The following is a 49,604-nucleotide window of genomic DNA, read 5'->3' on the forward strand; positions in this document are numbered from 1 at the left end:
GCGGCGTCGACGCCCCGTCGCTCGGCGGGATGGCGGGCCTCTTCGGCGGCGACACCAGCGGGTCGCCGGCGAGCATCAGCCCGCCGTTCCCCTTTGCCTCGCTCGTCCTCGCGTTCGCCTTCCTCGTGCCGATGAACTTCGTGATTCAGGCGTACGGGTCGAGCATTCTCAACGAGCGCATCAACCGCCGCGGCGAACTGCTCCTCGTCGCGCCCATCTCGCCGGGCGACATCGTCGCCGGCAAGACGCTCCCGTACCTGCTCGGCACGGTCGCTATCACCGTCGCCATCGCGGCGGCGGTCGGCGGGGGCGTCGTCTCGGTGGCCGCGGTCGTTCCCGTCGGCCTGCTGTTCCTCGCGTCGACGTTCGTCGGCGCGATGTTCGCCCGCTCGTTCAAGGAACTCACGTTCGTCACGGTGACGGTGTCGGTGTTCCTGACGACGTACACGTTCGTCCCGGCCATCTTCACGAACATCACGCCCATCGCCCTCATCTCGCCGCTGACGCTCGTCGTCCGCGACCTCGCGGGCGAGTCGATTCCGCTCGGCGAGTTCCTGTTTTCGGTCGGGCCGATTCTCCTCGCCGCGGGCGTGCTGTTCCTCCTCGGCGTCGGCGTCTACCGCGAAGAGGACATGTTCACCCAGCGACCGGTCCCGCTGAAGTTCCTCGACGCGCTCGACAGCCGCATCTCGCGGGCGCGCTCCGTGGCGACCCTGTCGGCGCTGTCGATTCCGTTCGTCTTCATCGCCGAACTGCTGGCCATCGCGGTGCTTTTCGTCCTCCCCATCGACCTGACCGTCCCGCTGGTGCTGGTCGCGGTCGCGGTCGTCGAGGAGTTAGCCAAGAGCCTCCACGTCCTCGCCGCCTTCGAGAAGGCGCGGTTTTCCCGGACGCTCCGGTCGTCGCTCGTCCTCGGCGGGCTCTCGGGGCTCGGCTTCTTCGTCGGCGAGAAGTTCACCGCCATCGCCCAACTCGCCGGGTTGCAGTCTCTCACCCTCGGACAGACCGCCTTCGCGCCCTCCGGCGTCGGCATCGCCGACGGGACCGGCGTGAGCGCCCTCGTCGTCCTCGGCCTGTTCCTCGCGCCGCTGGCGCTCCACGCGGTGACCGCCAGCGTGACCGCCCTCGGGGCGAGTCGCGGGCGCTCGGCCTACGGCGTCGCGCTCGTGGGTGCAATCGCCATTCACCTCGTCTACAACCTCCAGGTGGTGAGCGCCCTTGGGTAACCCGCGATTCGCCATCGCCCGCCGCGAACTCGGCAGTCTCCGCAAGGAAAAGACCATCGTGCTGGCGCTGGCCATCCAGCTGTTCGTCGCGGCGTTCTCGTCGTTCCTCGTCGTCGGGCTCGTCTCGCTGTACGACCCCGGTTCGGCGAGCTATCAGGTGGACGTGGCCGTCACGGGCGACGAGGAGGCGGTCGAGGACCTGCTGCGCGCCGTCGGAACCGAAGACGGACTCAGCGGGCGGCCGTACGCCTCCTCGTCGGACGCGCTGACGGCGTTCCAACAGCGGGAGGTCGATGCCGTCTTAGAGGCGTCCACGGGCGAGGACGGCAGGATACGAGTCGCGGCGGTCGCGCCCGACTCGGGGGTGGAGACGACGGCGGTCGTCGTCCGCCTCCGCGACGCGCTCCGCGAACTGGAGCGCACCGAGCGCGCGGAGCGGAGCGCGTACCTCGCCACGGACCCGCTTTCCCTCCCGCCGGCGGCGGAGTCGAGCCCGTACTTCGGCTTCACCTACACGGTGCTCGTTCCGCTGCTGCTGTTCCTGCCCGTGTTCATCTCCGGGTCGCTGGTGGTCGATTCGCTCGCCGAGGAGGTCGCCCGCGGGACGCTCGAACTCCTGCGGGTCGCGCCCGTGAGCTTCGCAGCCGTCGTGGACGGAAAGCTCCTCGCGGCCGGCGGGCTGGCCCCGGTGCAGGCTGTCGCGTGGATGCTCCTCCTCCAACTGAACGGGTCGACTATCGAGAGCGTCCCGTGGCTGTTCGGCATGGTCGCCGGGCTCTCGGCGGTCGTCGTCACCCTCGGCGCGGCGGTGGCGATTACCTCGCCCGACCGCCGGGTGGCACAGCTCCTGTACTCCATCGGCGTGCTCCTCGTCTTCGCGGGCACGTCGCTTCTGCCGCTGAACCCCGCGAACACGGCCGCGCGACTGGCGCTCGGAACCGCGGGCGTCGGCGCGAAGGCCGCCGTCGCGGGGCTGGTCTTCGTCGGCGTCGTCGCGCTCGTGGGCCTCCGAATCCTCGTCGACCGCGTGGACCCGAACGAACTCGGCTGAGGCTGTCGTCCCCGTTTTCCGCCCCCCGCGCGTTCGGGCTCCGCCGACACCGCACCGGAAGTCGTACAAGCCCCGAGTCCGAGAGGCGACACATGCCACTCGGAGGAACCGCGAAGAAGCTCCAGAAGGTCGCAGAGATGGCCGAAGACGTGTACAAGAAGCTCAACGAACTGCGCGAGCAGGTCGTCGAGGTCCGCGAGACGGTCAACGAGACGAAGTCGCGCGTCGACCGGCTCGAAGCCGAGAACGCCGAACAGCGGGCGATTCTCGAAGCCATCGCGGAGGAACAGGGCGTCGACCTCGACGCCGCGATCGCGCAGGCGCACATCTCCGAGGCCGAGGAGGACGCGGCCGGAGACGAGACTGAGACCGTCGCCGACGCCGCGTCTGAGTCCGACGCCGCCACGTCGAGCGACGCCGCCACCGACGAGGCGTAACCCGACCCAACACCCGTCTCCGTTCCCGTCTGTATCTTCGTCGCTCTCCGCGCTCTTTCGGTCTCGCACTACCGCGCACAGCCTCGGCCTCCCGAGAGGACCGTCTTCGGCCGGCACGAAACACCCCGACGGGGGCCCGGCCCTCGACGGGCGACAACGGGATGAAAACGTTCAGGGTACGGGGCAACTTTTGCCCAGGTATGACCACGCACCGCGAACCCCTCGACTCGGTGCTCGACGCCGTCGGCGAGACGCCGCTCGTCAGAGTCCACGCGTCGCCCGACGAGGTGCCCGTCTACGCGAAGCTCGAATCGTTCAACCCGGGCGCGAGCGTCAAGGACCGCATCGGGAAGTACATGCTCGAACGGATGCTCGAATCGGGCGAACTCCCCGAGGGCGGAACCATCGTCGAGCCGACCGCCGGCAACACCGGCATCGGCTTCGCCGTCGCGGCCGGGCAGCTCGGCATCCGCGCGGTGTTCGTCGTCCCCGAGCGGTTCAGCGTGGAAAAGCAGACGCTCATGCGCGCGCTCGGAGCCGACGTGGTGAACACGCCCACCGCCGACGGGATGGGCGGCGCTATCGACCGCGCGCACAAGCTCGCCGACGAACTCGACGACGCCGTCGTCCCCCAGCAGTTCTCCAACCCGCTCAACCCCGAGGCGCACTACGAGACGACCGCGCCCGAGATTTACGACGCGCTCGACGGCGAGGTCGGCGCGCTCGTCGCCGGCTGCGGCACCGCGGGCACGCTCATGGGAGTGGCGCGCTACGGCCGCGAGCGCAACGAAGACACGTTCGTCACCGCGGTCGAACCCGAGGGGTCGCTCTACGCCCGACTCCACGGCCGCGACGTGGCGGAGGCGTCGTACAAGACCGAGGGCATCGGCACGCACGACCCCGCGACCAACGAGCTGTTCGACCCCGAACTGGTGGACGAAATCGTCCAAATCGGCGACCGCGACACCCACGCCGAGATGCAGCGCCTCGCCGCGGAGGAGGGTCACCTCGTCGCGTCGAGCGCCGCCGCCAACTCGCTGGCCGCAATCGACGTGGCCGAGCGCGCCGCCGCCGGCGACATCGACCTCCCGCACGACGCCGTCGTCACGGTCTTTCCCGACTCCTCGGAGCGATACCTCTCGAAGGACGTCTACGGCGACTTCGAGTCGTGGGAAGGCTAGCGGAGACCGCCTCGAAGCCGGTCCCGGTCGATTCGCCGCGTCGCCGCCCGCTCAGGCGAGCCGCGAGTGCTCGACCTTGAAGCACCGGTCCTGAACGAACGAGAGCCCCGCCTCCTCGGCGCGGGCGGCCGCGTCGTCGTCGCGGATGCCGAGCTGGAGCCAGACCGCCTTCACGTCGCCCCGGTCGGCCGCGCGGTCGATTGCGGCGTCGACGATGTCGCCCGCCTCCTCGGACGGTCGGAACACGTCGACGATATCGACGTCTTCGTCCACGTCGGCGAGCGAGTCGTACGCCGTCTCGCCGAGAATCTCGTCGTGGAACGGGTTGATGGGGACGACGCGGTAGCCCTGTCTCTGTATGTACGACGGGACGTCGTGGGCAGGCTTTCCGGGCGTGGCCGAACAGCCGACGACCGCGACGGTCTCGGCGTCGAACAGCGCGCGGATGTCGTCGTCGCTGGTGATGGGCATACCTACGACGTGGCCGGCTTCGGATAAAAACGTCAGGCGGCTGTGCGACGCGGCCGCCGTCTCGACGCCCACAGTCGTCGTCTCGGCGGTCGCCGACGCGAGCGGAGCCGACTAGTGGTCGGCGATGCGGATGTCCGGCGGCGCGTCCTCGTGGGTCGTGATGATGCCGTCGAACAGCTGTTTGATGGTGTTCATCGTCCGGTCGTCGTGGGCGTCGGCGTCGATGGTGAACAGGCCGAGGCCGCCCACGCTCTGGATGCGGCCGGTGAACACGTGGAGGAACCTGAAGACGGTCTGGAGGTCGGCGTACATCAGGAGCGTCGACAGCGAGTGGAGCATGATGCGGTTCCCCGGAAGTCCACGGCCCTGGTAGTACTCCTGGAGAATCTCCGAGAGTTTGATTCCGATTCCGGTCATGTCGACCGGCGACGACGTGTAGCGGATTCGCTCGTCGTCGCGGACCTCGCCGACGCCCTGCTGTTTCGTGACGCAGTCGACGACCGCGACGGGTTTGCCCTCGTAGTCGAGTCGCTTGCCGAAGTCCGAGAGGATGCGGTCCGCGCCGTCTTTGGTGGTGACGATGACGGAGCCCTCGCCGGTTCGCGTCCCCTCCGCGAGGATGTCGAGCGCCAGCGAGCGCTTCCCGGTCAACGGCGGTCCGACGAGGAGGAGGTTCGTGCCCGGTTCGACCTCGACGTCGAGATCAGCGCCCAGGTTATACATGCAGGTACCTCGGCTCGATGTCGTCGACTCCGAGGAATGCACTCGCCTGACGCTTCCGCTCGCCGGGGGTCATCGGATAGTACGACCATACAGTGAGCCGGTAATATTCTTTTTGATTGGAGGATCGAACACTTCCGGTTCGTCGGGGTGTTCCCCGGGAACTGACCGGTCGCTCAGCCCCGGTGTTTATAAAAGTCCCCTCGCCGGTCCCATCGCCCGTCCGAGGATGAACGCGAACGCCGCGAGGAACATCCCGTGTTTGAGTCGACGCTGGGCCGCGGCGGGGTCACTGAACGACCGGGCGGCGGCGACGAGCATGAGCGCGTCGGCGGGGACGACCGCACCGAGGTACGCCAGTCCGAACTCGCCCCAGACGAACGGCACCGCGCTCGCGCCGACGGCGACCGCGAGGACGGCCGCACCCAGCCACAGCGACGCCGCCTCGCCGACAACGATGGGGAGTGTCCGGAGCCCCTCGGCTCTGTCGCCGTCGATGTCTTCGACGTCTTTGACGATTTCGCGGGTCAGCGTCGCCAGCGCGGCGAGCACGCAGAGGACGGCCGCGCCCAACGGCTCGCCGATGGCTGCGCCGCCGAACAGGAACGTCGAGCCGGTGAGCGCGGCGACGACGACGTTGCCGACGCCGGGGAGGCCCTTGAAGAACTCCGTGTACGCGAGGAGCGCGACGAGATTGACCACGGCGATGGCGATGGCGACGACCGGCAGCACGAGCGCCGAGACGACCGCGCCGCCGAACAGCGCGACGCTGAACCACTTGGCTTCGGCGGCGCTCACCGCCCCGCGAGGAATCGGCCGGTCGGGCCGGTTGATGCGGTCGATTTCGCGGTCGAAGTAGTCATTGATAGCGTTACCCGCTCCCGTGGCGAACACGGTGGCGAGCATCGCTGCGACGACGACGACCGCGTCGCTGGGGGTCGCCCCCGCGACGAACGCCCCGGTGAACGTGAGCACGCCCGCGGCGACGGCGTTTCCCGGTCGGGTGAGTTCGACGAACCCGCGCGCCCGCGCTCCGAGAGACATACCCCGTACTGTTCGGAGGTCGGGTATAAATCGCGCGGAGTCGCCGCCTCGAATCAATCCATTTAAAACAATCCACGACTGACGAAGTTGTGTAGGGCGCTTAGCTCAGTCTGGACAGAGTGCTTGGCTTCGGACCAAGTTGCCGTGGGTTCAAATCCTGCAGCGCCCATCCAAAATTTGGGGCCTTCGAGGCCGAAATTAAAAGGCCGAGAGACGGCTCCACGCCGTCGATATCGGCCAAATCGGGCGTTTCTCAAAATCGGCGAGAAAATTATTCCCTCAGCTCCCATGCAACGGGTCGCCGCCGTCGGGCGAAATTAGAAGCCAAGAGGGGTGCATGATAGATGTCTCACGTTCGTCGCGAGAGACATCTATGGCGGTACGTCGAGTACCGGTGTGGGAGCTGTCACGAGTGGTGTCTCGTCGATCACTCGACGCGCGCGGCGAAGATGCGCGAGTGCAAAGACTGCGCGCGCATCCCCGCCATCGAGGACGAGATTCGGGACCATCGTCTCACCTCGCTGTTGTGGGCACACCAACTGGCCGCAGAAACCACCGCAAGGACCGGAACAGCGGAGGGCGGGTCCCAGTCCGCCCGGAGCGGCCGGAAGCAGGGGCTTGCCCCTGACCCGGAAGCCGGTCCGCATGAGGCACACCAACTGGCCGCAGAAACCACCGCAAGGACCGGAACAGCGGAGGGCGGGTCCCAGTCCGCCCGGAGCGGCCGGAAGCAGGGGCTTGCCCCTGACCCGGAAGCCGGTCCGCATGAGGCCGGCGGCCGCCGGCCGAAAACGAGCGGCGGTAAGGCCCAGTGCCGTCTGAGCGATTTCATCCGCACAGACGGGGGTAACGGTGAGTAGCGAGGGCACCCCCGCATCCGGCGGGCACGACTCACCAGCCGACGGTGTGGCCTCTCGGCCTTCCAAGGAGACTAACTCTGTAGAGCTCTCTACCACCGATTCTCCAGCAGAGGATAACTACGACGAACGAGTCCACGAACGCGTACTGGAGTTCACCGAGAAATACCCCGAACTGGCCGAAACGCCGGTGTGCGAAACACACGGTCGAAAGCTCCGGCGCATCGTGACCGAAGCGGACTGGCGCGATACGTACGTAGAGGCAGAGGACCCGATGGAAAACGGGTTCTACGTGACGGAGTTGGAGAAACGCCGCGCGGCGACGTGGGCGGACGCGTTGAGCGCGTTTCTCACCTCGCACGTCGACTACAAAGGACTGCTCGCGCGCTTCGCGAACGACGACGGCGATGAGTTCGAACTCCCGCTGACCGACGCGTGGGGCGAGACGTACTCGCGCAAGCAGTACGCTCGCGCGCTCGCGCTCCAGCGACAGATGGGCGGCGGTGAACGACCGTCCGGCGGCGAAGCAGTCGCGGCGTGGGGCTCGCCCGCGACCGCGATGCTCACGTTCACCGCGTCGTCGGTGCCGAACGGGGAGCGACTGCCGCCAGTCGAACACACCGACGCGCTCCACGACGCGTTTTCGTACGATGGCGTGCGCGACACACTCCGCAACACGATGGAGTATCATCTCGGCCTCGACGCCGACGAGTGGGGTTACTGGCTCCAAGCAGAACCGCACGGAATGGGTGGCGACGGAAGCGGAATGAACGCGTGCTACTCGCATCTGCACGTAGGCGTCTACTTCGATGCGGCTGACCTCGACCTCGAAGCGGTCGGCCCGGAGTTTGAACGGGTGATAGACAAACACGTCGCGGAGTGCGAATACGCCTCGTTTAGCGCCCACGACTACAGAAATACGGACTACTTGAACGACTCCGACGGGTGCATCTCGCTGAACGCCGGCGTCGAAAACATGGGTTCGTACCTTGCCGCGTACATGGGTGGCTACACGGAGGAACTGCTGGACAAGCCGGTCGAATACCTCGCGTGGGGTGCAATCTACTGGTCAGCGGCTCGACGCCGAACCTCGCGGTCGAAAATCGTCACTGAAGCGATCAAAGCGGACGCGTGCGAACAGCGTGCGGAGTCCAGCGAGTCGAACCAGACCGACGCGCACGGCGAGGCCGTCGTGTGGAACGACGGCCGCGGCCCCGACGTAGTGTGCGCGTGCTGTAACTCCGGCTGGGCTATCGACCAGGAACGGCTCGACGAACCGGTTCCTGACGACGACCTCGCCGGCGCCCTCGCGGATGGCGGCGAGCCGGACGCCTCGCGTTCGGAACGCTCGTTGGCTGAACGCTGGCCGAGCGCCAAAGCGGCAGTGAGCGTCGGTGAATCGCCGACAAAGACGCGGATACGGAAGCGTGTCGAAACGGAACTGAAGTACAGCGACGAGACGCCTTCGGTGGCGTCGATGCTCGGTCGGAACATGATTGACCCGAAGCATGCCGAGTTCGTCGAATCGGTTATGAACGGGGAGGACAACTCAGAACCGGAATCGTTCCGCCGTGCATCGCTTTCGTCTGAGTGGCGACTGGAAGCGATTATCGACCGCGACGGCGAGGAGCACCTGCCCGGAGGCGGCGGCGTTGATATGGCCCCGCTGAAGCTCCCACTCCAGCGGGTGCTGCAAGAGACGCGGCTTCAACACGACCTACAGAAGGGCGAGATGTGGCGCTGCACGGAGTGTAACTTCGGTATTTACAACAAACACCAGATGGCCCGGCACTTGGTCGAAGGCCACGGCCTCGACCGCCCGGAGAGTGCCGACCACGTCCTGCACGTAGAGGATTACTTCGACAAAGACCGCGAGTGTATGCGGCACCCGGCAAGAGAGGATGAGTAACCGTGTTTCAGACTACTTTCACTAGAGTCAGTTTTAGGTTTAATATTAAAATTGCTAATATCTAGTTGCAATGGCATCCGAACCAATGTCGTTCGACGACTTCGAAGAAACGCAAGTCGAAGACGACTACGACGACGGAGTAGAGGAAATCAAGTTCGAAGTCGACGAGCCGGTCATCGGCGTTATCGTCGACATCGACCGCGACGTGGGACCGAACGAAAACGACGTAATCCATCTCGCCCGCGGCGGCGACCTCGGCGACCGCGTGAAGTTCTGGTCGAACGGCCAGATTCGCCGGACCATCGACAAGAAGGGTCTCGGCAACGGGAGCTGGCTCGCGGTCAAGAAGACCGCCGAGACGCGGACGTACGAAATCGAGCATGACGACGGCTCGACTGAAGAACGCGAGTACCACGTCTTCGACGTGAGGGGCGAGTAATGGCGTCGCGCTACTCGCAGGGCCTCGGTGGCCTCGCGTCGGACTACGCGATGCTTCGGACCATCCCGGCGCTCCTGTCGGTCGTGTTCGTTGCAACGGGCCTGTACGCCTTCGGCGGCATCTCCGACATCACCATCACGTGGCTGTCGTCCTACACGCTGACGAGCGAGCACGCGACGCTCGGCGGCATCCTCGTGTACGCGGTGGCGTTCATGTCGAGCGAGACGAAGTCGCTCGAACACTACGAGTACTGGGAGATGGCGTTCATCGTCGCGTCGCCTGCTGTCATCCTCGGCTGGCAGTACGTGACCGAAATCAAGGACCTCCTGCTCGGACTGGGCGACCCGCTGGGCGCGCAAGTCGCGTTCCTGATTACGGTCGTCGGCTGGGCGGTCGCCTGCTGTCATCCTCGGCTGGCAGTACGTGACCGAAATCAAGGACCTCCTGCTCGGACTGGGCGACCCGCTGGGCGCGCAAGTCGCGTTCCTGATTACGGTCGTCGGCTGGGCGGTCGCCGTGAGGTAACCCGACCATGACACTTCCTTTCGGCCTCACCAGACTGGAAGCGACTGCGACGCTCGGCTACCTCGCCGCGTGTCTCGGTGCAACTGCGTTCATCATCACGGGAGGTCTCTGATGCGCGAGTTCGCTCGACGCGGGCTCGCTGTCCTGTTTGCTGTCCTGCTCGTGACAGCAGGTGCTTCGGGTCCAGTGTCCGCGACGCTCGGGTTCCAAGACTGCGATGTCTCCGATTCCGCGATATCGGCGTTCATCAACAGTCTGATTAACCCGAACGGCGACGAGTGTCGGTTCAATCCGACCGACTCGACGCTCGACCTCGACGGGACGCAAGACAAGGTAGAGTTGTACTCTGCGGCGTCGGCTGAGAAGACGGCGCTTGAGTCGTACAACACGGCGATGGACAACTACCTGAACGACACGGAGTCCGTCGCGTGGATGAAAGCGCAGGTTGCTGTCGCTGAGGCGTACGAGGACGGTAAGACGAAAGAGCAGGCGCGTATCGACGCGAGACAGGCGATTGCTGACTACTACGCTGTCAAGCAGAAGAACGACATTGCGCGGTGGAATGCGACCGTCTCGGCGGCTGAGATGAGCATCGAAGAACGCTCCGAGTCGGAGCCGATCAACAACTCGTCTTACGTCACGAAAGACGACTTCGCACAAGTCGATAGCGAGAGTAGCTGGTCTGTCTCGAAGACCTACGAAGGCGTGAACACGTCGTCGGTGACTCTCGTCAATGATTCGTCTGCTGACGTGCTCGCCTACAACTACACTATCGGAGATGGTTACAACAGCGTCAACACGTACGAGACGTACTACGTGACTCCGGCTCGGCACGAGTGGTTACAGATAGACGGGAACTTCGGCTGGGGTTTCCGCGGCTGGGATATCGCCGCGCCGAACAGCAACTACGATTCGATGACCTTCATCGAACACCAGTCGTTTACGGACCGCTGGAACCGCTACGAGACGAAGAACGACGACCTCCAAGCGGAGGCCGGTAACTTCGTGAATGCGACGTACGACGACTTCGCGGCTGGAAATATCAATTCGTCCGACGTGATTTCGGCGAACACGGCGATGTTTGAGTACGGCACCCAGTCGGGTTCCGACTCGACCTCGCTGTACGACTCGACGGCGGCGCTGGCTCTGATGGGCTTCGACGTGCCCGATATGCAGTCGTCTGGACTGATGAACGTCACCGACCAGTCTGGAACGGCGAATATCACGTATCAGGGTCTCGTGATGGCTCGGTCCGCGCCTAACGGGTCGTGGTCGGTCAACACGACCTACGACGCCTCGACCATCGACGGCCCGGTGTTCATCGCGACCGCGACCGGCGAGAAGGTCGACCTCGACGGCAATTTCACCATCACCGAGATGACTGCCCGCGACGGGTCTTCGGTGCAGTCGCAGAACACGACGACGTACGTGTACAAAACGACGAACACGAGCGAGTTCGTCACCATGACGAACGAGCTCGAAACCCTCCGTCAGGAGATTGAAGAACGCGAGCAGTCGAGTGGCGGTTCCGGTGGCTCCGGTGGCCTCGACTCGCAGATGCTCGGTATCGCCCTGCTGGTCGGTGCGGCCGCAGTGCTACTCATCCAGCGGGAGGGCAACGAGTAGGATGTTCGTTTTCCTGCTGAAGCGGCTCCCAATCGGAACCATCGCTGGCGTGGTCATCATCGCTGGTGCCCTGCAACTCCTCGGTGTTGACCTCATCGGGATGGGTTCGAACCTCCTGCTCGACCTGCTCGGCGTACCCGACTGGTCGGGCGACTGGTTCGGGTCGCTGTTGTAACGCTTGCCAACCTTCCTGCCCCACCCCTTCGTATGACTCGAATACACACCATCATACTCGTCAGTTGTATCGCTCTGCTGTTCGCTGTCCCCGGCACAGTCGCCGCCCAAGAGACCGCGACCGCGTCTGCTCCGACAGAGACGACGACAGCCGCGGCTCCGCCCACGGCTTCGGAGTCGTCGAACGAAACGGCGTACTTCGGCGACGTGGCCGGCGACCGCGCCGTGCGAATCGTCTCCGCTGAGTACCGCGACGGCACTGCCGTGCTCGTGCTCGAATCGGACCTGCCGCGGACGGTCACCGTGACCGCGCCGACCGGCTCGACCTCGGCCGGTGCCGCCGCCGGGAATCTGGTCAGCCGACCGATTCCCCCCGGACGGACGACGATTCGAATCGACTCGCCCGAACCGCGAGTGACTATCGTTACGTCGTACTCCATCGAGAACGGCCAATACACGGAAATCCGGTTCGAGGACGGCTCGGCGCTCATCGCCGGTCCGTTCACCGGAACGGACGTGCGAGACGCGGCTATCGGTGGCGCGTTCGGCACGTCGTTCGGTGCGCTCCTGATAATCGTCCGGCGGCGCTTCGGCCTCCACCGTGGCATGGAGCGTGTCGCATGAGCGACGACGCCGAAAGCTCAGCTGAGGCTCAGCGGGAAACTCCCGACGAACCAGAGATGGGCGCGGCCTCGACGACGGTCGCGCCGGACCGCGACGCCGGTCGGCTCGTGACAGCGTTCGTGTGGGTGATGCGCTACGGCGTTCACCTCGCTGTCGCTGGCTCGCTGTTGCTCGTCGGGCTCGTGCTCGTCTTCGACGTGCGCGTCCCTCGCTCGCTCCAAATCATCGGCCTGACGGCTGGCCTCTCGGCGGTCATCGCCGGGCGCTGGGTCGGCGGGCAGGCCGTCGACCTGATGGGCGGCCCGCAGATGATGTGGCTCGTTGACCTCGACCTGCTCGACCGCGACGGCGCGGGTGTCTACACCTGCCCGACGCCGCGGTGGTCCGAGTGGACAGTCGTCGACGGCCAACTGTGGTGGGCGACGCCGAACCTCGCGTTCGGCCGCGGCGTCGACCTCGACGCCCGCGAAGTCGCCGGGACGTGGGTCGGCTCGCTACCCGACCCGGTGCTGGCGCGGGCACTCGAATATCTCCGGTACAACCGCAAGCAGTTGGAACCGAAGGCCCGGAAGGGCGAATCGCTCGAAATCAACTCCTTCGCTATCGTCCGAGCGGCGGCGGTCAAGACCGTGAAACACGTCGTGCGGACGTTCGAGAAAGGCGCGCTCGAATACCTCCGGTACAACCGCAAGCAGTTGGAACCGAAGGCCCGGAAGGGCGAATCGCTCGAAATCAACTCCTTCGCTATCGTCCGAGCGGCGGCGGTCAAGACCGTGAAACACGTCGTGCGGACGTTCGAGAAAGGCGCGTTACCGGACGACGGCGACGCGCTCCACGCAGAGATTGATAGCGTGCTCGAAGACTTCGACCTGGACGGCTCGGATTCCATCTTCGACGAGGACCCGACCGAGTGGGCACCAGGTGACGGCGACCCGGCACCGGACCCGCTGGCCGACCTCGACCAGCGGCGGAAGCAACACGCGGCCAACGGTGAATCAGAATGAAACTCGAACTCGAACTTTCGACGCGCGAACAGTACATCATCGCCCTCTCGCTGTCGGTTGGCATCGTCGCTGGCCTGTGGTTCGGTATCCTGATGATACCGCCGCGGGCGCTCGACGTGCCGATGCGCTTCCTCGACGACGGCGCGGTGTCTGCGTCGTACTACCCGGTGACGAACACACACCTGTTCGTATCGGCGGCCCTGCCGCTGGCGACGGCGTACCTCGTGCGGAACCACGCGCGGGACGACGGGACGGACGACGCGGACGAGCTCATGCCTGACCGCTCCGACGGTGACGGAGATGGGCGCGACTCCGCTCACGACCTCGACGGCAGTTCGACCAGCGAGTTCGGCCCGCATCCCCTCGACGGAGGTGAATCCGCGTGACCGACGAACGACTGCTGACGGCGGCGAAGCTGTACGAACAGGTGCGCGGGCGCATCGACGGCGACCACAGACTACTCGACCACGCGGGACTGCCGGTCTCGAAGGGCGACCACGCGAACCTGTCGTTCCTGAACTCGCTCGACCTCACCGACGACGACGAACTGGCCGACTCGTTCGCAGAAACCTCGCTGGGCAGGCTCGTCGATTCGTCGCTTCGGACCCAAGCCGCGACCCGCGCGGTGCAGTCGTCGCACGCGACCGCGCTTTCGTACCTCGTCGGCGTGACCCAGCAGGACCTCGACGCCAGTTCGCTGACGCTCCCGCTTCGGCTCGTCGACGAGCTGGAGAACGGTGGCGGTCTCACGACGATCACCGGCGCGGGGAACCCGAACACGGGCAAGACGAACACGATGTTCCTGCTGAACGGCGACCTCGCGCGGGCGCACTTCGGCGATGACCTGCTGGTCATCTCGAACGTGGGGACGTGGGACGGCGCGGACATCGTGGTGCGGTCGATGTACGACCTCATGGACGTACTGCTGACCCACCGCGAACGGCCGAAGACCGTCACTATCGACGAAGGCTCGACGCACTTCGACGCCCGGACGTTCAGCCGCGAAGTGGCGTCCCAGTGGACGCCCGCGATTAAGCGGTTTTCGAAGCTCGGCGTCGAGTCCGTCGGCGTGGTGAGCCACACGGGGAAGGACGTGCATCCCGAACAGAAACGGCTCTCGACGCTGTCGTTCTACAAAGAGGCGCAGGACGAAGTGACGTTCTACCGCGACTGGGACGCCGATTCAGACTCGCCCGATGGTGAGCTGTTCGGCGGCTCGCTCGTGAACCTCGAACCTACGCTGGAAAAGTACGACCCGGACGACGCCGCGCCGTGGGCGTGGAATCTGCCGAGTGATCTGTTTCAGGAGCAGTTCGAGGACTGGAGCGAGTTTCATGAGATTCTTCGATGCAGTAACTAGTGTGCCTTCCCATTAGTTATTTAGTTGTGTGGAAAATATATAGGTATGTATGAGTGAGATAACTCACACCACAGTTAGGACAGAGATTGATAATGGTCAACAAATACTCATAGTTCATGCGGAAAAGTCATACATTGTAGAATTTAAACGACCACTTGGAGAAGATAGTCCATTCACATTCACGGATAGTGTCATTAAACCAGATGACTCTAGTAAGAATGAACATGAAGAGGCAATTCGGAACATAAAAAAAGAACTAATTAACCAAGGTTATCCTGTTTTCGCTGAAGATGTGGGGCTAAAATCTCTGGAGTCTGGTATTCTGAAGGTTAACGAAACAGAAGAAATACTCTACTCCTGTCAAAATACTATTGAGGTTTCTAAGGATGAATCATCTGACCCACAAGTGTTGGTGAAAAACAAAGATTCTGGAGATATTTTTGAGTTTGTGGTCCGTGTCGATAATGGTAACCTGCCACCAAATTGGTGTTTAATTGACCTCGTACTAATGGTGAATAATGACTACTTGAATGAATCCCAACCTGATATTCCATATTCCGATTCAGTAACATTCGAAATATCTCGTAATTAAATACCCACCTGACACGAACCGTCATAACCCACTTTACAACCCAGCCACCCACCCGCCCCCTTTACGGGTAAGGGTGGTGGGTGCTTGCTCACTCGCTGTTCTCTAACTCGGCGGCGTCGATCTCCCCGGCGAGATAGGCGCGACCTCGTTCGGAAAGTCGGTAAATCGCTCGCTCCTCGTCGTGGTACTCAACCAGCTCGTGGTCAAGGAGTGTCCCAAGGTGTTCGCGGACGGTTGTCCGTGCATAATCGGTGTTCTCTGCAATCAGGGCTGGCGTAAGAACGAGTTCGTCGTTCCCCTCGTTCTGCAGTCGCTCCAGTATCGACCTGTCCGCAGGCGTCATCCAGTCGGCAAGAGGAACGCGCATGGATTACAACTACATTGATATAGTAAATCTATTTTCATCACTACGAACTTCGTATTAATTTGTATCTAAAACCTCCAGAGTTGTGGGTAAGTGTTAAGTCACTCACCCACAGTTCTGTTGGTATCGGAAGCTACACGCGATGTTGACTGTTGTTCAGTCGGCGTCAGAAAGCGGACCCAGCGCTGGCACGCTGGCCCGCGGTGGCTCCCGTAACCGAGGTACGGAAGCATGTTTGCCTACACGACTCGGGCTATTGAAGCCCCACGACGAACGGCTGTTGATAGACTGACAGAAAGCGGCTTCACTTTCGCTCAAACGTACACTTTCACTCCGGGGCCATGGCTCAGTACTTTAATTAGCCCCCTCGAATGGATTACCCGGCTGACGGTCCCTTTCGAGGATGCTCACCCTACCAAAGCCAGCACCCTCGACCCGGACCGCGGCCTCACAATGGAAGCCATGAATCAGTTATCGCACCGCGGTTGTAAGCGTAGCGAATGGACCGGAAGTGAACCCGATTCGGGGGTGATTCGATGAGTAAGCTCACCCTACCAAAGCCAGCACCCTCGACCCGGACCGCGGCCTCACAATGGAAGCCATGAATCAGTTATCGCACCGCGGTTGTAAGCGTAGCGAATGGACCGGAAGTGAACCCGATTCGGGGGTGATTCGATGAGTAAGCTCGAATCGCTCGAACCTGCTCGCGCGGTCCGAATGTACCTGGAGGCCCGCCAGGACGAACTCGCGGACTGGACGTTGAAGTCCCACAAGTACCGACTCCGTGCGTTCGTCGAGTGGTGCGAAGAAGCGGGCGTCGACGACCTGACCGAGCTCGACGGCCGGGACCTCTACGAGTTCCGCGTCTGGAGGCGCGAAGGAAACTTCGGTGCGGAGGACGGCGAGACGCCGGAGGAGATCGCGCCGGTCACGCTCAAATCACAGCTCACTACGCTTCGGGCGTTCCTCCGGTTCGCGGCGAACATCCACGCGGTTCCCGAGGACTTCTACGAGCGGGTGCCGCTACCGAAGCTGTCCGGGACGGACGACGTGAGTGATTCGACGCTCGAACCGGACCGGGCAACTGACATCCTCGAATATCTCCACCGCTACCACTACGCTTCCCGGCGGCACGTCGAATTCGCGTTGCTGTGGGAGACGGGCGCGCGGATGGGCGCGATTCGTGGCCTCGACCTGCGTGACCTCGACCTCGACGGCCGGACGCCGGTCGTCCGGTACAAGCACCGGCCCGACCAGGGCACGCCCATCAAGAACGGCGAGAAAGGAGAGCGGTTCAACTCGGTGTCTGACCGGGTGGGCACGATGTTACAGGCGTACATCGACGGCCCGCGCGTCGACGCGACCGACGAGTTCGGTCGGAAGCCGCTACTGACGACTTCTCACGGGCGCGTCTCGGCGAGTACGATTCGGCAGGACGTGTACGTGGTCACTCGCCCGTGCTGGCTGAATCAGGGTTGCCCGCACAATCGAGACATCGAGACGTGCGAGGCGGTGGAGCTGAATCACGTCAGTACGTGTCCGTCTTCTCGGTCTCCCCACGACGTTCGGAAGGGCGTGGTTACGCTCTATCGGCGGGAGGAAGTGCCGCGTCGGGTGGTGTCTGACCGCCTCGACGCGAGCGACTTGGTGCTCGATAAGCACTATGACCGCCGTGGAGAGCGTGAGCGGGCCGAACAGCGGCGGAATCACCTCCCGTGGTAGAACAATGAGTGTTCGACATATCCGAACGCGAGAGGTGGTTTATATACCCCGTTCACGGAACCCCTGCAGCGCCCATGATTCTTCCGCGAACAACGTGAGCGGAGACCCATCTCCGCGACGGAGTTGAACTAGCGAGCGAGTGCGATTCAAATCCAGCCGCGCCTATCATGAACTCCGGTTTTTCGTGGCGCGATTGAAACGCCGAGAGACAGATCCCGACGCTGTCTCCGAGGACACACAGGACGAAGTGACGTTCCACCGCGACTGGGACGCCGATTCAGACTCGCTCGATGAGGAGTTGTTCGGCGGTTCGCTCGCGAACCTCGAACCGACGCTGGAGGCGTACGACCCGGACGACGCCGCGCCGTGGGCGTAGAACCTGCTGAGTGATCTGTTTTAGGAGCAGTTCGAGAGTTGGGAAGAGTTCCACGAGTTGCGTTTGTCTCAGAGTTCTACGGAGTAGCCAAACCTCCTGACTATCTGAGTTAACACCAGTACATATACTAATGGCACGTCGTCATTCTATCTCATGTTCGAAGATCTCGATTCGCGGGTTTCAGATGTTGTCCAACACTACTATATGACGCTATCTGGACAAGCTGAAGAACACGAGAAGTCTGATAACGTTGCTCATGGGCGACGCCCAGAGGTTCTTGGTGGCCAGCAAATGAATGGGTTCGCGGGACTGGTTGAGGAGCTACTAGTCGAGGCTGGCGTTCCCCGCGATGCTGTAAAGCACGACTATCATGCAACACTACCAGGATATTACCGACACGAGAAGGAGTGGGATACTGCAGTTGTCTATAACGGCAACCTTCTGGCAGCCATTGAGTACAAGTCACAAGGTAGCTCGATTGGCAACAATCTGAATAACCGTGCTGAAGAGGTCATTGGGAATAATACCGACATACTCAAAGCGTACGAAGAGGGTCTATTTGAACCATCACCCGCCCCGTGGATTGGTTACCTTATGTTATTTGTAGACGATGACGAGTCTAGAAAAACACGGTCTCTCCGAGAACCAAATTTCCCTGCAGATGACGAGTTCCAAAATGCAGGATATATTGACAGGATGGAACTGCTTTGTCTTCGGATGCTACGTCAAAGGCTCGTTGATGGTGCGACATTCCTCTTGAGTAACGAAGACATAGGGATAAATGGCGAATACCGAGAACCGAACGAAGAACTCGAATTCGAACGTTTTGCTCGATCACTTGTCTCTCATGTACAGGCCCATATCGACCACGAGCAAGATACATTGTTCGACTGAGATCTACTCGAGTTTTATATAGTTTTAACTTCGATTATCTAGTAACTCTTGGTATGAAAGGCCACGTTCCTACGCCACATGACCTGGCTGAAAAAATAGTCCAACGTTTATTTCGAGATAGACAGCCTACGAAGAGTGACCGGATACTCTATCCTGGGTGTGGGACAGGACCTTTCGCTGCAGTTGTTGAGCAGGTTTGTGAATCAGAGGGTTGGGGCCTTCCAGACGGGCTTGCTATTGAGACGAATCCAGAGCACTTGGATGCTGCACGAAATCGCGGCCTTGAGCACGTTGAGTTTGTCGAACAAGATTATCTTGGACCTCAGATGCTTGAGTCGGAGACGTTTGATTTCATTGTAGGCAATCCACCGTATGTTCCCATTGAAGGTCTCTCGGGTGAAGAAAAGAACCGCTACAAAGAGGAGTTCTCGACTGCAGTCGGTCGATTCGACCTCTATCTATTATTCTACGAACGCTCTTTGGAACTACTATCTTCCGGTGGTGTTCTCTCTTTTATCACACCAGAAAAGTTCGAGTACGTCGATGCTGCTGAACCACTTAGACGGCTGCTCACCTCTGATAACTTCCACGTCGAAGATGTCGTTCATATCGACGAAGATTCGTTCTCGGGGTTGGTCACGTTCCCCTGTATTACGACAATTCGGCGTACGGAAACTGGACCCACCCATGTGAAACTAAGGGATGGATCTACTCATACAACCGCGCTCCCAGAAGATGGTGAGAGTTGGGCCGCTTCAGTAAGAGGTGCTGACCTCGAGGATCTGGAAACTGGTACAACCCTCGGTGATGTCACGGTTCGTATCTCACCCGGAATGGCGACCGGTGCTGATTCTGTATTCGTCGCTGACCGTCAGGACGTTCCTGCACAACTCGTTCCAGATTGGATTTATCCTACTGTCTCTGGCCGTCAATTGAGATCAAATGACGGGCCGTACACGGATTCAGTGTTCATCTGTCCCTATCAAGAAGACGGGACGCTGCCAGACGAAGACGAACTTGGTGCCTTTGGTGACTGGGCCGAGCTTCACCGAGAACGCCTCGAAGACCGTTCTTGTGTGAAAAAGACTGGAAAGAGATGGTATGCGTGGCATGAAAATCCACCGATGCAGGACCTGTTACAGCCAAAGATAGTATTCAAGGACATCGCTAAAGAACCACGCTTCTGGGCGGAGAAAAAGGGAACTGTTGTCCCAAAACACAGTGTGTACTATCTAATCCCGAAGGAAGACGTACCCTTCGACGAGCTGCTTGAATATCTGAATAGTCCCAAGGCACGGCTGTGGATGGAATCTAACTGTCAGAAGGCAGCAAATGGGTTCTACCGCCTACAAAGCCGTGTTCTCCGTGACCTACCTGTACCAGCAGAGTGGTCAGAGACGTACCAAGCAACGTTGTGAATTAAAAAGCCGTTTCGAATTAACCTATCCATCCACCGCACCCTTTACGGGGCGCTCGCTCACTCGCTGTTCTCTACTTCGCCGTTGACGAGCTCGCTACTGCGACAAAAAGTCAGTAGCTGTAACTCCGCGAGAACGGTCAGTCGCCTTGTTCCCTCGGCACGACCCGGACCGTCGCCGAGCGCGCGCGGTCGCTAATCATCGCGCTCAGATACGAACTCCCCTCGTACTTCTCTCGGTAGGCGTCGTCGATGCGGTCGTTTATCGGTCCGTCGACCGCCTCGAAGGCGACCGCTTTGGTCTCGTCGTTGACTTCGATTCGCCCCGCGTTCTCCCGGACGGCGGCCTGATACCAACTGGAGTCTCGGCCGTTGTAGGCGCGCACGTACAGACCGTCGTCGACGCGAACGGACCAGACTCGGGTCGGCGTGCCGTACGTCTCGCCGTCCTCGCGGAACGGCGCGACGTACAGGTCGTTGGGGGCCGCGATTTCGCGCAGTTCGGCGTCGTCCCACGCGGTCATCGGCGAACCTCCTCGTCTGTCCCACAGCGGCGGAGACGGGAACGGTGGGCGCTCGCACCCACCCGTCGCTGTTCGCGTGCAGTGGTCGCCCTGCGACAGCAGTCGGCTCTTTTTCCCGCGGGTCGAATCGGTCTCGTCGCCATGACTAGGATAACGACGGTAAATCGCTTGAGGGTACTGCTGTACGAAAAGCCCGTTTAAATAGCCGTCCGGGGATCAGAACGCGTCGATGACGGGCGACATCGACACGCGACCGCGACGAGTTAGTTCGACGCGGACTCGTCGTCGCCGGGCGTGAGGATAATCTTCCCGCGGGCGTGTTTCTCCTCGCTCAGTCGGTGGGCCTCCCGCGCTTCGGAGAGCGGCAACACCGTGTCGAGCGTCACCGAGACGGTGCCGTCTGCGAGTAGTTCGGTGATGGCTTCGAACCAGTCTCCGTTCCAGCGGACGTTCGTCATGATCGCTTCGACGCCCTGTTCGTCCGCCAGTTCCTGTTGCTCGGGGGTCGGCGGGCTCGGGAGCTTGTCGATGACACCGCCTTCCTTCAGGGTTTCGAGGGACTGGTCGAACGTCTCTCCGCCGACGCCGTCGATCACTCCGTCGACCGGGTCGAGCACTTCTTCGAAGCGCTGCTCGCGGTAGTTGACGAACTCGTCGACGCCGAGCTCTCGGAGGTACTCCTCGTTCGATCCCGAGGCGGTGCCGATGACGTGGAGGTCCCGCTCCCGTGCGAACTGGACGGCGAAGTGACCCACACCGCCGGCCGCGGCGTGGATGAGAACGCGGTCGCCGGCGTCTACATCGACCGCCTCTAGTGCCTGCCACGCGGTCAGCGCCGCCATCGGGACGCCGGCCGCTTCCTCGAAGCTGAGCGACGCCGGTTTCCGCACGAGCTCGTCTTCCGGCGCGGTGACGGCTTCGGCGTACGTGCCGCCGCCGTACTCGAACTCGACGAGACCGAACACCTCGTCGCCGCCCTCCAGGTCGCTCACGTCGGAACCGACAGCGTCGACGACGCCGGCGGCGTCCCAACCGACCATCCACGGGAGTTCGTCGCGCTCGACGAGGCCTTTCCGCGTCATCCAGTCGACCGGGTTCACGCCGGCGGCGCGCACCCGCACGCGCACTTCGTCGGGGGCCGGTTCCGGCTCGTCTACGTCTTCGTACCGGAGGACATCCGGGCTACCGTACTCGTGAATACGTACTGCTTTCATGGGTGGGACGTACCTCAATGGAGGCGCAGAAGCTCCCTGAACTCGGCGCTATCTACAAAGTAGATTTAAATACTGACGCGTGTCGTCCGCCACCCGGGCGGCCACCGCGCGGCTCCGAGACGGCGGCCGGGTCGCAAACGAGCCGCCGGTGGCGGAGTTAGGGCTGGGCCGGGTTCAGTTTCGGTCGCGGCGGTAGGTTAGCGCTCCGACGCCGGGCCGTACTCCTCGTCGCTGACGTGTTCTAACCAGGAGACGGCCTCGCCGTCCTGTTCTTCCTGGATGGCGATGTGAGTCATCGCGTTTTCGGGCGTCGCGCCGTGCCAGTGCTTTTCGCCCGGCGGGAACCAGACCACGTCGCCCGCGCGAATCTGTTTGATCTCTCCGCCTTCGCGTTGCACGAGGCCGCACCCGCTCGTCACGATTAGTCGCTGGCCGAGGGGGTGTGTGTGCCACGCGGTGCGAGCGCCCGGCTCGAACGTGACGCTCGCCGCGGCCGCGCGGGCCTCCCCCTGGGCGTCGAACAGGGGATCGATTCGGGTGTCTCCCGTGAAGTATTCCTCGGGTCCTTCGACGGACGGGTTCGTACCGGCTTCGGTGATATCCATGATTGTCTCCACCCCTCAGTCGGGTGTCGTACGACTTGGTTTCGATGCTATCTAGAAGGGACGTTTAAATGCGGTCGTCAGTTCGGCGTTCCGGCCGTCAGCACACGAAGACAGACTCGCCGTTATCTGCTGACCGTGTTGACCTGCGCCTGCGAGCCGAGCGCGGAGGTGAGAAGCTGACGCTCGCCGCGGCGGAGGAGACTCGACATCGACGGTTGCGAGATGTCCATCTCCTGGGCGAGCTCTTCGGTCGAAACCTGCCGCGGGCTCTCGTAGTACCCCCGAGAGATTGCGAGCGTCAACGCCTCCTGTTGGCGGTCGGTCAGCCCGTACTGCGATGACTCGTCGCGTTCCCGCGGGTTCTGCGTGATGGAGATGAGCTCGATGGAGATGCCGTACTCCTCACAGCGGGTCCGCATCCCGTTGAACGCGTTGTAGTTCTGAAAGAGCTTCTTTTCGTACCACCCCTCCGGCGTGACGACCGTCCGCTCCATCTGGGTCGCGGTGAACCGCTCGGGGGCGAACGCTTCCGAGACGACGTCGTCGAGTTCGATAGTGGTCTGGAAGACGTCTTTGCCGCTCGCGCGGCCGAGCGCGTCGGCCGCGACGACTTCGTCGAACGCGAGGAGGTCGGCTTCGGACACGCCCGCGTCGGGCTCGACGTAGACCATGAAGACGCGGGAGTTCCCCTCGTGACAGAGCCCGTGTACGCACTCGATTTGGTTCGACGGGACCGATTGTGCGAGACTGACGAACGGCAGGGCAGACGAGCGAATAACGATCTCTGTAGTGATAGTCACGAGACCGAAATAGGCTCTGTTCGAAGATAACTGTCCGGGTGTGTCCCGGTTGGGACCGACCGTCTCGCGTCCCAACGGGGCGTCACTCACTGGAACGCACGTCGGACTGACGGTGCTTCGACGGCTCGTCTCGGAGGTTCACCCTCACGTTCCAAGCTCGCTTCCCCGACGGACTTCACAACCCAAACTCGCGCCGCGCCGAACCCCCGATTCTGCTAGGCACAACCCAGTTAGGGATGGCTCCCCTCATATCCAACCACATGGACCGAACCGAATACGCGATCCTCACGACCATCGCGCTCGCGACGGTTGGGCTCGGCGTGTTCACGACGCAACAGCCGCTCGGGACGTTCCTCGTCGAGAGCGCCCGAGAGGCGCTTTCGACCACCGCGGCCATGGCGTGGGTGACGTGGTGGGCGCTCGTCGTCGGCTTCGCCATCGCCGGCGGCGTCGAGGCGTGGACCTCCGGCGAGGAGGTCTCGGAGCTACTGGAGGGTCACGGCCCCCGCGAAATCGGCTACGGCTCGCTTTTCGGCTTCGTCTCCTCGTCGTGTTCCTACAGCGCCATCGCCACCGCGAAGAACCTGTTCAAGAAGGGCGGGTCGGCGGCGGCGACGCTCGGAGCGTTCATGTTCGCCTCGACCAACCTCGTCATCGAAATCGGCGCGGTCATCTGGATTCTGCTCGGCTGGCAGTTCCTCGTGGCCGACATCCTCGGCGGGTTCATGCTCATCGGGCTGATGGCGTTCGGCTTCGTCTACCTCGTTCCCGACGAGGTGGTCGAACAGGCCCGACAGAACGTCCAAGAGGAGGGGTCCGAGACCGTCCGCGACCCCGTCTGCGGGATGGAAGTCGATCCCGACGAGACGGAGTACTCCGTCGAACACGACGGGCGGACGTTCTACTTCTGTTCGAAGTCGTGCAAGGAGAGCTTCGACCCCGAGGAGGCCAACACGACGATTCGGGAGCGGGCCACGTCGCTGTCGGGGTGGAAGGCGCTCGCCGACAAGCAGTGGAAGGAGTGGGGGATGCTCTGGGACGAAATCGCCATCGGCTTCGTCTTCGCCGGCCTCATCGCCGGGTTCATCCCCGAGGCGGTGTGGACCTCGGTGTTCTCGGGGCCGACGTTCGGCCTGCCGGTGTACGTCTTCTGGACCGCGGTCCTCGGGGCCGTCATCGGCGTCGCCACCTTCGTCTGCTCGGTGGGGAACGTCCCGTTCGGGGCGGTGCTGTTCTCGAACGGGCTGCCGTTCGGGAGCGTCCTGAGCTACATCTACGCCGACCTTATCGTCCCGCCCATCATGGACGCCTACCGCGAGTACTACGGGACGAAGTTCGCGGCGATGCTCTCGGGGATGATATTCGTCGCGGCGGTGCTGACCGGCGTGGTCATCCACTTCGTCTTCCTCGGCGCGGGGCTCATCCCGTCGCCCGAGAGCGTCCAAATCGCGGAGGTGAGCATCGAGGCGGACTACAAACTCGTGTTGAACGTGTTCGCCACCGGCCTGTTCGGCGTCCTCTACTGGCTCCACCGCTCGGACTCGGTCGGAAACGAGGGACACGGCGGCCACGGCGAGGCGGCGCAGGCCGGCGACTGAACCGGGGACTCGACGCTCGGCGTGCGACGCGCAAAAAAACGAAGCCGGGTTCCTCGGACCCGCCGAAGCGTCTCAGGCTTACGCTTCGAGGTGTTCGATGCCCTGCTTCGAGACGTTCGCCCGGGTGACGTAGTCGTCCATCCACTCGGGTGCGTCGTCGTCTTTCTCCTCGGTCCACGCCCACCCCTCGTAGACGTGGACCCGGTCGGTCCCGCGCTCGCGGAGCCTGAGCGTCGCCTTCCCGTCGATGTCGTCGGGGCTCGCGGCGGGGTGGAGCCGCCGGGCGGCTTTCAGCGCCGCCTGCCGGGGATACGTTCCGCTGAACACGCTCGTCTCCTCGCCGTCTTCGACGAGGACGAAGTTTCGCTTGCCGTCTTCTCGTACCATGCGTGACCATACCACGCACTCCGAATTAGTAGTTCGTGTCGCCGAGAGTCACAGCGCGGCTTCGAACGGGGCCGACAGCACCGACTCAGACCGCGTTCACAACAGCGCGTCGAGTCGCGCCCGGTGGAAGTCGACCGCGGCCGACCCGGTCCGCTCGGGGTAGCCGGGGCGGGTCACTTCACCCGCCGAATCGACCGCCGAGCGGACGACGGCGGCGACCCGGTAGGCCCGCGGTACGGGCGGGAGCGGCCGGACCGACTCGTAGCCCGCGCGGAACGCCCGACGGAGCGGCGCGCCGTCTTCGACGTACCAGTCGGCGACGAGGTGTTCGACCTTGGCGACGGCGAGTCCCGGCGCGGCGGCTATCGGTCGTCCCCAGTCGAGCACGGCCGAGACCCGCTCGCCGGCGACGAGCGCGTTCCCGGGTCTGAAATCCCACGGGTAGAGGTGCGACGGCGGGTTCACGGGGAGCGAGGCGGCCGCGACGGCCTCCTCCAACTGCTCTCGAACCCCGTCGAACGCGGGCGGGAGCGCGGCGATTCCCTCGCGGGCGTAGGCGGCGAACCACGCTTCCCAGTCGTCGTCGCCGGCGCTCACGGCGTCGAACCCGCGGACCGGTTCCGACTCGAACTCGGTCGCGCTCCCCCCGTCGGCTCGCCGTCTCCCGCGGGCCGGCCGACCGAGCCGACCGTAGCCGTCGAAGGAAAACCGCTCGTGGAGTTGGCCGAGGCCGACGCCGAACGACCGGGCGACGCGTCGCTGAGCCGCCGAATCGAGCGAGACGAACCGCTCGTGGAGTTCGTCGCCCGGGGCGCGCTCGGCGACGACGTAGCCGACCCCGTCGAGCGCGCCCGACGCGAGGACGCGGGGGACCGGAATCGACGTGCGCTCGCGGACCGCCCGCGAGAGGGCGGCTTCGAGGGCGAGCGCCGCGGCGTCGGCCGCCGTCTGGACGACGACTTCCCCGCCGTCGGCGAACGTCGCCACCGCGGTCCGCTTGTGGTTCCCGTTCGGGACGCGGACCGTCGCCGCGACGCGTCGCTCGGGGAACTCGCGGGCGAGTACGCCCTCGACGGGGTTCATGGAACCACTCTAGGGGCGACGCGAACAAAGGTCCAGCGGACGCGGACCGGGCGTCGATGGCCACCCCGACGCCGCGGGAGCCGAGTCACGGGCCGCCGTCCAGAATCGCCGGGAAGTCGGCGAGCGACCGGAGGACGTACGCCGGCGCGTACGAGGCCGGGTCGGGGTCGCCTTCGTCGCCGATATCGACCGGGCACCACGCGGCGTCGAGGCCGGCGCGGTGGGCACCGTCCACGTCGAACTCCAGCGAGTCGCCGACGTGGAGGCTCGCGTCCGCCTCGGCGTCGAGGTCGGCGAGCGCCCGGTCGAACGGGTCGGGATGGGGTTTTCGCCGCGGCATATCGCCCGCGAAGACGACCGCGTCGAACGCGTCGACGATGCCGAGCGCGTCGAGTTTGATAGACTGCCGTCGCTCGGGCCCGTTGGTGACGAGGGCGACCGACGCGTGGTCGCGGGCGGCGGCGAGCGCCTCTTTCGCGCCCGGTCGGAACGAGACGGCCGAGTAGTCGACCGTCTCGACGAACCCGCGGGCGAGCGCCCGGGCGTCGACGCCCTCGCGGTCGTGCTTCGCGGCGACGCGCTCGAAGCCGTCGGCGAGGTAGCCCTCGTGGTCGCCGTGGTCCGGCGGGCCGTCGAGGGCGGCCCAGAGGTCCGACGGCTCGCCGAAGCGGTCGAGGCCGGCGGCGTCGAACGCGCCGGCGTAGATGGTCTCGCCGCTCTGGTCGTTCGTACAGAGCGTGTTGTCGAGGTCGAAGAGAATCGCGTCGAACGGTGCCACGCTCACTCTTGGAGCGGCGGCGGTAAAACCTCGTCCACGGGCGGCGCCGACCGCGGCGGCGAGGTTCCGCGAGTCGCGGGCAATGTCAGACCCGCCTCAGAAGCCCTTGCCGAGCAGTTCGCGGGCGATGATGTTCTTCTGAATCTCCGTGGTCCCCTCGTAAATCTGCGTTATCTTCGCGTCGCGGTAGAGCCGTTCGACGTCGTGGTCGTTGACGAAGCCGGCCCCGCCGTGAATCTGGACGGCCTCGTCGGCCACGTCGGTGGCGACGTTCGAGGCGAACTCCTTGGCCATCGACGCGAGCGCGGTCAGTCGGTCCTCGTCGTTGTCGACGCTCCACGCCGACTTGTAGGTCAACTGCCGGGCGGCCTCGGTCGCGGTGTGCATCTCCGCGAGCTTGTGTTGAATCGCCTGAAAGTCGCCGATGGAGCGGCCGAACTGCTCGCGCTCTCTGGCGTAGTCGAGCGCCCGCTCGCAGGCACCCTTGGCGATGCCGACCGCCTGCGCGGCCACCGCGGTCCGCGTCTCGTCGAAAAACTGCATGAGCTGGAGGAAGCCCATCCCCTCGGTGCCGACGAGATTCTCCGCGGGCACGCGAACGTCGTCGAAGACGAGTTCGGCCGTGTCGCTGGCGCGGATGCCCATCTTCCCGGTTATCTTGTCCGCGGCGAAGCCGTCGCGGTCGGCCTCGACGATGAGCTGCGAGAAGCCCGCGTAGCGGTCGTCCGCGTCGGGGTCGGTCCGGCACATGACGACGAAGTAGTCGCCGACGCTCCCGTTCGTTATCCACATCTTGCTGCCGTTTATCACCCACTCGTCGCCGTCCCTCTCGGCGCGGGTGCGCACCGAGGTCACGTCGGAGCCCGCCTGCGGCTCGCTGATGGCCGCGCCCATGACGGACTCGCCGTCCGTAATCGGCGGCAGGAAGCGCTCTTTCTGGTCGTCGGTGCCGAAGCTGATGATGGCCTCCGCGCCGAAGCCGGCGCTCGTTATGCAGAGCCCGATACCGGGGTCGACCGCGAACAACTCCTCGGTGACGAGGGCGTTCTCCAGCGAGGAGTAGCCGACGCCGCCGTACTCGACGGGGAAGTGCGCCCCCGTCAGCCCAATCTTCGACGCCTCGCGGACGATGTCCGCGGGGTACCGCTCCGCCTCGTCGTACTCGCCCGCGACGGGTGCGATTTCGTTTTCGGCGAACCGCCGGACCTCCTCGCGGATGGCCCGCTGTTCGTCCGAGACCGAATAGTCCATGATTGATTATCATATACGGGAGCGATAACAGTTGTGACACCGAGGAAAACGTGCGTCGAGTTGATTCTGTGGTCGGGGCGTCAGTCGGTCGAACACGCCAACTCAGTCGGTCAAGCCGGTCGGCTCAGTCGGCGGCCTCGACGGCCGCGAGCGGGAGTTCGATGACGAAGACGCACCCTCGTGGCTCGTTGTCCTCGATGCGGACGGTGCCGCCAAAGTTCGAGACGATGGTGTCGACGAGGTACAGGCCGGTCCCGGTGCCGGGGCTTTCGAGCCCCTTCGCGCCCTTCCCGAAGACGACCGACTTCTGTTCGTCGGAGATGCCGGGGCCGTCGTCGGCGATGCGGACGGTGACGCGCTCGCCGTCCGCGGTGCCCGCGACGGCAATCGACGGTTCGTCGCGGTCGCTGTGGACGACCGCGTTCTTCAGGACGTTCACGAACACCGAGTCGAGCAGGTCGTTGGCGAACACCGTCGCCGACGGGAGGTCGCCGACCGCGAACGTCGCGTTCGGATGCCCCTCGCGCACGTCTTCGACGGCCTCGCGGACCGCGTCGCCGACGTCGAGCGGTCTGCGGCGCTCGTCGTCGTTCGTCGCGCGCATCAGCTGTCCGAGCACGTCGGTGAGGTCGACGGTGTTGAGCGCCCGCCGGAGCGCGGTCTCCAACTGCGACCGCGCCTCGTCGGACAGCGGCTCGTGGTCGAGGACGATGTCGATGTACGCCGTCACGAGCTGCATGTCGTTTCGGATGTCGTGGCGGACGATGCGGTTGAGCACCTCCAGCTCGTCGTTTCTCGACTCCAAGGCGAGTTCGTAACGCTTCCGCGGCGTCACGTCTCGGACGGAGACGACCCACCCGATCGAGTCGCCCCCTCGGCCGAGCGGGATGCGCGTCAGTTCGACGTAGCGCTCGCCCGCGACGAGCGCGTCGCACGTCGGGGCGTCGCCGGCGAGGTCGCCGTAGTTCGGGACAGCCTCGCTCGCCGGGCGGCCGAGAAGCGGGCCGTCGGCTCCCAACAGCGGGCGGACGTGGTCGTTGACGTGGACGACGACTTCGTCGGCGTCGAGGACGACGAGCCCGTCGGTCGAGTGCGCGCCGGCGGCCGCGTAGGCGAGCGGGAGGATGTCGAGGAGCTTGTAGCGGTAGACGGCGATGCCGAACGTCACCGAGGGGACCGCGAGCGAGGCGGGAATGAGGTTGACGCCGCCGGCGAGCGGCGGCGCGCCGGTGAGTTCGAGCGCGGCGACGACCGACGGCACGACCATCCCGACGAGGAGGAGCGTCGCCTGCGTCCGGTAGGGGCGGTCGAGTTCGACGGCGTACTGGCCGATGACGCCGAGCCCGAGGAACAGAAGCACGAAGCCGTAGACGAGGCCGAACACGCTCACCGGGCCGTCGGTGACCGAGAGCGTCGTCACGCCGTCGACGGTCGACAACTGCCAGCCGGTGTAGCCCAGCTCCAGCGGGTTGGTAAAGAGGACGACGAGGAACACCGCCGGGACGACGTACAGCGACGCGACGACGTAGCGGTCGAGCAGTTCCCGGCGGCCGGTGTACGCGAGGGCGAAGACGAAGAACGTCGGCGCGGCCGCCATTGCGCCGACGTGGAGGAGCTTGTACGCGAGCAGTTTCGCGCCGGGGTCGACGAGGAGCAGTTTGACCGCCGTCGTCGCGGTCCAGAAGGCGACGGCGGCCGTCAGCACGGCGAACGAGACGACGGTCGGGTTCCGCCCGCGGCGGCGGACGAACAGGACCGCGTACGCCGAAAGGACGGCGGCGACGACCGCCGCGAAGACCATCGGGTAGGCGTAGGCCGTGTGCTGCCAGTTCATCGCGCGCCTCGTTCGGCGGTCACGGTCCGAACCGTGACTCCGCTGGCGCAGTCTCAGTCGTGCCCGGCATCGTAGACGATAGCCGGAGATACTCCGTCATCGGATAAAGAACTTCTCTGGAAGTGACCGCTCTTCGGCGCGGTCCTGCTGTCAGCGCCGCGTCAGGCGTGCAGTTCCTCGTCGACGAGGTCGACCGCCCGCGAAATCGCCCCGACGGAGGTGAGATGTCCCGCCCCGACGGTGGCTTTCATCGCCTTCGCGGCCTTCCCGCGGAAGATGCTCGGGCCGACCTGCGCGACCGCACCGTCGCCGACCGAGACAATCCAGCCGGGCACCTCGAAGCGGTAGGGGTCGGGCCGCGGGGCGAAGTCGTTCTCGCCGCCGGCGGTCTCGAACTCGACCTGCGCGGCGACGTTTCCGGCGACCGTCTTCGCCTCGCGGAGCGCCGCGGAGGCGCTCGCCGGCACGGTCCGCGTCGCCGACGACGAACGTCCGGCGGTCGAGTCGGAGGTCCGCCCTGACGGCGGGTCGCTCGCCGCCCATCGCCTCGTCGCCGGCGATGCCGCCGGTCCAGACGAGCAGGTCGTAGTCGATATCGCCGGTGTCGGTCGCGACGGTCGCGTCAGTCACCGACTCGACGGTCGTCTCGGTCCGAATATCGACGCCCCTGTCGAGGAGTTCGTCGCGGACCGCCCGCTGGAACGACTCGTCGAACGACGGCGCGACGGCGTCCAGTTGCTCGACGAGGACGATATCGGCGTGCGCGCCCTCCTCGTCGCGGAGCGCGGCGAGTTCGCCAGCGACCTGCACGCCCGACAGCCCCGCGCCGCCGACGACGACGGTGCCGCCCTCGTCGCAGTCGTCGAAAAAGCGGTCGCGGATGGCCTTCGCGTCCGCGACGCGCTTCAGCGGGACCGAGTGGGATTCGAGGCCGGGGATGCCGTAGTAGGCGGTCTCAGCACCCAGACAGACCGCGCAGTAGTCGTAGTCGATGGCGTCGCCCTCGGCGAGTTCGACGGTTCGCGCGTCGCGGTCGACGCCGGTCACGCGGTCGACGACGACCTCGGCGCGGTCGAGCGCCTCGTCGAGGGGGACCCGAATGGCGTCGGCGACCGCCGGTCGCCGAATCGCGCGGTGGACCTCGTGTTGGACGAGGTGGTGCGGGGCGTCGTTCACCACGGTCAGGTCGGCGTCGGCGGGGAGTCGGCGTTCGAGGTCGCGGGCGAGCGTGAGGCCCGCGTACCCGGCACCGAGAACCAGGACACGCATGACTGACGGGTGGGGCGCGAGAGAAAAGAGGGTGACGGCGGGCGCGGTTCGCGGCGGTCGGCCGCGCGCTCAGAACAGCGCCTCGGACTCGTCGAGCACCTCGGCGGGGCCGCCGACGCCCCACACGTCGGTCTCGACGCCGCAGTCGGCGACGGCTTCCTCGACGCGGTCGACGTGTTCCTCGGTGGTGTTGACGTAGACGCTCGCGCCGGTGTCGGTCGAGAAGTAGACCGGCACGTCCTCTTCGTTCCGGAGCCTGCGGACGGCGTTGAACACGGCGATGGTGCGCGGTTGCCAGTAGACCCAGCCGGCGGGCCCGGTCATCGTCGTCGCCGCGAGCGACAGCGAGTCGTGCTCGGCGAGTTCGAAGGCGGCGTCGAAGTCGGCGTCGTACAGCGCGTCGCGCATGTCGTCTATCTGGGCGTGGATGTGGGCCATCCGCGCCTGGAACATGTGGCTGTCGGCGGCCTCGGCGTGGGCCTGCTCGGTCTCCTTGTAGGCGGGGACGTGCGCGGCGACGATGCGCAGGTCGTCTTCGAGGTCGGTCTCGATGCGCTCGGAGCGGCAGTCGGTGTCGTTCATCCCCGAGTAGAGGTGCGAGACCGCGCCCGTGACGGCGCGGGCAGCGGACGCCGACCCGCGGCGAGCGATGGTCGAGACTTCGGGATGCGTCATATCGAGGCCGGCCGCCTCGGCGAGCGCCATCGCGGCCGCGGCGAACCCGGACGCCGACGACCCGAACCCGATGTTCGAGGGGAAGGAGTTCTCGCTTTCGAGGCGGACGCGGTGGTCGAAGTCGGCCAGCTCGCGGACCCGGTCGACGACGGCTCGGATGCGCTCCGCGCCGCGGCCCTCGACTTCCTCGCCGCCGATGACGTAGGTGTCCTCGTCGGCGTCGGGGAGGAACTCGACGGTCGTCTTCGTGTGGCTCGGGGCCGTGCAGACGCTGATGCTGTCGTGGTACGGCATTCGGCGCTCCGTGTCTCGCATCCCGTGATACTTCACGAGGCCCTGAATCGGGTGGGCCTTGGCGGTGGCCTTCATGTTCGAACGCCCGTCGGACTCGGGGTTAAACGTCCCGATAGGTGTCGACACCGGCGGGTAACGAGTATAGTCGGTCGGAAATCGAGTGCGCGCCGGCGGGAGGGCCGGCGCGGGTCGGTCGCAACAGTGCGCAGGAAGGACGCACGTTCTCCCTCTCCAGCGGGAGGCGGTCGAGTTCGATGCAGTATCGCTCGTTCGGTTACGTGGGTTGTCGTATCGTGGTCGATTAGCTGGGTTCGGTTCGATTGGTCGGTCGGACCCGATGCGGATGGTTCGTTGCTGTTCGTCGCGTCGTCTGCTCTGCCGCCTACTCTGCGGACTCGGATTCGTGCCCTCGCTCCCAGACGTTCGTGACGCTCTCGCCTGTCGGCGGCGTGTGGCTGACGTCTCGCATCGTCTTCGGGCGGTCACTCGTGTTGCTCATGTGTTGCCTTGGTAGTTGCTACCACGATTCGTGGATAAAGATTTCGGCGATATTATATTACGACTTATTAGCATACTAGGAGATATGAGGGGCGAGTCGAACCGGACCCGAACGCGTGTGGAACGAACACCGGACGGGCGGCGACTGGCCGTCTCCCGGCGGATTTCGGCTCCCGCGGACGCGGCGTGGGACGTGTTAGTGTCGGTCGCCGACTGGCCCGACTGGGGGCCGAGCGTGTCGGCCGTCCGCGGCGTCGACGGGCGAATCGAGGCGGGAAGTCGAGGCGAGGTCCGCGTCGCCGGCGTCTGGGTCCCGTTCAGCATCGAGACGTGCGACGACGAGGCCCGTCGGTGGACGTGGCGCGTGGCCGGGGTTCGCGCGACGGGACATCGCGTGAACCCCATCGGTCTCGACCGCTGTGAGGTGGCGTTCGAAGTCCCGGTTCTCGCGGGGCCGTACGCCGCGGTCTGTGCGGTCGCGCTTCGCAGAATCGAGCGACTCGCGGCGCGGCGACCCGCGGGGGAGCCGCCGTCGGGTGACAGAGACCCCGAGTGAGTGACCCCGAAACTGGGTCCGAACGCCGCTCAGAACGGACCGAGCAGGACGAACGCCGCGGCGACCGCCACGACGACCACGGCCGCGACGAGGAGCGCGAGCGCGCGACCGGAGCGGGCTTCCTCGGCGGCGTCCGCCTCGGCCGCGGCGCGGGCTTCCTCGGCGTCGATCTCGTCGACGATGTCCTCGAACTCCGGTTCGTGCGGCTCGTGATACTCGTCGATGATAGCCTCGTCGAGGTCGGCGTCTTCGAGCGCCTCTACGAGGTCGGGAAGCGCCACGAGGTCGATGGGGGCCTCGACCTCGCCGGGGTCGACGAGGAGGGCGCGGTCGCCGTCCTCGTCGGGTTCGTCGAGCTGTTCGTCGGCGGCGAACGCGAGCGCGAGGGTCTCCGCGGCCCGCGCTTCGTCGCCGGTCGTCAGGAGCGTCCCGTCGACGCCGCGGTCGTCGCAGCGCTCGGCGAACGCCTCGACGCTCCGGGCGTCGAACGCGGCTTCCACGTCTATCCAGACGACTTCGGTCGGTTGCGACTCCCTGTCGGGGGCCGCAAACAGGAACGTCCGCCCGTCGCGGACGCTCCGTTTCGTCCGCTCCCCGCGGGCCGCGCGGACCCGCTTGACGACGGTCGCCGCGTCGTCGGTATCGAGAAACGAGAGCACGCTCGACAACGACACGTCGCTCATTGTTCCGACAGACCGCGTATCTCGCGATAAAGCTTCGCGCCCCATTATCACCACGCGTAACTGGAGGTCAGTCCGGGCGAACGAGGTCGAACCGGTCGTCGGTCGTCGCGTACTCGCTGCCGGCGAGTCGGCCGACCGCGTCGAGTTTCGTCGTGTCGAGTTTGCCGTCGGTCAGCACCTCGTCGGCGACGTGCGCGTGGACGACCTCGCCGAGGACGAGCGTCGAAGAGCCGACCTCCATGCTGTCGTAGAGGGAGCACTCGAAGGCGACTTTGGCGTCGGCGACGCGCGGGGCGTCGACGCGGACGGCCTCGGCCTTCTCGATGCCGGCGTGGTCGAACTCGTCGACGCCGGACGGGACCGTCGCGGCCGTCTCGTTCATCGCCTCGACGACGTCTCGGGTGACGACGTTGACGACGAACTCGCCGCGCGAGACGGCGTTTCGCGGCGTGTCCTTCAGCGACGGACCGCGGCCGACCGGGGCGAAGACGACGACCGGCGGGTCGACGCTGGCGACGGTGAAGAAACTGTACGGCGCGAGGTTGTCGGCGTCGTCGCCGCGGGTGCTCACCCACGCGATGGGGCGGGGCACCACGGCCCCCGAAAGCAGGCGGTACGGCGAGCCGAAGGCGTCGGGCGCGCCGTCCATCAGCGACTCGCCTCCGCGGGCGGGCGCGGTCGGCTACTCGGCGGGAGGCGTGCGCGTATCGAATCCGGGATTGCGTGGGTCATGAACGGGAGTGTGGTGGGTTCGGACGCCGATGAATCTGTGGGACCGCGACGCGTCGGTCGTGCGTTCGGGGTTCGCGTCGAAAGTCGTGCGCGGGTCCGTCGGCGGAGTTAGAACAGCGTCAGGCCGACGGCGTAAGACCACGTCGTCCCGCTGAGCGCGAGGAAGACGAGCGCGCCGCCGAGCATGACGACGTTCTTGAGGAAGCCGGTCATCTCGGACTCCTGTTGGTCCTCGGGGACCGCCCAGAAGTTGTGGAACACCGGCGTCCCGACGAGGAGGAAGACGGCGACGGCCCCGGCGGCGAGCGCGGGGAAGACGCCGAGGACGATGCCGAGGCCGCCGAAGACGAGCATCCCGCCGGAGACGACGACACCGAGGCGGGGTGCCGGCAGGCCCTTCATCTCCGCGTAGCCGGTCATGTGGTCGAGGTTCATGAAGTGGTTGAGCCCCATGAACGCGAGCACCGCGCCGAAGAGGACGCGCGCGAGGAGGAACGCGACGTCCGCGCCGGGAGACGCGAACTGGAGCGCGACGCTCATCTCGGAACCTCCGTCGCGGCGGTGGTCGTGTGGCGGTCCGTCGTCCGAAGAGCTACTATCATTGCGTTACCTGGTACGAGACCGAACTGATATATGTGTTTGCTGACATACACGTTACCGGGTAACCGCACAGGTATCCGGTTACGTCGGCGTCACCCAATTTCTACAGCGTAGGTAGGTACTGATAGTCACTGTCGAGTTAGGGTGTTTAGTGGCTGACTGTGCCGGAACGTCACGCTCCGCCGTGCTATATGGTACATATATGGTATTCTAGTCCGACCCTCGAAAGATATACCCTGCTTGGCAGTAGATACCAATATGGGACGTGTCAATCATGATGAAAACGACCAGCGGAGAGTCTCGATTATGACCGAGACGTGGGATTCCGCCGGGTATATCGCGAGCTCACGGTACCGTCTGGCCGTGTGTCGGTACCTCTCTGAGCACGGTTCGGGACTGCCGTCTCGAATCGCCGCGGAGACCGACCTCGCACAGCCCCACGTGTCTCGGGCGCTCTCCGAACTTCGGGAGCGAGGAATCGTCGAGCTGTTGGTGCCGGAATCACAGCAGAAAGGGCGACTCTACGGGCTGACGGACCTCGGCGAACTCGCCTACGAGCGGGTCGCCCTCGACCGGGAGGCGGACGTCACCGTCGTCGACGACGGCGAGTTCCCCATGCCCGAACTGGCCTCGGAGCTTCTGGAGACGTACGGGGACACCCTCCAGGCGGTCGCGTGGTGTGAGCCGGTACAGACGCGGATTCGGTTCTTCGAGCAGTCGCTTCTCGACCGCTACGACGAAGACACCGTCAAGACGCTCGTCGCGACGCTCACGAACGAGGAGGCCATCGACGAACCGCTCGAAGACCTGCCCATCGGCGGGCCGGAACTCGTCGCGTTCGCCATCGACGACACGCTCATCGTCCGGGTCCCGCTCGAAGACGGCGTGAAACTGCTCGTCTCGCTCGACGCGAGTGTCGACGCGACGCTCAACGAACTCCGCGATACCTGTCGCCAGATGACGGCCGCGGTGCTCGACTCCTAACCCGGAGCGTTTCTTCCCCTTCGGGGACGTAGCTCGGTCCGTGCCACAGCGATTATGCCCCGTCGTCGGCGTCGACGGCTGTCGGTCCGGCTGGGTGTGCGCCGTCGCCGCCGCGGGCGGCCTCTCCGTGCGAGTCGTCGCCGACTTCGCCGCCGTCTGGGACCTCGCCCGCGAGCGCGACGCCGCGCGAGTGCTCGTCGACATCCCTATCGGCTTGCCCGACGCCGCCCGCCGGGCGTGCGACCGCGAGGCCCGCGAGCGACTCGGCTCTCGGGCCGCCACCGTCTTCTTCGCGCCCGTCCGGGCCGTCCTCGCCGCCGACTCCCACGAGGCGGCCAGCGCGGCCAACCGCGAGCGGACCGGGGCGGGCCTCTCCATTCAGGCGTGGAACCTCGTGCCCAAGATTCGCGAGGCCGACGCCGTCCTCCGGGAGACGCCGCGCGCTCGTGAGCGAGTGTTCGAATCGCACCCCGAACTCGCCTTTGCCGCGTTCGCCGGGGAACCCCTCTCGGAACCGAAATCGACGCCCGAGGGGCGCGCCCGCCGCCTCGACGCGCTCGGGACGGCGTTCGCCGGAGGCGACTCCGGCGACCGCGGTCCGGGAGCCGATGCGACGGACGGGCGGGGCTTCGACGCCGAGCGCGCCTACCGCGAGGCGCTGGACCGGACGCTCCGCCGCGACGTCGCCCGCGACGACGTCCTCGACGCCCTCGCCCTCGCCGCCGCGGCCCGGCGGCCCCTCGCGACGCTCCCGAGCGACCCGCCGACAGACGCCGCCGGACTGAAGATGGCGATTCGCGTCCCGACGGACGCCCGTCGTCGAACTCCCTCAGATTGACAATCTCGTATAGATAGCCTCGATATCTTGAAGTAAACAAGTATATAGACAACAATAGTGTTGGGTATTCTCTGAGGAGAAGATATTTATGCTCAGTGTTCAATCCAACAACTGGCGCGACCCGCTGTCGCCACCACGGAATATCCAGCCCAGCCCAACGCGTGATTCAGTGCCAGTACGCAGTCGGTCGCGCCTCCCGCTGCCTCTACTCGGGTTCGACGACCCCGCCCCGGTCTCGAACCCGACCGTTTCCACGCACTGAGCGTCTGCCTCGGTCGGCGTGTCGCCCTGTCGCCACCGGACGCCGAGTCCCGCGTCTCCGGCCCGAAGCTACATCTACGGCCCATCCTAACCCCGCGTATGTACACCGGCAGGACGGACCAGCCCTGCTGTCTCTGCGACGACCCGAAGACGGTCGCCCGCATCGCGGTCCCCCCGCGAGCGGTGACGCTCATGGAGAACGCCGCCCCCATCGCGTGGCGCGACATCGTCGGCGACGTGACGCTCCAGTTCTGCGAGAGCGACTGGGAACTCGTCACCGAGCTGGTCCTGGACCTCGGCATGCACCCGCTTTCGCGGTGTAACGTCGCCCGCGCGGACTTCAGCATCCGCGAGGACTTCGAGGCGCTCCTGAACAGCACCCGCGACGAACCCGACCAGACCGAGCAGGAAGACCGCATGCTCGCCGCGGCCCGCGCCGCCATCGACGACGCGGACGACCCGATGGTCGAGGAACGCGACCTCGTCGAGGCGCACGTCGTGGTCCGCGCGATGGCCGAACTCGGCGTCGACCGGCCGGCGTGAGTCGGGGGGCGCTCACACGCCGGTTCCCACGCCGAACAGCCGCGTCGACCCCCACGTGAGCACGACGATGCCGACGATGAAGACCGCGAGCGCCGTCATCATCGGAAACGGGGCGAGCGACGGCCCGGCGAAAAACGGCCCGCGGACGATGAGGAACGCGGTGCCCGCCGCGAGGCCGAGTCCGACGCTCGTCACGAGCGAAAAAAAACAGTTTGGCGACGCCGATTCCCCGCGTGTCGTTCCGGAAGCGCATGGGGACAGGTCCCCCGAACCCCGCTTGAACGATTTGGCCGTCTCGTTGATGTTATCGGCCGGTTGTCGGGTTCTCGTCAGCGTTCGATTCGAAAGCCGGTCTCGCCGTCCGGCTCCTCGTAGGTGACGTCCACGTCCTCGACGGTCGCCATCGGACTCCCCTCGTGGCACCACTCGACCATCGCCTCCACGTCGTCGCGGGGGCCCTCGAAGACGGCCTCGACGCGGCCGTCCGAGAGGTTCTTCACCCAGCCGTCGACGCCGCGGTCGCGGGCGGTGTCGCGGGTCGTCGCCCGGTAGTAGACGCCCTGTACGTTCCCGGAGACGTATACGTGCGCGCGAGTTCGACCGTGTTCGCTCATGGCCACCGTTTCGTCCGCCGCCGTCAAAGGCGTGCTGCCTCGGGCGGTCGATTCGGCGACTCGTCCGGGGGCCGATTTTCGTCTCCCAAAGCCCCCCGACCGACCCGTGCGCCCGCCTCGCACGCGTCCCCCGAACCGTCAGCATCTAAGTACGACCCACCCAACGCTGGACTATGGAACTCTTCGGCACCGCCGGTATCCGCGGGAGCGCGACGGAGCGAGTCACGCCGGAACTCGCCCTCAGCGTCGGCCGCGCCGCCGGCCGCGCCGCGCTCGAATCGGACGCTCCCGCCGAGTTCGTCGTCGGCCGCGACGGACGGACGACCGGGCAGGGCCTCGCCGCCGCCGTCGAGGCCGGCCTGCTCTCCGCCGGCGCTGACGTGACCCGCGTGGGCGTCGTCCCGACGCCGGCGCTCGCGTTCGCCTCGCGGGGTCGCCGCGGCGTCATGCTCACCGCCTCGCACAACCCGCCGACGGACAACGGCATCAAGATGTTCGTCGACGGTCAGGAGTACGACCGCGACCTCGAACGCGACATCGAGACGCGGGTCGAGGCAGACGCACCCCCGACCGACTGGGACGACTGGGGCGCGACGGGGACGAGCGGCGTCCTCGACGCCTACCGCGACGCGATCGTCGAGTTCGCCGGGCGACACGGGGCGGACCTCGACGGTCTCAGCGTCGCCGTCGACTGCGGCAACGGGATGTCCGCGCTCGGCACGCCGCAGGTGCTCCGCGACCTCGGCGCGCGCGTCGTCACGCTCAACGGGCAGATAGACGGCCACTTCCCCGGCCGCGAGTCGAAGCCGACGCCCGAGACGCTCGCGGACCTCATCGCGTTCGTCGCCGACGGCGACTTCGACTTCGGCATCGGTCACGACGGCGACGCCGACCGCATCGTCATCATCGACGGGAACGGCGAGGTCGTCCACGAGGACACCGTCATCGCCATCGTCGCCGAGCACTACGTCCGCGTCTCCGACGCCGAGGACCCGGTCGTCGTCACGACGCCGAACGCCTCGGGCCGCATCGACGAGCGGGTCCGCGAGGCCGGGGGCCGCGTCGAGCGGGTCCGCCTCGGCGCGCTCCACGAGGGCATCGCCAGCGCCCGCGCCGACGGCGGCGACGTGGTGTTCGCGGCCGAGCCGTGGAAGCACATCCACCCGTCGTTCGGCGGGTGGATAGACGGCGTCGCGTCGGCGGCGCTCATCGCCCGCCTCGCCGCCGAGTCCGGCATGGCCGGCCTGCGCGAACCGGTCACGGAGCGCCCGTACCGCAAGGTGAGCGTCCCCTGCCCCGACGAGAAGAAGCGGGCGGCGATGGCGGCGCTCGAAGCCTCGCTCCCCGACGCGATGGCCCCCGAGTCGGTCGACACCGAGTACGGCGTCCGACTGGAGTTCGCCGACGCGTCGTGGACGCTGGTCCGCCCGTCCGGCACGGAACCCTACATCCGGGTGTACGCGGAGGCCGACGACGTGGACGCGCTCGTCGACGAGGTGACGGCCGTCGTCGAGGGCGAAATCGAAGCCGCCTGAGCGGACTCCGAGGAGGGTTCCCCGGCGCACGCGACCCGGTGCGCCCCGAACTCGACGCCCGTGGACGTGAACCGGGGTCCCGTTCTCGACGATTTGCAATCGTGGTGATGCGACGCCGCTGAAACCGCGAAACGACACCTTTATGCAATTTTCGCGGCCCCTGTCTCAATAGGAGTTCATACATATGGACAGACGTTCTTTTGTCAAAGCGGCAGGGGTCGCGGGCATCGCGGGCCTCGCAGGTTGTACCGGCGGTCCGTCCGAGGGGAGCCAAGAGACGACCGAGGCGACGACCGAGTCGTCCGGCGGTGAGGAGACCACGACGAGCGAGCAGACGACCGAGTCGTCCGGTTCGGCGGCCAACGTCGGCATGGTCTACGCGCTCGGCGGTCTCGGTGACAAGTCGTTCAACGACGCCGCGAAGCGCGGCATCGAGCAGGCGGAATCGGAACTCGGCATCGCCTACGACGAGGCTCAGCCCTCGGCGGCGGAGGAGTTCCCGCAGTTCCAGCGCCGGTTCGCGCAGTCGTCGAACCCGGACTACGACCTCGTGTCGTGTATCGGCTACGCGCAGAAGTCCGCCCTCTCCGAAACCGCGCCGAGTTTCTCGGACCAGCAGTTCATGATCGTCGACGACGTGGTCGACGAGGACAACGTGGCGAGCTACCTGTTCCGCGAGGAGCAGGGCTCGTTCCAGGTCGGCTACCTCGCCGGCCTCATCACGACCCAGGAGTTCTCGGCCGGCTCCGGCTCGACGACGCCCGACTCGAAGAGCGTCGGCTTCGTCGGCGGCACCGAGACCGACCTCATCCGCAAGTTCCAGGCCGGCTACGAGGCCGGTGTGGCGCACGCGGACGAGGAGATATCCGTCGACGTGGCCTACGTCGGGTCGTTCTCCGACTCCGCGAAGGGGAAGGAGATAGCCACCTCGATGTACGACAACGGCGCGGACGTCGTCTACCACGCGGCCGGGGGCAGCGGCCTCGGCGTCTTCCAGGCGGCCAAAGAACAGGGTAAGTTCGCCATCGGCGTCGACTCCGACCAGTCGCAGACCGAGCCGAACTACGCCGACGTCATTCTCGCCTCGATGGTCAAGCGCGTCGAGTCGGCGGTGTACACCTCCGTCGAGAACGTCGTCAACGACGAGTTCAACGGCGGTTCCACCACGACCCTCGGCCTCGAAGAGGACGGCGTCGCCGCCGTCTACGGCGCGGAACTCGGTTCCGAAATCCCGCAGGACGTCAAGGACGCGCTCTCCGAGTCCCGCGAGGCCATCATCGCCGGCGACATCGAGATTCCGACGACGACCGAGTAACGCCGCACTCGACGCTCGCAGTTCTTTCGACGCCGCGCCCCGAGCGACTGCGTCCGGGATGAAGGAGTCAATATTGCCGATTCCGCACCGCGCGTAGTCGAACATGCCCGCGGGTTGAACAGTTCGAACTCCCCGATAACCGCCGCGACGCTCCGTGTGGACCACTCCCGCGCCGACTCGAATCCCACGAGTTTAAGCGAACCCCCCCGAAAAAAGGGTCAAGATGAGCACCGCTGTTCATCTCGACGAAATCACAAAACGGTTCCCCGGCGTCGTGGCGAACGACGACGTGGACCTGACCGTCGAGCGCGGCACGGTGCACGCACTTCTGGGAGAGAACGGGGCCGGCAAGACGACGTTGATGAACATCCTCTACGGGCTCTACGAACCCACTGAGGGGACCGTCCGCGTGGACGGGGAACCGCGGGACTTCGATTCGCCCGCGGACGCCATCGACGCCGGAATCGGTATGATTCACCAGCACTTCATGCTGGTCGACCCCATGACGGTCGCCGAGAACATCGTCCTCGGCAACGAACCGCGCAAGTGGTTCGACACGACCGTCGACCGGGAGCGCGCGCGCCAAGAGGTCATCGACCTCTCGAACCGATACGGATTCGACGTGGACCCCGACGCGGCCATCGAGGACGTGAGCGTCGGCGTTCAACAGCGCGTCGAGATTCTGAAAGCACTCTACCGCGGGGCCGACATCCTCATTCTGGACGAGCCCACCGCGGTCCTCACCCCGCAGGAGGTCGAAGAGCTGTTCCGCGTCTTCGAGGAGCTGACCGCCCAGGGCAAGACGATTATCTTCATCAGCCACAAGCTCGGGGAGGCGATGCACGCCGCCGACGACATCACCGTCCTCCGAAACGGGAAGAACGTCGGCACGGTCCAGGCTGACGAGACCTCCAACGAGGAGCTCGCCGAACTGATGGTCGGCCGCGAAGTTCTCCTCGAACCGAAGGCCGAACCGCAGGAACCGGGCGACGAGGTGCTCGCGGTTCGGAACCTCTCTGCGGAGGACAACCGCGGCGTCCCCGCCGTCTCCGACGTGTCGTTCGACATCCGCGAGGGCGAGGTGTTCGGTATCGCCGGCGTCGACGGCAACGGCCAGTCGCAGTTGGTCGAGGCCATCACCGGCCTGCGGACGCCGACCGGGGGGGCGATTTCCTACAAGGGCCGGGACATCACCGACGCCTCGCGCCGCTCCCGAATCGCCGACGGGATGGCGTACATCCCCGAGGACCGCCACGAGCGCGGGCTCGTGATGGACTTCGACCTCGTTCAGAACGGCATCCTCGGCAGCCAGCACAGCGCGACGTTCGCCGCCGACGGCCGGATACACTGGTCCGACGCGCGCGACCACGCCGAGCGAATCATCGACGAATACGACGTTCGACCGCCCCACGCCGACGCCGACGCCGAGTCCTTCTCCGGCGGCAACCAACAGAAGTTCATCGTCGGCCGCGAGTTCGAACGCGAACCGGACCTCGTCGTCGCCACCCACCCGACCCGCGGCGTGGACATCGGCGCGATGGAGTTCATCCACGAGCGGCTCTTGGACCTCCGAGCCGAGGGCAAAGCGGTGCTCCTCGTCTCCTCGAAGCTCGACGAGGTGCAGGGCCTCTCGGACCGCCTCGGCGTCATGCACGACGGCGAACTCATGGACATCGTAGACCCACGCGACACCACCGAAGAAGAGATCGGCCTGCTCATGGCCGGTGAACGCCCCGACGCCGACGCGACCGACGCGGAACCGCCCGTGGGTGACGCCAGATGAGCGCGGTCGAGAACGCGAAAGCCGTCCTCCGGCGGCTGACGGCCGCCTCCGCGACCGAGCGCATCCTCATCAGCTTCGCCGCGCTCGTCATGGCCGTGCTCGTCGGCGCGGTCATCATCCTCGTCTCCGGCCGCATCACGACGTGCCAGACCGCGGCGACGACGCTGTTCGGCACCGGCTTCTGTTACGACCCCGTCGAGGTGTACCTCGTGCTGTTCAACGGGGCGCTCGGCGAGCCGTTCCTCGTGAACAGCCCGGGGATTCTCAAACCGTTCAACCCCGACTGGAACCCGCTGAACTTCGGGTTCGCGCTCACGCTCAAGGAGACGACGCTCCTCATCTTCACCGGCCTCTCGGTCGCCGTCTCCTTCCGCGCCGGCCTGTTCAACATCGGGACGCAGGGACAGCTCGTCCTCGGCGGCCTCGCGACGGCGCTGTTTTCCTTCTTCGTCGCGCCGATGCTCCCGTCGGGGCTCGTCGGCGGCCTCATTTTAATTCCGCTCGCCGTCATCGTCGGCGCGCTCGTCGGCGGTCTCTACGGCGCGATTCCGGGCGCGCTCAAGGCGTACGCCGACGCCAACGAGGTCATCACGACCATCATGCTGAACTTCATCGCGGCGCAAATCGCGTTCGTCCTCGTCAGCGAGTTCTACGGCAATCCCGACTCGCAGGTCGTCGAAACGACGCCGCTTCCCGACTGGGCGACGCTCCTCCCGGTGGCGTTCCCGCAGGGCGGCGACTTCTCGATTCTCGCGCTCGCGTTCGGTCTCGCGCTCGTCGTCGCCGTCTGGTTCCTGCTCGAACAGACCTCGTTCGGGTACGACCTCCGGACGAGCGGCGAACAGCCGGAAGCGGCCGAGTACGGCGGCGTCGACGCCAAGCGCACGACCGTCACGAGCATGTTCCTCTCCGGCGCGCTCGGCGGCATGGGCGGCGCTATCTGGGTGCTCATGGTCATGGGCAAGTGGCAGGCCGGCGTCCCCGCGCTCGGGTTCGACGGCATCACCGTCTCCATCCTCGCGGGGAACAACCCGTTCGGGGTCGTCCCGGCGGCGCTCCTGTTCGGAACGCTCAAGTCCGGCTCGCTCGCGGTCCAGTTCGGGACCGGCGTCCCGAAACAGCTCGTCGGCGTCCTCCGCGGGCTCATCATCCTGTTCGTCGCGATGCCAGAGTTCTTCCGCATGCTCGGCTCCGCCATCGACCTCGAACCGGACCGCGAGACCGTGGCCACGGACGGCGGCTCCCTCGGAGGTGACGACGAATGAGTACGACAACCATCGACCGACTCCGCGACACCGAACTGTCTTACAGAGCGACCCTCGCCGGCGGGGCGCTGAGCGTCTTCCTGCTCATCGCGCTGCTCGGCCTCGTCTTCCCGGGCAGTATCTGGGGGAACCTCCTCGCCATCCTCACCAGTCGGAGCACGCTCTCGTCGGCGCTCCGGCTCTCGGTGCCCATCACCTTCGCCGCTCTCGGCGGTATCTTCTCCGAGAAGGCCGGCGTGGTGAACATCGGGCTGGAGGGTCTGCTCATCATCTCGGCGTTCACCGCGGTCATCACCACGGCCGTCGTCGGCCCCGAGATGACCGTCCTCGGCCTGCCGGCCATCTGGATCGGCTTCTTCGCCGGCGTCCTCTCGTCGGTGCTGTTCTCGGCGCTGTTCGCCGTGGTCTGCATCCGCTTCAAGGCCGACCAGATTATCGCCGGCCTCGCCGTCTGGCTCATCGCGCTCGGCCTCGCGCCGTTCGCGGCGACCGTCTACTACGGCGGCGTCAACACCGACAACCTCGGGACGACCCTCGGGACGTGGACGATTCCCGTCCTCTCGGACATCCCGTTTTTCGGCGCGCTGTTCGACGCCGACCCCGCGGTGTACATGATGCTCGTCGCGGTCCCGGCGTCGTGGTACGTCCTGAACCGCACGGCGTTCGGCCGCCACGTCCGCGCGTCCGGTGAGAACCCGAAGGCGCTCGACACCGTCGGCGTCGACGTCAGCCGCGTCCGCTACGCGGGCGTGCTCCTCTCGGGCTTCCTCGCCGGCATCGGCGGCTCCGCGCTGTCGCTCGGCCTCGGCCAGTTCGTCGGGAACAACCAGACGATGGTCAACGGGAAGGGCTTCATCGCCATCGTGGCGTTCCTCTTCGGGAACTACAACCCCATCGGCGCGTTCGGCGCGTCGTTCCTCTTCGCGGGGCTGGAGGCCGCCCAGATCCGCCTCCAGCAGATTCCCGGCTACGGCGTTCCCGACTCGCTCATCCAGACGGTTCCGTACGTGACGGTCCTCGTCGTCCTCGCGCTCGTCGGCCGCACCCGCATCCCGGCCGCCTCCGGCGAGCACTACGACACCGGCGACGACAACCGCTGACCGACCCGGACTCCTCGCGTTTTCGTTTTCTCCTGTCGCTTCTCTCTCAGCCGAGCGCCGCGTCTCGTCGGGAGCGGTTCCCGCGGGACTCGCCCCGCGCGGTCGGTGCGGGAGTAAAGAGTTTTCAGCCCGCGATATGGAGGTGATACCATGTCCACAGACGAGAACGACACCGCCGAGGAGTCCTCGGCGAGCCCACGGACCCGGTCCGTGGACGTGGTGGTCGTCGGCGCGGGAACCTCCGGCTGTTACGCCGCCGCGACCATCGCGAACGCGGGCTACGACGTGACCATCGTCGAGCGCAAGCCCGCGGAGGAAGCGGGGCACATCGCCTGCGGCGACGCTCTGAAGGGCGCGGACGCCTTCCCCGAGGCGATTCCGAAGTCGAAGATCGAGCCCGCGTTCACCAACACCGAGGTCGACCACGGCCGCTTCGAGATTCCGCAGGAGGACACCGTCCTCGACATCCCGGTCCCCGGCGAACTCGCCGTCATCGACCGCTGGGAGTACGGCCGCCTCATCATCGAGGGCGCGGAGGAAGCGGGCGCGGAACTCCACTACGACACGGTCGTCCAAGACGTGAAACAGGACGACGACGGCACCGTCACCGGTATCGTCGGCAAACACGACGGCGAGGTCGTCGAGTACGACGCCGACATCGTCATCGACGGCGCGGGCTCGCTGTCGCTCCTGCAGGACAAGGTGGACTTCTCCGACGCCACCTTCGACACGAACGTCTCCTACCAGCACTTCTCGTCGGCGTACCGCGAGGTCGTCGAGGTCCCCGAGCCCGTCGAGTGGTCGGACGCGCTCGTGTTCAAGCCCGCCGAGGTCGCCGCGGGCTACGTCTGGTACTTCCCGCGGACTGAGACGACCATCAACGCCGGCCTCGGCTTCCAGATGACAGAAGAGCCGATGAAGCTCGTCGACGACCTGAAGCGGGACCTCCGCGAGCGCCCCGAGTTCGAGGGCGCGGAGGTCGTCGACAAGCTCGGCGCCGCCCTCCCGACCCGTCGGCCCTACGACTCGGCGACCGCGCCGGGCTACATGGCCGTCGGCGACGCCGCGGCCCACGTCAACCCGACGACCGGCGGCGGCATCGCCGGCGCGGCCTACGCCGGGAAGTACGCCGGCGAGCAGGCCGCTATCGCGCTCGAAGCCGGCGACGTGAGCGAGGAGATGCTCTGGCGCTACAACCGGCGCGTCATGGACCACTTCGGCGGCCGCTACGCCAGCCTCGACGTGTACAACATCCTCTCGACCGCCGTCGACGTGGACGACCTGATGGGGCTCATCGCCTCCATCCCCGGCGAGAAGCTGGCGGAGGCGCTCTACTCCGGAACGACCTCGTTCGGCCCCGTGCTCCTCGCGCAGACCGCGGCGTCGAGCTACGGCCACTGGAGCCAGATTTACGAGTTCTTCAAAATCAAGCGCCTCGCCGACGAACTGCTGGCTCACTACGGTCGCTATCCGAGTCGGCCGAGCGCGCTCGAAGGCTGGAAAGTCGAGCGGGACCGCATCATGGACGACATCTACGAGCTCACCGGCGCGGACCCGAAGTACTGACCTCGGTCTCTCCGGCGAACGAGACGCCTCGGAACTCGAACCGCGCCCCGCCGGTTTCTCCGGTCGTCGCCCGCACCTCCCAGCCGTGCGCGTCGGCGACGCCGGCGACGATGGCGAGACCGAGGCCGGTCCCCCGCGCGTCGGTGCTGTAGCCCGACTCGAAAACGCGCTCCTGTTCTTCCGGCGGGATGCCGGGGCCGTCGTCCTCGACGAAGAAGCCGTCTTCGAGCGGGCCGACGCGGACGTTGACGCCCGGTGTGCCACCGTCGGCGTCGGCTATCGCCCGACGTCCCCCCGCGTCTGCCGCGCTCTTGTCGGCGGCGGTAGACGACTTCTCCGTCGGAACGCCGCGGCCCGCGGTATCGTCGGGGGACTCTCGGCTGCCCGTCGAGCCGCGCTCGACTGCGTCGCCGGCCGGGGACCGGTTGCCCGTGGACCCGTGTTCCACGGGGTCACCAGACGCAGTCCGGTTGCCCGTCGAACCGTGTTCGACTGCGTTCCGAAACAGGTTCTCGAAGACGGCGGTGAGTCGGCCCCTGTCGGCGAGCAGTTCCGCGTCGGCCTCGACGGTGAGCCCCGACGCCCCGAGGCTGGTGTTCGTCACCGCGTCGGCGGCCACGGTGGCGAGGCTGACGGGTTCGACGTCGCCGACCGACTCGCCGACGCGGGCGAGCTGCAGCACGTCCTGAATGAGCGCCTCCATCCGGTCGTGGGCGTCGGCGACCGTCGAGAGGTGGTCGGTCCCGTGACCCTCGCGGACGAGTTCGAGTCGCATCTGGGCGACGTTCAGCGGGTTGCGGAGGTCGTGGGTGACGACCGACGCGAACTGGTCGAGCCGCTCGTTGCGGCTGCGCAGGTCCGCCTCGCGGGCGTCGCGGTGGTTCGACCACCGGGCCGCGCCGACCGCGAGCGCGACCGACCCGACGAGGAGCGCCCCGTCCTCGAAGACGAGCGTGAACGCCTCGGGCTGGGCGACGACCTCGTCGACCGCGTCGGTGACGGCGTAGACGGCGAACAGCGCGGTCCCGACGTACAGCGGCCGCCAGACCGCCTGCACGTCGCGGACGCTCCCGATGACGAACGCGCCGACGAGGGGAATCGGGACCAAGAGGAGTTCGACGGCGAACCGAAGCCACCGGACCTCGGGGCTGTCGGGGAAGACGGCGACCTGGACGACCGCGACGCCGACGGCGATGCCGACGACTGCGAGACCCGGACGCAGGTCTGTGTCTTCGGTCGATTCACCTCCGAGGAGCCCCATCGCTGGCGGCTATGCACGGGGGGGACAAATAACCGCTGGCGGTTACCGCGGCGGATTCGGGCGACCGCGCGTCGTTTCCGGCGGGGCGAGCCGCCCGGAGCGGGCTCGAACGGCGCTCTCGGCGCGTCTCAGGGGCGCTCGGCCGCGATTCGCTCGACGCTGCCGGCGAGCACGTCGACGGCGATGCGGATGGTTTCCTCGTCCACGTCGAACGTCCGGGTGTGGTGGCCGCCGGGGTGGTCGGTGCCGACGCCGACGTAGGCTGCGAGGCCGCCGCGGTCCTGCACGCGCTGCATGAGGTACGTCGCGTCCTCGCTCCCGCCGAGTTCGTCGCTGTCGAGGATGGAGGCGACGCCCTCGACGCCCTCGCTCACGCCGCCGACGACGGCCGCGAGCGCGTCGTCGCTCCGGGCGCTCGGGGCTTTCCCCTCGACGTTGATTTCGACCTCGCAGTCGTGCATGACGGCCGCGGACTCGATGACGGTGTGGGCGCGGCCCTCGACGTACTCCATGAGTTCCGTCGTCGCGCCGCGCACCTCGCCCTCGATGAACGCCTCCTCGGCGACGATGTTCGTGGCGGTGCCGCCGCCCATCAGGCCGACGTTGACGCGGGTCGCGCCGTCGGAGTGCCGGGAGATGCCGTAGAGGTTCTGGGTGGCCGTCGCGGCCGCGAGGTTCGCGTTCTTTCCTTCCTCGGGCTTCGCGCCCGCGTGGGCCGGCGCGCCGGTGAACTCGGCGCGGAAGTGCGAGACGGCGAGGAAGCCGTCGACGCCGCAGACGACCTCGCCGGTCGGGTGGTCGAGGCCGACGTGGAGCGCGAGCAGGTAGTCCACGTCGTCGAGGTGGCCGCCCTCGGCGACGGCCTTGCCGCCGGCGACCTGTTCCTCGCTCGGTTGGAAGAACACCTTGAACGTCCCCTCGAAGTCGGAGTCGATGACGGCGTCGAGGACGCCGAGGCCGATTGTCGCGTGGGCGTCGTGGCCGCAGGCGTGCATGAACCCCTCGTTCTCGGAGCGGAAGCCCTCGGCGGCCGGGAGGTGGTCGTCGGCCTCGGACTCGGGGATGGGGAGCGCGTCGATGTCGACGCGGAGGCCGACGGTCGGCCCCTCGCCGCGTTCGACGACCGCGACCGCGCCGGTGTAGCC

Annotated in this window: 49 protein-coding genes, 1 tRNA gene and 3 pseudogenes; 31 read left to right on the forward strand and 22 right to left on the reverse strand. The window is 65.8% G+C overall.

Annotated features, from left to right (window positions below; translation table 11 throughout):
• The 4 genes from BN996_RS07535 to BN996_RS07550 form a co-directional block, all read left to right on the forward strand.
• Nucleotides 1–1,226: ABC transporter permease family protein (locus BN996_RS07535; RefSeq protein ID WP_089777972.1), on the forward strand; the 1,226-nt coding region annotated here is incomplete at its 5' end.
• The gene (locus tag BN996_RS07540; RefSeq protein ID WP_089777974.1) at nucleotides 1,219–2,277 is read left to right on the forward strand and encodes an ABC transporter permease; all 1,059 of its coding nucleotides are present in this window, start codon (nucleotides 1,219–1,221) and stop codon (nucleotides 2,275–2,277) included. The genes BN996_RS07535 and BN996_RS07540, both read left to right, overlap by 8 nt.
• Nucleotides 2,278–2,369: 92 nt before the next feature.
• Nucleotides 2,370–2,714 (forward strand): DUF5798 family protein, encoded by a 345-nt coding sequence (locus BN996_RS07545; RefSeq protein ID WP_042662476.1) that lies wholly within the window; start codon nucleotides 2,370–2,372, stop codon nucleotides 2,712–2,714.
• A 200-nt stretch (nucleotides 2,715–2,914) separates the two neighbouring features.
• Nucleotides 2,915–3,895, forward strand: coding sequence for a PLP-dependent cysteine synthase family protein (locus BN996_RS07550; protein ID WP_089777976.1), 981 nt, complete (start codon nucleotides 2,915–2,917; stop codon nucleotides 3,893–3,895).
• A 51-nt stretch (nucleotides 3,896–3,946) separates the two neighbouring features.
• Here the strand turns inward: BN996_RS07550 and BN996_RS07555 are convergent, their stop codons facing one another.
• Nucleotides 3,947–4,366 carry a CoA-binding protein gene (locus BN996_RS07555; protein ID WP_042662491.1) on the reverse strand — a complete coding sequence of 140 codons (420 nt, stop codon included), beginning with the start codon at nucleotides 4,364–4,366 and terminating at the stop codon, nucleotides 3,947–3,949.
• Between BN996_RS07555 and BN996_RS20650 the strand changes: the two genes are divergently transcribed.
• Nucleotides 4,359–4,481 carry a hypothetical protein gene (locus BN996_RS20650; RefSeq protein WP_264371803.1) on the forward strand — a complete coding sequence of 41 codons (123 nt, stop codon included), beginning with the start codon at nucleotides 4,359–4,361 and terminating at the stop codon, nucleotides 4,479–4,481. The genes BN996_RS07555 and BN996_RS20650 overlap by 8 nt on opposite strands.
• Here the strand turns inward: BN996_RS20650 and BN996_RS07560 are convergent.
• Both BN996_RS07560 and BN996_RS07565 read right to left on the reverse strand, forming a co-directional pair.
• Nucleotides 4,478–5,089: an RAD55 family ATPase gene (locus BN996_RS07560; RefSeq protein ID WP_042662478.1), complete on the reverse strand. Its 612-nt coding sequence runs from the start codon at nucleotides 5,087–5,089 to the stop codon at nucleotides 4,478–4,480. The two genes, BN996_RS20650 and BN996_RS07560, sit on opposite strands and share 4 nt — an antisense overlap.
• 186 nt (nucleotides 5,090–5,275) lie before the next feature.
• Nucleotides 5,276–6,130, reverse strand: a complete 855-nt coding sequence (locus BN996_RS07565; RefSeq protein WP_042662479.1) for a geranylgeranylglycerol-phosphate geranylgeranyltransferase — start codon at nucleotides 6,128–6,130, stop codon at nucleotides 5,276–5,278.
• Between the two features lie 94 nt (nucleotides 6,131–6,224).
• Between BN996_RS07565 and BN996_RS07570 the strand changes: the two genes are divergently transcribed.
• The 11 genes and pseudogenes from BN996_RS07570 to BN996_RS19755 all read left to right on the forward strand — a co-directional run bounded on the left by BN996_RS07570 (nucleotide 6,225) and on the right by BN996_RS19755 (nucleotide 15,240).
• Nucleotides 6,225–6,299 (forward strand) — tRNA-Arg (locus tag BN996_RS07570).
• A gap of 878 nt (nucleotides 6,300–7,177) precedes the next feature.
• Nucleotides 7,178–8,896, forward strand: a complete 1,719-nt coding sequence (locus BN996_RS07580) for a hypothetical protein (protein WP_226908716.1) — start codon at nucleotides 7,178–7,180, stop codon at nucleotides 8,894–8,896.
• Between the two features lie 70 nt (nucleotides 8,897–8,966).
• Nucleotides 8,967–9,335, forward strand: coding sequence for a hypothetical protein (locus BN996_RS07585; RefSeq protein WP_226908717.1), 369 nt, complete (start codon nucleotides 8,967–8,969; stop codon nucleotides 9,333–9,335).
• A pseudogene (locus BN996_RS07590) lies at nucleotides 9,335–9,733 on the forward strand (hypothetical protein); the annotation flags it as partial. The gene BN996_RS07585 and the pseudogene BN996_RS07590, both read left to right, overlap by 1 nt.
• A gap of 238 nt (nucleotides 9,734–9,971) precedes the next feature.
• Entirely contained in the window at nucleotides 9,972–11,486 is a 1,515-nt protein-coding gene (locus tag BN996_RS07595) for an Env/VP5 family phage fusion protein (protein WP_226908719.1), read from the forward strand.
• Between the two features lies 1 nt (nucleotide 11,487).
• Entirely contained in the window at nucleotides 11,488–11,661 is a 174-nt protein-coding gene (locus BN996_RS20065; RefSeq protein WP_167344113.1) for a hypothetical protein, read from the forward strand.
• Nucleotides 11,662–11,693: 32 nt separating this feature from the next.
• The gene (locus BN996_RS07600) at nucleotides 11,694–12,284 is read left to right on the forward strand and encodes a DUF8063 family protein (RefSeq protein WP_089777983.1); all 591 of its coding nucleotides are present in this window, start codon (nucleotides 11,694–11,696) and stop codon (nucleotides 12,282–12,284) included.
• Between the two features lie 56 nt (nucleotides 12,285–12,340).
• Nucleotides 12,341–13,288, forward strand: a complete 948-nt coding sequence (locus BN996_RS20495; protein WP_394326168.1) for a DUF8125 domain-containing protein — start codon at nucleotides 12,341–12,343, stop codon at nucleotides 13,286–13,288.
• Nucleotides 13,285–13,674: a hypothetical protein gene (locus BN996_RS07610; RefSeq protein WP_004043508.1), complete on the forward strand. Its 390-nt coding sequence runs from the start codon at nucleotides 13,285–13,287 to the stop codon at nucleotides 13,672–13,674. Before BN996_RS20495 ends, BN996_RS07610 begins: the two co-directional genes overlap by 4 nt.
• Nucleotides 13,671–14,648, forward strand: a complete 978-nt coding sequence (locus tag BN996_RS07615; protein ID WP_089777985.1) for a hypothetical protein — start codon at nucleotides 13,671–13,673, stop codon at nucleotides 14,646–14,648. The genes BN996_RS07610 and BN996_RS07615 overlap by 4 nt, the downstream gene beginning before the upstream one ends.
• 49 nt (nucleotides 14,649–14,697) lie before the next feature.
• On the forward strand, nucleotides 14,698–15,240 hold the full coding sequence (locus BN996_RS19755; protein WP_139043114.1) for a hypothetical protein: 543 nt from the start codon (nucleotides 14,698–14,700) through the stop codon (nucleotides 15,238–15,240).
• A gap of 88 nt (nucleotides 15,241–15,328) precedes the next feature.
• On the opposite strand, the gene BN996_RS07620 is transcribed toward BN996_RS19755, so the two are convergent.
• Entirely contained in the window at nucleotides 15,329–15,607 is a 279-nt protein-coding gene (locus BN996_RS07620) for a winged helix-turn-helix domain-containing protein (RefSeq protein ID WP_226908721.1), read from the reverse strand.
• 672 nt (nucleotides 15,608–16,279) lie between these two features.
• Between BN996_RS07620 and BN996_RS07625 the strand changes: the two genes are divergently transcribed.
• From BN996_RS07625 to BN996_RS07640, 4 genes are all read left to right on the forward strand, one after another.
• Nucleotides 16,280–17,326 (forward strand): tyrosine-type recombinase/integrase, encoded by a 1,047-nt coding sequence (locus BN996_RS07625; RefSeq protein WP_089777987.1) that lies wholly within the window; start codon nucleotides 16,280–16,282, stop codon nucleotides 17,324–17,326.
• Between the two features lie 193 nt (nucleotides 17,327–17,519).
• Entirely contained in the window at nucleotides 17,520–17,702 is a 183-nt protein-coding gene (locus BN996_RS20070; protein WP_167344100.1) for a hypothetical protein, read from the forward strand.
• A gap of 153 nt (nucleotides 17,703–17,855) precedes the next feature.
• Entirely contained in the window at nucleotides 17,856–18,596 is a 741-nt protein-coding gene (locus BN996_RS07635) for a PaeR7I family type II restriction endonuclease (protein ID WP_089777988.1), read from the forward strand.
• A gap of 53 nt (nucleotides 18,597–18,649) precedes the next feature.
• The gene (locus BN996_RS07640) at nucleotides 18,650–20,014 is read left to right on the forward strand and encodes an Eco57I restriction-modification methylase domain-containing protein (RefSeq protein WP_089777990.1); all 1,365 of its coding nucleotides are present in this window, start codon (nucleotides 18,650–18,652) and stop codon (nucleotides 20,012–20,014) included.
• 139 nt (nucleotides 20,015–20,153) lie between these two features.
• On the opposite strand, the gene BN996_RS07645 is transcribed toward BN996_RS07640, so the two are convergent.
• From BN996_RS07645 to BN996_RS07660, 4 genes are all read right to left on the reverse strand, one after another.
• Complete coding sequence (locus BN996_RS07645) at nucleotides 20,154–20,537, reverse strand: DUF2255 family protein (protein ID WP_042662485.1); 384 nt, start codon at nucleotides 20,535–20,537, stop codon at nucleotides 20,154–20,156.
• A 263-nt stretch (nucleotides 20,538–20,800) separates the two neighbouring features.
• The gene (locus tag BN996_RS07650; protein ID WP_089777992.1) at nucleotides 20,801–21,751 is read right to left on the reverse strand and encodes an NADP-dependent oxidoreductase; all 951 of its coding nucleotides are present in this window, start codon (nucleotides 21,749–21,751) and stop codon (nucleotides 20,801–20,803) included.
• A 197-nt stretch (nucleotides 21,752–21,948) separates the two neighbouring features.
• A complete protein-coding gene (locus BN996_RS07655) occupies nucleotides 21,949–22,356 on the reverse strand; it encodes a (R)-mandelonitrile lyase (protein ID WP_167344114.1) in 408 nt (135 codons plus the stop codon).
• Nucleotides 22,357–22,478: 122 nt separating this feature from the next.
• A complete protein-coding gene (locus BN996_RS07660; RefSeq protein ID WP_089777996.1) occupies nucleotides 22,479–23,156 on the reverse strand; it encodes a helix-turn-helix domain-containing protein in 678 nt (225 codons plus the stop codon).
• A 260-nt stretch (nucleotides 23,157–23,416) separates the two neighbouring features.
• Between BN996_RS07660 and BN996_RS07665 the strand changes: the two genes are divergently transcribed.
• A complete protein-coding gene (locus BN996_RS07665; protein ID WP_089777998.1) occupies nucleotides 23,417–24,754 on the forward strand; it encodes a permease in 1,338 nt (445 codons plus the stop codon).
• Nucleotides 24,755–24,832: 78 nt separating this feature from the next.
• Here BN996_RS07665 and BN996_RS07670 read toward each other — a convergent pair whose 3' ends face one another.
• The 7 genes and pseudogenes from BN996_RS07670 to mvaD all read right to left on the reverse strand — a co-directional run bounded on the left by BN996_RS07670 (nucleotide 24,833) and on the right by mvaD (nucleotide 32,400).
• Nucleotides 24,833–25,141 (reverse strand): non-histone chromosomal MC1 family protein, encoded by a 309-nt coding sequence (locus BN996_RS07670; RefSeq protein ID WP_042662490.1) that lies wholly within the window; start codon nucleotides 25,139–25,141, stop codon nucleotides 24,833–24,835.
• A gap of 96 nt (nucleotides 25,142–25,237) precedes the next feature.
• Entirely contained in the window at nucleotides 25,238–26,224 is a 987-nt protein-coding gene (locus BN996_RS07675) for a phosphotransferase (protein ID WP_089778001.1), read from the reverse strand.
• Between the two features lie 85 nt (nucleotides 26,225–26,309).
• Nucleotides 26,310–27,002, reverse strand: a complete 693-nt coding sequence (locus tag BN996_RS07680) for an HAD family hydrolase (protein WP_089778003.1) — start codon at nucleotides 27,000–27,002, stop codon at nucleotides 26,310–26,312.
• A 96-nt stretch (nucleotides 27,003–27,098) separates the two neighbouring features.
• Nucleotides 27,099–28,253 carry an acyl-CoA dehydrogenase family protein gene (locus tag BN996_RS07685; protein ID WP_089778004.1) on the reverse strand — a complete coding sequence of 385 codons (1,155 nt, stop codon included), beginning with the start codon at nucleotides 28,251–28,253 and terminating at the stop codon, nucleotides 27,099–27,101.
• Nucleotides 28,254–28,377: 124 nt separating this feature from the next.
• A complete protein-coding gene (locus BN996_RS07690; RefSeq protein WP_089778005.1) occupies nucleotides 28,378–30,087 on the reverse strand; it encodes a sensor histidine kinase in 1,710 nt (569 codons plus the stop codon).
• 161 nt (nucleotides 30,088–30,248) lie between these two features.
• Nucleotides 30,249–31,356: pseudogene (locus tag BN996_RS07695) on the reverse strand (NAD(P)/FAD-dependent oxidoreductase).
• A 69-nt stretch (nucleotides 31,357–31,425) separates the two neighbouring features.
• Nucleotides 31,426–32,400, reverse strand: a complete 975-nt coding sequence (gene mvaD, locus BN996_RS07700) for a phosphomevalonate decarboxylase MvaD (protein WP_089778007.1) — start codon at nucleotides 32,398–32,400, stop codon at nucleotides 31,426–31,428.
• A 508-nt stretch (nucleotides 32,401–32,908) separates the two neighbouring features.
• Between mvaD and BN996_RS07705 the strand changes: the two genes are divergently transcribed.
• On the forward strand, nucleotides 32,909–33,379 hold the full coding sequence (locus BN996_RS07705; protein ID WP_226908722.1) for an SRPBCC family protein: 471 nt from the start codon (nucleotides 32,909–32,911) through the stop codon (nucleotides 33,377–33,379).
• A gap of 29 nt (nucleotides 33,380–33,408) precedes the next feature.
• On the opposite strand, the gene BN996_RS07710 is transcribed toward BN996_RS07705, so the two are convergent.
• From BN996_RS07710 to BN996_RS07720, 3 genes are all read right to left on the reverse strand, one after another.
• Nucleotides 33,409–34,062, reverse strand: coding sequence for a hypothetical protein (locus BN996_RS07710; RefSeq protein WP_089778009.1), 654 nt, complete (start codon nucleotides 34,060–34,062; stop codon nucleotides 33,409–33,411).
• Between the two features lie 67 nt (nucleotides 34,063–34,129).
• Nucleotides 34,130–34,711 carry a flavin reductase family protein gene (locus tag BN996_RS07715; RefSeq protein WP_089778011.1) on the reverse strand — a complete coding sequence of 194 codons (582 nt, stop codon included), beginning with the start codon at nucleotides 34,709–34,711 and terminating at the stop codon, nucleotides 34,130–34,132.
• A 191-nt stretch (nucleotides 34,712–34,902) separates the two neighbouring features.
• Nucleotides 34,903–35,334, reverse strand: coding sequence for a DoxX family protein (locus tag BN996_RS07720; RefSeq protein WP_089778013.1), 432 nt, complete (start codon nucleotides 35,332–35,334; stop codon nucleotides 34,903–34,905).
• A gap of 366 nt (nucleotides 35,335–35,700) precedes the next feature.
• Between BN996_RS07720 and BN996_RS07725 the strand changes: the two genes are divergently transcribed.
• The 3 genes from BN996_RS07725 to BN996_RS07735 all read left to right on the forward strand — a co-directional run bounded on the left by BN996_RS07725 (nucleotide 35,701) and on the right by BN996_RS07735 (nucleotide 38,020).
• Nucleotides 35,701–36,378 carry a DUF7522 family protein gene (locus BN996_RS07725; protein ID WP_089778015.1) on the forward strand — a complete coding sequence of 226 codons (678 nt, stop codon included), beginning with the start codon at nucleotides 35,701–35,703 and terminating at the stop codon, nucleotides 36,376–36,378.
• A gap of 40 nt (nucleotides 36,379–36,418) precedes the next feature.
• The gene (locus BN996_RS07730) at nucleotides 36,419–37,216 is read left to right on the forward strand and encodes a DUF429 domain-containing protein (RefSeq protein WP_089778017.1); all 798 of its coding nucleotides are present in this window, start codon (nucleotides 36,419–36,421) and stop codon (nucleotides 37,214–37,216) included.
• A 360-nt stretch (nucleotides 37,217–37,576) separates the two neighbouring features.
• Complete coding sequence (locus tag BN996_RS07735; RefSeq protein WP_089778019.1) at nucleotides 37,577–38,020, forward strand: DUF7960 family protein; 444 nt, start codon at nucleotides 37,577–37,579, stop codon at nucleotides 38,018–38,020.
• Nucleotides 38,021–38,032: 12 nt separating this feature from the next.
• On the opposite strand, the pseudogene BN996_RS07740 reads toward BN996_RS07735, so the two are convergent.
• Both BN996_RS07740 and BN996_RS07745 read right to left on the reverse strand, forming a co-directional pair.
• Nucleotides 38,033–38,273 (reverse strand): annotated as a pseudogene (locus BN996_RS07740) (hypothetical protein).
• A 76-nt stretch (nucleotides 38,274–38,349) separates the two neighbouring features.
• The gene (locus BN996_RS07745; protein ID WP_089779870.1) at nucleotides 38,350–38,634 is read right to left on the reverse strand and encodes an acylphosphatase; all 285 of its coding nucleotides are present in this window, start codon (nucleotides 38,632–38,634) and stop codon (nucleotides 38,350–38,352) included.
• A 173-nt stretch (nucleotides 38,635–38,807) separates the two neighbouring features.
• Here BN996_RS07745 and BN996_RS07750 point away from each other — a divergent pair, with 173 nt between their 5' ends.
• From BN996_RS07750 to BN996_RS07775, 6 genes are all read left to right on the forward strand, one after another.
• Nucleotides 38,808–40,169 carry a phosphopentomutase/phosphoglucosamine mutase gene (locus tag BN996_RS07750; RefSeq protein ID WP_089778021.1) on the forward strand — a complete coding sequence of 454 codons (1,362 nt, stop codon included), beginning with the start codon at nucleotides 38,808–38,810 and terminating at the stop codon, nucleotides 40,167–40,169.
• 184 nt (nucleotides 40,170–40,353) lie between these two features.
• Nucleotides 40,354–41,484 (forward strand): BMP family lipoprotein, encoded by a 1,131-nt coding sequence (locus BN996_RS07755; protein WP_089778025.1) that lies wholly within the window; start codon nucleotides 40,354–40,356, stop codon nucleotides 41,482–41,484.
• A gap of 223 nt (nucleotides 41,485–41,707) precedes the next feature.
• Nucleotides 41,708–43,267, forward strand: a complete 1,560-nt coding sequence (locus tag BN996_RS07760) for an ABC transporter ATP-binding protein (RefSeq protein ID WP_089778027.1) — start codon at nucleotides 41,708–41,710, stop codon at nucleotides 43,265–43,267.
• Nucleotides 43,264–44,532 carry an ABC transporter permease gene (locus BN996_RS07765; protein WP_089778029.1) on the forward strand — a complete coding sequence of 423 codons (1,269 nt, stop codon included), beginning with the start codon at nucleotides 43,264–43,266 and terminating at the stop codon, nucleotides 44,530–44,532. Before BN996_RS07760 ends, BN996_RS07765 begins: the two co-directional genes overlap by 4 nt.
• Nucleotides 44,529–45,632, forward strand: a complete 1,104-nt coding sequence (locus BN996_RS07770) for an ABC transporter permease (protein ID WP_089778030.1) — start codon at nucleotides 44,529–44,531, stop codon at nucleotides 45,630–45,632. Before BN996_RS07765 ends, BN996_RS07770 begins: the two co-directional genes overlap by 4 nt.
• A 150-nt stretch (nucleotides 45,633–45,782) precedes the next feature.
• Complete coding sequence (locus BN996_RS07775) at nucleotides 45,783–47,198, forward strand: geranylgeranyl reductase family protein (RefSeq protein ID WP_089778032.1); 1,416 nt, start codon at nucleotides 45,783–45,785, stop codon at nucleotides 47,196–47,198.
• On the opposite strand, the gene BN996_RS07780 is transcribed toward BN996_RS07775, so the two are convergent.
• Together BN996_RS07780 and BN996_RS07785 are read right to left on the reverse strand one after the other, a co-directional pair.
• Complete coding sequence (locus tag BN996_RS07780) at nucleotides 47,173–48,459, reverse strand: sensor histidine kinase (protein ID WP_089778034.1); 1,287 nt, start codon at nucleotides 48,457–48,459, stop codon at nucleotides 47,173–47,175. The two genes, BN996_RS07775 and BN996_RS07780, sit on opposite strands and share 26 nt — an antisense overlap.
• 128 nt (nucleotides 48,460–48,587) lie before the next feature.
• Nucleotides 48,588–49,604, reverse strand: a 1,017-nt coding sequence (locus BN996_RS07785; protein WP_089778037.1) for an amidohydrolase, incomplete at its 5' end; no start/stop codon positions are given.

Origin of the sequence: Haloferax massiliensis (assembly GCF_001368915.1) — an archaeon.
Classification (GTDB): Archaea; Halobacteriota; Halobacteria; order Halobacteriales; family Haloferacaceae; genus Haloferax; species Haloferax massiliensis.

Coding starts and splice junctions, on each gene's coding strand:
- BN996_RS07770 (WP_089778030.1), top strand. CDS start 44,529: ATGAGTACGACAACCATCGACCGACTCCGCGACACCGAACTGTCTTAC.
- BN996_RS07705 (WP_226908722.1), top strand. CDS start 32,909: ATGAGGGGCGAGTCGAACCGGACCCGAACGCGTGTGGAACGAACACCG.
- BN996_RS20650 (WP_264371803.1), top strand. CDS start 4,359: ATGGGCATACCTACGACGTGGCCGGCTTCGGATAAAAACGTCAGGCGG.
- BN996_RS07620 (WP_226908721.1), bottom strand. CDS start 15,607: ATGCGCGTTCCTCTTGCCGACTGGATGACGCCTGCGGACAGGTCGATA.
- BN996_RS07555 (WP_042662491.1), bottom strand. CDS start 4,366: ATGCCCATCACCAGCGACGACGACATCCGCGCGCTGTTCGACGCCGAG.
- BN996_RS07725 (WP_089778015.1), top strand. CDS start 35,701: ATGACCGAGACGTGGGATTCCGCCGGGTATATCGCGAGCTCACGGTAC.
- BN996_RS07645 (WP_042662485.1), bottom strand. CDS start 20,537: ATGACCGCGTGGGACGACGCCGAACTGCGCGAAATCGCGGCCCCCAAC.
- BN996_RS07745 (WP_089779870.1), bottom strand. CDS start 38,634: ATGAGCGAACACGGTCGAACTCGCGCGCACGTATACGTCTCCGGGAAC.
- BN996_RS07635 (WP_089777988.1), top strand. CDS start 17,856: ATGTTCGAAGATCTCGATTCGCGGGTTTCAGATGTTGTCCAACACTAC.
- BN996_RS20495 (WP_394326168.1), top strand. CDS start 12,341: ATGGGCGCGGCCTCGACGACGGTCGCGCCGGACCGCGACGCCGGTCGG.
- BN996_RS07780 (WP_089778034.1), bottom strand. CDS start 48,459: ATGGGGCTCCTCGGAGGTGAATCGACCGAAGACACAGACCTGCGTCCG.
- BN996_RS19755 (WP_139043114.1), top strand. CDS start 14,698: ATGAGTGAGATAACTCACACCACAGTTAGGACAGAGATTGATAATGGT.
- BN996_RS07560 (WP_042662478.1), bottom strand. CDS start 5,089: ATGTATAACCTGGGCGCTGATCTCGACGTCGAGGTCGAACCGGGCACG.
- mvaD (WP_089778007.1), bottom strand. CDS start 32,400: ATGAAGGCCACCGCCAAGGCCCACCCGATTCAGGGCCTCGTGAAGTAT.
- BN996_RS07565 (WP_042662479.1), bottom strand. CDS start 6,130: ATGTCTCTCGGAGCGCGGGCGCGCGGGTTCGTCGAACTCACCCGACCG.
- BN996_RS07715 (WP_089778011.1), bottom strand. CDS start 34,711: ATGGACGGCGCGCCCGACGCCTTCGGCTCGCCGTACCGCCTGCTTTCG.
- BN996_RS07755 (WP_089778025.1), top strand. CDS start 40,354: ATGGACAGACGTTCTTTTGTCAAAGCGGCAGGGGTCGCGGGCATCGCG.
- BN996_RS07655 (WP_167344114.1), bottom strand. CDS start 22,356: ATGGATATCACCGAAGCCGGTACGAACCCGTCCGTCGAAGGACCCGAG.
- BN996_RS07750 (WP_089778021.1), top strand. CDS start 38,808: ATGGAACTCTTCGGCACCGCCGGTATCCGCGGGAGCGCGACGGAGCGA.
- BN996_RS07640 (WP_089777990.1), top strand. CDS start 18,650: ATGAAAGGCCACGTTCCTACGCCACATGACCTGGCTGAAAAAATAGTC.
- BN996_RS07735 (WP_089778019.1), top strand. CDS start 37,577: ATGTACACCGGCAGGACGGACCAGCCCTGCTGTCTCTGCGACGACCCG.
- BN996_RS07720 (WP_089778013.1), bottom strand. CDS start 35,334: ATGAGCGTCGCGCTCCAGTTCGCGTCTCCCGGCGCGGACGTCGCGTTC.
- BN996_RS07760 (WP_089778027.1), top strand. CDS start 41,708: ATGAGCACCGCTGTTCATCTCGACGAAATCACAAAACGGTTCCCCGGC.
- BN996_RS07610 (WP_004043508.1), top strand. CDS start 13,285: ATGAAACTCGAACTCGAACTTTCGACGCGCGAACAGTACATCATCGCC.
- BN996_RS07710 (WP_089778009.1), bottom strand. CDS start 34,062: ATGAGCGACGTGTCGTTGTCGAGCGTGCTCTCGTTTCTCGATACCGAC.
- BN996_RS07595 (WP_226908719.1), top strand. CDS start 9,972: ATGCGCGAGTTCGCTCGACGCGGGCTCGCTGTCCTGTTTGCTGTCCTG.
- BN996_RS07585 (WP_226908717.1), top strand. CDS start 8,967: ATGGCATCCGAACCAATGTCGTTCGACGACTTCGAAGAAACGCAAGTC.
- BN996_RS07675 (WP_089778001.1), bottom strand. CDS start 26,224: ATGAACCCCGTCGAGGGCGTACTCGCCCGCGAGTTCCCCGAGCGACGC.
- BN996_RS07650 (WP_089777992.1), bottom strand. CDS start 21,751: ATGAAAGCAGTACGTATTCACGAGTACGGTAGCCCGGATGTCCTCCGG.
- BN996_RS07775 (WP_089778032.1), top strand. CDS start 45,783: ATGTCCACAGACGAGAACGACACCGCCGAGGAGTCCTCGGCGAGCCCA.
- BN996_RS07625 (WP_089777987.1), top strand. CDS start 16,280: ATGAGTAAGCTCGAATCGCTCGAACCTGCTCGCGCGGTCCGAATGTAC.
- BN996_RS07545 (WP_042662476.1), top strand. CDS start 2,370: ATGCCACTCGGAGGAACCGCGAAGAAGCTCCAGAAGGTCGCAGAGATG.
- BN996_RS20065 (WP_167344113.1), top strand. CDS start 11,488: ATGTTCGTTTTCCTGCTGAAGCGGCTCCCAATCGGAACCATCGCTGGC.
- BN996_RS07685 (WP_089778004.1), bottom strand. CDS start 28,253: ATGGACTATTCGGTCTCGGACGAACAGCGGGCCATCCGCGAGGAGGTC.
- BN996_RS07550 (WP_089777976.1), top strand. CDS start 2,915: ATGACCACGCACCGCGAACCCCTCGACTCGGTGCTCGACGCCGTCGGC.
- BN996_RS07690 (WP_089778005.1), bottom strand. CDS start 30,087: ATGAACTGGCAGCACACGGCCTACGCCTACCCGATGGTCTTCGCGGCG.
- BN996_RS07765 (WP_089778029.1), top strand. CDS start 43,264: ATGAGCGCGGTCGAGAACGCGAAAGCCGTCCTCCGGCGGCTGACGGCC.
- BN996_RS07600 (WP_089777983.1), top strand. CDS start 11,694: ATGACTCGAATACACACCATCATACTCGTCAGTTGTATCGCTCTGCTG.
- BN996_RS07665 (WP_089777998.1), top strand. CDS start 23,417: ATGGACCGAACCGAATACGCGATCCTCACGACCATCGCGCTCGCGACG.
- BN996_RS07670 (WP_042662490.1), bottom strand. CDS start 25,141: ATGGTACGAGAAGACGGCAAGCGAAACTTCGTCCTCGTCGAAGACGGC.